Origin of the sequence: Catellatospora paridis (assembly GCF_009720365.1) — a bacterium.
Classification (GTDB): Bacteria; Actinomycetota; Actinomycetes; order Mycobacteriales; family Micromonosporaceae; genus Catellatospora; species Catellatospora paridis.
This window is the reverse complement of the sequence record NZ_ML769312.1, coordinates 794,539-850,511: the sequence shown is the minus strand read 5'-3', so window position 1 is coordinate 850,511 and position 55,973 is coordinate 794,539. Positions and strand designations below refer to the sequence as shown.

Annotated in this window: 57 protein-coding genes (2 of these 57 only partly in view); 29 read left to right on the top strand and 28 right to left on the bottom strand. The window is 72.8% G+C overall.

Translation table 11 applies throughout. The features are described 5' to 3' along the window. Window positions 1-1,080: the 5' portion of a family 43 glycosylhydrolase gene (locus F9C41_RS03850; RefSeq protein ID WP_155385158.1), read on the bottom strand. 687 nt of this gene lie to the left of the window's left edge; the window shows 1,080 of its 1,767 coding nt (coding positions 1-1,080); it begins with the start codon at window positions 1,078-1,080; the stop codon falls past the left edge of the window. Between the two features lie 392 nt (window positions 1,081-1,472). Continuing rightward, window positions 1,473-2,645, bottom strand: a complete 1,173-nt coding sequence (locus tag F9C41_RS03845; protein ID WP_230689273.1) for a cytochrome P450 — start codon at window positions 2,643-2,645, stop codon at window positions 1,473-1,475. 95 nt (window positions 2,646-2,740) lie between these two features. On the opposite strand from F9C41_RS03845, the gene F9C41_RS03840 reads away from it, so the two are divergent. The 5 genes from F9C41_RS03840 to F9C41_RS03820 are packed head-to-tail and all read left to right on the top strand — an operon-like array spanning window position 2,741 to window position 8,186. Next, window positions 2,741-3,742 (top strand): 3-oxoacyl-ACP synthase III family protein, encoded by a 1,002-nt coding sequence (locus tag F9C41_RS03840; RefSeq protein WP_155385157.1) that lies wholly within the window; start codon window positions 2,741-2,743, stop codon window positions 3,740-3,742. Further along, complete coding sequence (locus F9C41_RS03835; protein ID WP_155385156.1) at window positions 3,742-4,491, top strand: glycosyltransferase family 2 protein; 750 nt, start codon at window positions 3,742-3,744, stop codon at window positions 4,489-4,491. Before F9C41_RS03840 ends, F9C41_RS03835 begins: the two co-directional genes overlap by 1 nt. Then, on the top strand, window positions 4,488-5,684 hold the full coding sequence (locus tag F9C41_RS03830) for a cytochrome P450 (RefSeq protein WP_155385155.1): 1,197 nt from the start codon (window positions 4,488-4,490) through the stop codon (window positions 5,682-5,684). Before F9C41_RS03835 ends, F9C41_RS03830 begins: the two co-directional genes overlap by 4 nt. A gap of 31 nt (window positions 5,685-5,715) precedes the next feature. Then, window positions 5,716-7,251, top strand: coding sequence for a class I adenylate-forming enzyme family protein (locus F9C41_RS03825; RefSeq protein WP_155385154.1), 1,536 nt, complete (start codon window positions 5,716-5,718; stop codon window positions 7,249-7,251). Beyond that, window positions 7,248-8,186, top strand: coding sequence for an NAD-dependent epimerase/dehydratase family protein (locus tag F9C41_RS03820; protein WP_155385153.1), 939 nt, complete (start codon window positions 7,248-7,250; stop codon window positions 8,184-8,186). The genes F9C41_RS03825 and F9C41_RS03820 overlap by 4 nt, the downstream gene beginning before the upstream one ends. 22 nt (window positions 8,187-8,208) lie before the next feature. Here F9C41_RS03820 and F9C41_RS03815 read toward each other — a convergent pair whose 3' ends face one another. Further along, window positions 8,209-9,123, bottom strand: coding sequence for an NmrA/HSCARG family protein (locus F9C41_RS03815; RefSeq protein WP_230689272.1), 915 nt, complete (start codon window positions 9,121-9,123; stop codon window positions 8,209-8,211). A gap of 167 nt (window positions 9,124-9,290) precedes the next feature. Beyond that, a complete protein-coding gene (locus tag F9C41_RS03810) occupies window positions 9,291-9,749 on the bottom strand; it encodes a hypothetical protein (RefSeq protein WP_155385152.1) in 459 nt (152 codons plus the stop codon). Between the two features lie 226 nt (window positions 9,750-9,975). On the opposite strand from F9C41_RS03810, the gene F9C41_RS03805 reads away from it, so the two are divergent. From F9C41_RS03805 to F9C41_RS03770, 8 genes are all read left to right on the top strand, one after another. Continuing rightward, window positions 9,976-10,212 (top strand): hypothetical protein, encoded by a 237-nt coding sequence (locus F9C41_RS03805; protein WP_155385151.1) that lies wholly within the window; start codon window positions 9,976-9,978, stop codon window positions 10,210-10,212. 50 nt (window positions 10,213-10,262) lie between these two features. Beyond that, window positions 10,263-11,231 carry a ketopantoate reductase family protein gene (locus F9C41_RS03800; RefSeq protein ID WP_155385150.1) on the top strand — a complete coding sequence of 323 codons (969 nt, stop codon included), beginning with the start codon at window positions 10,263-10,265 and terminating at the stop codon, window positions 11,229-11,231. Window positions 11,232-11,324: 93 nt separating this feature from the next. Further along, window positions 11,325-12,155, top strand: coding sequence for an LLM class F420-dependent oxidoreductase (locus F9C41_RS03795; protein ID WP_155385149.1), 831 nt, complete (start codon window positions 11,325-11,327; stop codon window positions 12,153-12,155). Then, a complete protein-coding gene (locus F9C41_RS03790; RefSeq protein ID WP_230689271.1) occupies window positions 12,152-12,565 on the top strand; it encodes a TIGR03668 family PPOX class F420-dependent oxidoreductase in 414 nt (137 codons plus the stop codon). The genes F9C41_RS03795 and F9C41_RS03790 overlap by 4 nt, the downstream gene beginning before the upstream one ends. Window positions 12,566-12,669: 104 nt before the next feature. Next, window positions 12,670-12,993 (top strand): plasmid stabilization protein, encoded by a 324-nt coding sequence (locus F9C41_RS03785; RefSeq protein ID WP_155385147.1) that lies wholly within the window; start codon window positions 12,670-12,672, stop codon window positions 12,991-12,993. A 106-nt stretch (window positions 12,994-13,099) separates the two neighbouring features. Beyond that, window positions 13,100-13,624 carry a PadR family transcriptional regulator gene (locus tag F9C41_RS03780; RefSeq protein WP_155385145.1) on the top strand — a complete coding sequence of 175 codons (525 nt, stop codon included), beginning with the start codon at window positions 13,100-13,102 and terminating at the stop codon, window positions 13,622-13,624. A 32-nt stretch (window positions 13,625-13,656) separates the two neighbouring features. Beyond that, window positions 13,657-14,337 carry an ABC transporter ATP-binding protein gene (locus F9C41_RS03775; RefSeq protein WP_120322093.1) on the top strand — a complete coding sequence of 227 codons (681 nt, stop codon included), beginning with the start codon at window positions 13,657-13,659 and terminating at the stop codon, window positions 14,335-14,337. Next, window positions 14,334-16,643 carry an FtsX-like permease family protein gene (locus F9C41_RS03770; RefSeq protein WP_230689270.1) on the top strand — a complete coding sequence of 770 codons (2,310 nt, stop codon included), beginning with the start codon at window positions 14,334-14,336 and terminating at the stop codon, window positions 16,641-16,643. The genes F9C41_RS03775 and F9C41_RS03770 overlap by 4 nt, the downstream gene beginning before the upstream one ends. A 72-nt stretch (window positions 16,644-16,715) precedes the next feature. Here F9C41_RS03770 and F9C41_RS03765 read toward each other — a convergent pair whose 3' ends face one another. Next, window positions 16,716-16,967: a hypothetical protein gene (locus tag F9C41_RS03765; RefSeq protein WP_155385143.1), complete on the bottom strand. Its 252-nt coding sequence runs from the start codon at window positions 16,965-16,967 to the stop codon at window positions 16,716-16,718. A 122-nt stretch (window positions 16,968-17,089) separates the two neighbouring features. Between F9C41_RS03765 and F9C41_RS03760 the strand changes: the two genes are divergently transcribed. Continuing rightward, complete coding sequence (locus tag F9C41_RS03760) at window positions 17,090-18,151, top strand: alanine racemase (RefSeq protein WP_155385141.1); 1,062 nt, start codon at window positions 17,090-17,092, stop codon at window positions 18,149-18,151. Between the two features lie 60 nt (window positions 18,152-18,211). Here the strand turns inward: F9C41_RS03760 and F9C41_RS03755 are convergent, their stop codons facing one another. Continuing rightward, the gene (locus F9C41_RS03755; RefSeq protein ID WP_155385139.1) at window positions 18,212-19,042 is read right to left on the bottom strand and encodes a phosphatase PAP2 family protein; all 831 of its coding nucleotides are present in this window, start codon (window positions 19,040-19,042) and stop codon (window positions 18,212-18,214) included. A gap of 201 nt (window positions 19,043-19,243) precedes the next feature. Here F9C41_RS03755 and F9C41_RS03750 point away from each other — a divergent pair, with 201 nt between their 5' ends. Beyond that, window positions 19,244-20,077 (top strand): peptidoglycan-binding protein, encoded by an 834-nt coding sequence (locus F9C41_RS03750; protein WP_155385137.1) that lies wholly within the window; start codon window positions 19,244-19,246, stop codon window positions 20,075-20,077. Here F9C41_RS03750 and F9C41_RS03745 read toward each other — a convergent pair. The 4 genes from F9C41_RS03745 to F9C41_RS03730 form a co-directional block, all read right to left on the bottom strand. Continuing rightward, complete coding sequence (locus F9C41_RS03745; protein WP_155385135.1) at window positions 20,049-20,612, bottom strand: DUF4142 domain-containing protein; 564 nt, start codon at window positions 20,610-20,612, stop codon at window positions 20,049-20,051. The genes F9C41_RS03750 and F9C41_RS03745 overlap by 29 nt on opposite strands. A 125-nt stretch (window positions 20,613-20,737) precedes the next feature. Continuing rightward, a complete protein-coding gene (locus F9C41_RS03740) occupies window positions 20,738-21,613 on the bottom strand; it encodes an alpha/beta hydrolase (protein WP_155385134.1) in 876 nt (291 codons plus the stop codon). 74 nt (window positions 21,614-21,687) lie between these two features. Then, complete coding sequence (locus tag F9C41_RS03735; RefSeq protein WP_155385132.1) at window positions 21,688-22,341, bottom strand: response regulator; 654 nt, start codon at window positions 22,339-22,341, stop codon at window positions 21,688-21,690. Next, the gene (locus F9C41_RS03730) at window positions 22,338-23,570 is read right to left on the bottom strand and encodes a sensor histidine kinase (RefSeq protein ID WP_230689269.1); all 1,233 of its coding nucleotides are present in this window, start codon (window positions 23,568-23,570) and stop codon (window positions 22,338-22,340) included. Before F9C41_RS03730 ends, F9C41_RS03735 begins: the two co-directional genes overlap by 4 nt. A 178-nt stretch (window positions 23,571-23,748) precedes the next feature. Here F9C41_RS03730 and F9C41_RS03725 point away from each other — a divergent pair, with 178 nt between their 5' ends. Beyond that, complete coding sequence (locus F9C41_RS03725; RefSeq protein WP_155385130.1) at window positions 23,749-26,079, top strand: esterase-like activity of phytase family protein; 2,331 nt, start codon at window positions 23,749-23,751, stop codon at window positions 26,077-26,079. Between the two features lie 231 nt (window positions 26,080-26,310). Beyond that, window positions 26,311-26,982 (top strand): hypothetical protein, encoded by a 672-nt coding sequence (locus F9C41_RS03720; RefSeq protein WP_155385128.1) that lies wholly within the window; start codon window positions 26,311-26,313, stop codon window positions 26,980-26,982. On the opposite strand, the gene F9C41_RS03715 is transcribed toward F9C41_RS03720, so the two are convergent. Both F9C41_RS03715 and F9C41_RS03710 read right to left on the bottom strand, forming a co-directional pair. Continuing rightward, entirely contained in the window at window positions 26,945-27,766 is an 822-nt protein-coding gene (locus tag F9C41_RS03715; RefSeq protein ID WP_196279606.1) for a hypothetical protein, read from the bottom strand. The two genes, F9C41_RS03720 and F9C41_RS03715, sit on opposite strands and share 38 nt — an antisense overlap. A 96-nt stretch (window positions 27,767-27,862) precedes the next feature. Next, window positions 27,863-28,795, bottom strand: coding sequence for a phosphotransferase (locus F9C41_RS03710; protein ID WP_155385127.1), 933 nt, complete (start codon window positions 28,793-28,795; stop codon window positions 27,863-27,865). A 229-nt stretch (window positions 28,796-29,024) separates the two neighbouring features. On the opposite strand from F9C41_RS03710, the gene F9C41_RS03705 reads away from it, so the two are divergent. From F9C41_RS03705 to F9C41_RS40575, 7 genes are all read left to right on the top strand, one after another. Further along, entirely contained in the window at window positions 29,025-31,502 is a 2,478-nt protein-coding gene (locus F9C41_RS03705; protein WP_155385125.1) for a glycoside hydrolase family 127 protein, read from the top strand. A 96-nt stretch (window positions 31,503-31,598) separates the two neighbouring features. Further along, the gene (locus tag F9C41_RS03700) at window positions 31,599-32,357 is read left to right on the top strand and encodes a hypothetical protein (protein ID WP_155385123.1); all 759 of its coding nucleotides are present in this window, start codon (window positions 31,599-31,601) and stop codon (window positions 32,355-32,357) included. Between the two features lie 65 nt (window positions 32,358-32,422). Continuing rightward, complete coding sequence (locus tag F9C41_RS03695) at window positions 32,423-33,076, top strand: DUF7003 family protein (RefSeq protein ID WP_230689268.1); 654 nt, start codon at window positions 32,423-32,425, stop codon at window positions 33,074-33,076. Between the two features lie 98 nt (window positions 33,077-33,174). After that, window positions 33,175-34,341: an MFS transporter gene (locus tag F9C41_RS03690; RefSeq protein WP_230689321.1), complete on the top strand. Its 1,167-nt coding sequence runs from the start codon at window positions 33,175-33,177 to the stop codon at window positions 34,339-34,341. Window positions 34,342-34,387: 46 nt separating this feature from the next. Then, complete coding sequence (locus tag F9C41_RS03685) at window positions 34,388-34,972, top strand: DinB family protein (RefSeq protein ID WP_230689267.1); 585 nt, start codon at window positions 34,388-34,390, stop codon at window positions 34,970-34,972. A gap of 98 nt (window positions 34,973-35,070) precedes the next feature. Continuing rightward, a complete protein-coding gene (locus tag F9C41_RS03680; protein WP_155385118.1) occupies window positions 35,071-36,594 on the top strand; it encodes a DUF4419 domain-containing protein in 1,524 nt (507 codons plus the stop codon). After that, the gene (locus F9C41_RS40575; RefSeq protein WP_196279604.1) at window positions 36,591-37,154 is read left to right on the top strand and encodes an RBBP9/YdeN family alpha/beta hydrolase; all 564 of its coding nucleotides are present in this window, start codon (window positions 36,591-36,593) and stop codon (window positions 37,152-37,154) included. Before F9C41_RS03680 ends, F9C41_RS40575 begins: the two co-directional genes overlap by 4 nt. Window positions 37,155-37,177: 23 nt before the next feature. On the opposite strand, the gene F9C41_RS03670 is transcribed toward F9C41_RS40575, so the two are convergent. After that, the gene (locus F9C41_RS03670) at window positions 37,178-38,098 is read right to left on the bottom strand and encodes an alpha/beta fold hydrolase (RefSeq protein WP_155385115.1); all 921 of its coding nucleotides are present in this window, start codon (window positions 38,096-38,098) and stop codon (window positions 37,178-37,180) included. A 100-nt stretch (window positions 38,099-38,198) separates the two neighbouring features. Here F9C41_RS03670 and F9C41_RS03665 point away from each other — a divergent pair, with 100 nt between their 5' ends. Both F9C41_RS03665 and F9C41_RS03660 read left to right on the top strand, forming a co-directional pair. Continuing rightward, entirely contained in the window at window positions 38,199-38,858 is a 660-nt protein-coding gene (locus F9C41_RS03665) for a TetR/AcrR family transcriptional regulator (RefSeq protein ID WP_155385114.1), read from the top strand. After that, window positions 38,855-39,610 carry an arginase family protein gene (locus F9C41_RS03660; protein WP_230689266.1) on the top strand — a complete coding sequence of 252 codons (756 nt, stop codon included), beginning with the start codon at window positions 38,855-38,857 and terminating at the stop codon, window positions 39,608-39,610. The genes F9C41_RS03665 and F9C41_RS03660 overlap by 4 nt, the downstream gene beginning before the upstream one ends. A gap of 59 nt (window positions 39,611-39,669) precedes the next feature. On the opposite strand, the gene F9C41_RS03655 is transcribed toward F9C41_RS03660, so the two are convergent. The 3 genes from F9C41_RS03655 to F9C41_RS03645 are packed head-to-tail and all read right to left on the bottom strand — an operon-like array spanning window position 39,670 to window position 42,094. Then, on the bottom strand, window positions 39,670-40,752 hold the full coding sequence (locus F9C41_RS03655; RefSeq protein WP_155385112.1) for a hypothetical protein: 1,083 nt from the start codon (window positions 40,750-40,752) through the stop codon (window positions 39,670-39,672). After that, on the bottom strand, window positions 40,745-41,086 hold the full coding sequence (locus F9C41_RS03650) for a PadR family transcriptional regulator (protein ID WP_230689265.1): 342 nt from the start codon (window positions 41,084-41,086) through the stop codon (window positions 40,745-40,747). Before F9C41_RS03650 ends, F9C41_RS03655 begins: the two co-directional genes overlap by 8 nt. 51 nt (window positions 41,087-41,137) lie before the next feature. Further along, window positions 41,138-42,094, bottom strand: a complete 957-nt coding sequence (locus tag F9C41_RS03645) for a LysR family transcriptional regulator (protein ID WP_196279603.1) — start codon at window positions 42,092-42,094, stop codon at window positions 41,138-41,140. A 90-nt stretch (window positions 42,095-42,184) separates the two neighbouring features. Here F9C41_RS03645 and F9C41_RS03640 point away from each other — a divergent pair, with 90 nt between their 5' ends. Continuing rightward, window positions 42,185-42,967: an alpha/beta hydrolase gene (locus F9C41_RS03640; protein ID WP_155385108.1), complete on the top strand. Its 783-nt coding sequence runs from the start codon at window positions 42,185-42,187 to the stop codon at window positions 42,965-42,967. A gap of 78 nt (window positions 42,968-43,045) precedes the next feature. Here F9C41_RS03640 and trxA read toward each other — a convergent pair whose 3' ends face one another. The 8 genes from trxA to F9C41_RS03600 form a co-directional block, all read right to left on the bottom strand. Continuing rightward, complete coding sequence (gene trxA / locus F9C41_RS03635; RefSeq protein ID WP_155385107.1) at window positions 43,046-43,504, bottom strand: thioredoxin; 459 nt, start codon at window positions 43,502-43,504, stop codon at window positions 43,046-43,048. Further along, the gene (gene clpB, locus F9C41_RS03630; protein WP_155385106.1) at window positions 43,504-46,161 is read right to left on the bottom strand and encodes an ATP-dependent chaperone ClpB; all 2,658 of its coding nucleotides are present in this window, start codon (window positions 46,159-46,161) and stop codon (window positions 43,504-43,506) included. The genes trxA and clpB overlap by 1 nt, the downstream gene beginning before the upstream one ends. Then, window positions 46,115-46,450, bottom strand: a complete 336-nt coding sequence (locus tag F9C41_RS03625; protein WP_120321065.1) for a chaperone modulator CbpM — start codon at window positions 46,448-46,450, stop codon at window positions 46,115-46,117. Before F9C41_RS03625 ends, clpB begins: the two co-directional genes overlap by 47 nt. After that, on the bottom strand, window positions 46,447-47,436 hold the full coding sequence (locus F9C41_RS03620) for a DnaJ C-terminal domain-containing protein (RefSeq protein ID WP_155385104.1): 990 nt from the start codon (window positions 47,434-47,436) through the stop codon (window positions 46,447-46,449). The genes F9C41_RS03625 and F9C41_RS03620 overlap by 4 nt, the downstream gene beginning before the upstream one ends. 3 nt (window positions 47,437-47,439) lie before the next feature. Next, the gene (locus F9C41_RS03615; RefSeq protein ID WP_230689264.1) at window positions 47,440-48,072 is read right to left on the bottom strand and encodes a nucleotide exchange factor GrpE; all 633 of its coding nucleotides are present in this window, start codon (window positions 48,070-48,072) and stop codon (window positions 47,440-47,442) included. Between the two features lie 11 nt (window positions 48,073-48,083). After that, a complete protein-coding gene (gene dnaK / locus F9C41_RS03610) occupies window positions 48,084-49,997 on the bottom strand; it encodes a molecular chaperone DnaK (RefSeq protein ID WP_155385103.1) in 1,914 nt (637 codons plus the stop codon). 209 nt (window positions 49,998-50,206) lie between these two features. Further along, the gene (locus tag F9C41_RS03605; RefSeq protein ID WP_407924661.1) at window positions 50,207-51,193 is read right to left on the bottom strand and encodes a tyrosine-type recombinase/integrase; all 987 of its coding nucleotides are present in this window, start codon (window positions 51,191-51,193) and stop codon (window positions 50,207-50,209) included. Between the two features lie 133 nt (window positions 51,194-51,326). Next, window positions 51,327-51,764, bottom strand: a complete 438-nt coding sequence (locus F9C41_RS03600) for a hypothetical protein (protein WP_155385100.1) — start codon at window positions 51,762-51,764, stop codon at window positions 51,327-51,329. Window positions 51,765-51,826: 62 nt separating this feature from the next. On the opposite strand from F9C41_RS03600, the gene F9C41_RS03595 reads away from it, so the two are divergent. Then, a complete protein-coding gene (locus F9C41_RS03595; protein WP_155385099.1) occupies window positions 51,827-52,552 on the top strand; it encodes a hypothetical protein in 726 nt (241 codons plus the stop codon). Window positions 52,553-52,648: 96 nt separating this feature from the next. Beyond that, window positions 52,649-53,587 (top strand): ribose-phosphate diphosphokinase, encoded by a 939-nt coding sequence (locus F9C41_RS03590; protein WP_155385097.1) that lies wholly within the window; start codon window positions 52,649-52,651, stop codon window positions 53,585-53,587. 105 nt (window positions 53,588-53,692) lie between these two features. Here the strand turns inward: F9C41_RS03590 and F9C41_RS03585 are convergent, their stop codons facing one another. The 4 genes in view from F9C41_RS03585 to F9C41_RS03570 are tightly spaced (at most 4 nt apart) and all read right to left on the bottom strand, a layout consistent with a single transcriptional unit that may run on beyond the window. Beyond that, window positions 53,693-54,271 (bottom strand): GTP-binding protein, encoded by a 579-nt coding sequence (locus tag F9C41_RS03585; protein ID WP_155385096.1) that lies wholly within the window; start codon window positions 54,269-54,271, stop codon window positions 53,693-53,695. Continuing rightward, window positions 54,252-54,617: a DUF742 domain-containing protein gene (locus F9C41_RS03580; protein WP_230689263.1), complete on the bottom strand. Its 366-nt coding sequence runs from the start codon at window positions 54,615-54,617 to the stop codon at window positions 54,252-54,254. Before F9C41_RS03580 ends, F9C41_RS03585 begins: the two co-directional genes overlap by 20 nt. Before the next feature lie 4 nt (window positions 54,618-54,621). Continuing rightward, a complete protein-coding gene (locus F9C41_RS03575) occupies window positions 54,622-55,041 on the bottom strand; it encodes a roadblock/LC7 domain-containing protein (RefSeq protein ID WP_407924664.1) in 420 nt (139 codons plus the stop codon). Next, window positions 55,035-55,973: the final stretch of a sensor histidine kinase gene (locus F9C41_RS03570; RefSeq protein ID WP_155385092.1), read on the bottom strand. 1,359 nt of this gene lie beyond the right edge of the window; 939 of the gene's 2,298 nt are visible here — the last part of the coding sequence; the start codon falls outside the window, past its right edge; it ends in the stop codon at window positions 55,035-55,037. Before F9C41_RS03570 ends, F9C41_RS03575 begins: the two co-directional genes overlap by 7 nt.

The following is a 55,973-nucleotide window of genomic DNA, read 5'->3' as shown; positions in this document are numbered from 1 at the left end:
CGGCTCCTGCCCGGCGGTGTAGTAGAAGTACCACCGCAGCCCGTTGGGGCCGTTGAGCAGGTGGAACTCCGGTGCCCACATGGTGCCCGCGCCGTTGGGGTTGGTCAGGTTGAACAGCACCTGGTCGGTGGCGGTGGCCAGGCCGCGCATGGTGGTCGCCCGGCGCATGGTGATGGTGCGGTTCCAGGTGGTCGTGGCCAGGTAGTAGTAGCCGTTGTAGTACTGCAGCCACGGGTCCGGGCCCTGCGCCTTGATCGGGTTGGTGAACGTGTTCGTGGTGCCGCCCGAGGTGACCGTCCAGCTGAAGGTCGTGCTGCCGCTGACGCCGCCGCTGGTCGCGGTGGCGGTGACGGTGTACGACGCCACGGTGGTCGGGGTGCCGCTGATCACGCCGGTCGAGCCGTTGATGCTCAGCCCGGCGGGTAGGCCGCTCGCCGTCCACGTGTAGCCCCCGGAGCCGCCGGCGGCCTGCAGGGCCAGCGAGGTGGCGGTGTTCACGGCGGTGGAGCGGCTGCCGGGGTTGGTGACCGTGACGCCGGTGCTGTCGGTGACGTACGACGGCAGGCGCCACACCCGGCTCGTCGCGGTGCTGCAGGGCAGCTGCACCAGCCCGGTGTTCGCCGCCGACGACCCGCCGCTGGGCACGATGCACTTGCCGGAGCCGACCGACACGACGTTGAACGTCTTGTCGGTGCCGCTGACCGTCACGGGCGTGAGCCGCCACCGCTGGTTCGGGTTGGTGTGGCAGGGCCACTGGATGATCGTGGCGTTGTCGGCCGTGGACGCGCCGTTGACGTCGACGCACTTGCCCGACGTCGACGTGGCGATGGTGTAGGTGTCCGTGGTGCCCGACACCGGCGTGAAGGTGAACCGCTGGTACGTGGCGGAGTTGCAGGCCTGCTGGGTGAGCTGCACCAGGTTGGCGGTGTTGCCGGCAGGCAGGGCCGCGCAGTTGCCGCCGTTGGAGTTCACGGCGGTGGTGCTGAAGGTGACGATCGCGGCGGCGGGCTGCGGGACGAACAGCGTCGCGGCCACGATGGCGGGCACGGTGAGCAGGGACAGTAGTCGGGAGCGTGTCATGTTCGCGTCCTCCGGGCAGGGGCGGGCTCGGCGGGGCGCCGCCATGGGCCGCCGCGGCGCACGCCGTCTCCCGGCCGGCGGGACGCGCCGTGGGGGAGCCGTGCCTACCCGGTCACCGCGGGGCTGGTCGGTGCCTCACCTGTTCAGGGCTGAGGGTGGTGGCGGGTGCCCGCCACCGCGGGTCGCTGGGGTCGGGGGTCCGTGCTCCTCTCGCCGGGAACCGGCCGGCTGGCCGGGGATGCCGGTGCATCGACAGGTGCCACGATGACTTACGAAAACCTTTTCGGCAACGGCGCGCACGGCGTTGCGCCCCGATGGTGCCGCCACGACAGCCCCATCAGCGGGGCATGGTCCACTCCCGACGGCGCGGGCTGCGAAAAGGTTTCGCCGGTTCAGGCCGTCCGGATGCGCAGCGACTCGTACGTCGGCACCAGCACCTGCCGCGCGGGAGCCCGCGAGACGACCCGCCACGGCCGCCCGTCGGCGGTCAGCGTCTCCAGCAGCCGGGTCAGCTGCACCCTGGCCACCGCCGCGCCGAGGCACAGGTGCCGCCCCGCGCCGAACCACAGCTGCCGGGTCTCCGGCACGTACGCGCGGGTGATGTCGAACGGCCCGGCCTTGTTGTCGGCCACGTAGGTCAGCATCATCACCCGGCCGTCCCGGCGCAGCCGCCGCCCGGCGAGCTCGGTGTCGCGGGCGATGTGCCGCCCGATCACCGGCGCGGGGGTGGTGACGCGCAGCCCCTCGCGCACCGCGTTGGCCGTCAGTGCCGGATCGGCCAGCAGCCGGTGCTGCTGCCCGGTGTCGTGCAGCAGCGCCACGGTGCGGGTCAGCGAGGACGCGCCGGTCTCGGTGCCCGCGATGACCAGCAGCGTGGTGAGCCCCTTCGCCAGGTCGAGGCCCAGGTCGAGGTCCCGGCAGCGGCCCAGGATGGTGTCCGGGCCGCCCGTGTGGTACGCCTGCCCGACGCCGCCGGTGATCGCCTCGACCAGCGCACCCGCCTTCGCGATCACCTCGGGGGCGAGCGCGGTGGACGCCTGCGTGCCGAGCGCCAGCGCGGCCAGCCGCTCCGCGGAGGCGAACAGCGCCAGCGCCGCGTCGTCATCGGACACCGCGACCCCGAGCAGATCGGCGACGGTGTACGCCGAGGTCGTGCGGACCACCGCGGCCAGGTCGACCTCCTCACCCGCCGCCAGCCGGGCCCGCAGCCGGGTGTGGTGCGGGCCCTGCACCCGGTCGACCAGCAGGCGGGCGCTGTCCTCGGTGAACAGGTCCCGGGCCAGCGAGCGCAGCTCGGCGTGGCGCGCACCGGCGAAGAACGACGCGAACTCCGGCCCGAACAGCTGGCCCCACAGGTCGCCGACGCCGCCCTCGCCGACCATGCTGAACGCGGGGTCGTTGAGGATGCGCCGGGCCAGCACCGGATCGGTCACCACCCAGCCGAGCCGGGGCAGCCGCACCAGTGGGCCCAGGAGACGGCCCACGGTCAGCAGCGTCCACAGTGCCGGGTTGCCCGCCCGCAGCAGCCGGGCCTCGTGCCTGCGCGCCTGTCCGTGTTCGGTCACCAGACCGCGAAGCATTCTCATCCTCCGACTACGGTGCTCAGATGGTAGGCCATGCCGGGACGCCCGTGGGCGGCCCGGCCGTGCGGGAGGGTGCGATGAGAGCCAGGATCGTCGGGGTGGAGGCGCACCTGCCCCCCGTGCGTGTCAGCAGCGCACAGGTGGAACGCCGGATCGCCGAGCACAGCCAGGGGTTCGTCCCGCACGCCACGATCGTGGAGCGGCTGACCGGCATCCGGCACCGGCACTACGCCGCCGACGACGTGCAGGCCTCCGACCTTGCCGTGGCGGCCGCGGAGAAGCTGCTGGCCGGGCACGGCCTGGCCGCGTCCGACGTGGACCTGATCATCTTCGGCTCGGCGTCGCAGGACCTGATCGAGCCCGCCACCGCGCACATCGTGGCCGCCAAGCTCGGCGCGAGCTGCCCGGTGTTCGACGTGAAGAACGCCTGCAACAGCTTCCTCAACGGGATGCAGCTGGCCGAGGCGCTCATCGTCACCGGCCAGCACCGCCGGGTGCTGGTCTGCTCCGGGGAGGTGCCGTCCCGGGCGATCCGCTGGCAGGTGCGCGACCGCGCCCAGTTCATCGACGCGTTCGCCGGCTACACCCTGTCCGACGGCGGGGCGGCGATGCTGCTCGAACCGGCCGTCTCGGGCGGGGTGTTCCACCGTCGCTTCGCGGCCGACTCCACCGCCTGGGACGTGGGCACGCTGCCCGCGGGCGGCACCATGCGCCCGCGTGATCCCGACGCGACGTTCTTCAGCGGCGACGGGCGGCGGCTGCGCGACGTGTTCGTGCGCAACGGCGCCCGGCTGTTCCTGGAGGCGCTCGGCGACACCGGCCTGACCTGGGACGACTTCGCCGTCGTGGCCGTGCACCAGGTCGCGCTGCCCTATCTGGAGCAGCTGCGCGCCGGGCTGGGCGTCCCGGCGGACCGGCTCGTGGTCACCCTGCCCGAGCACGGCAACCTGGCCAGCGTCACGCTGCCGCTGCAGCTGGCCACGGCCGTCCAGGACGGGCGCTGCGTCCCCGGCGACCGGGTCGCGCTGATCGGCCTGGCCGGCGGGGTCAGCCTCGGCGTGATGTTCGCGGAGCTGTGATGGCGCACCGGCTCTGGGTCGTCATCCCGGCGTACGACGAGCAGCGCTCGATCGGGGCGACGCTGCACCGGCTGGCCGAGCAGAGCGACCCCGCGTTCACCGTGGTCGTGGTCGACAACGGCAGCACCGACGCCACCGCGTCGATCGCCGCCGGGTTCGCCGACCGGCTGGACCTGCACGTGATCGGCGAGCCGGTGAAGGGCACCGGGGCGGCGGCCGACACCGGCATGCGGTACGCCATCGCGCACGGTGCGACGCTGCTGGCCCGCACCGACGCCGACTGCCTGCCCGCGCCCGGCTGGATCGCCGCCGTGCGCCGCGGGTTCGACGCCGGACTGCGCATGGTCAGCGGGCCGCTGCGCCCGCGCGCCGACGAGTTCCCGCTGCGCTGGTGGGAGCGCCGGCTGCTGCCCTCCGTGGTGTCGCTCGCGGCGACGTTCGGCCGGTTCCGGCCCGGCAACCGCGACCCGGCGTACGTCGGCCCGTACGTGATGATGCCCGGCTGCAACCTGGCCATCACCGCCGAGCTCTACGAGGCGGCGGGCGGCTTCCCGCGCACCCGCATCGAGGAGGTCCACGAGGACCGGGCGCTGGTCAACCGGGTGCGCCGGCTCACCGGCGACTACGGCCTGCGCCGCGACATGCTGGTGCACGGCTCGGTCCGGCGGCTGCGCGCGTACGGCCTCGTCGGCACCCTGGCCTGGTATGCCGACCACCGCTACACCCCGGACCGGGTGGACATCCGGTGAACCCGGGCACCTGGGAGCGGCGGCTCCACCTGCGCGCGCACCCGTTCGCGTACCCGCTGCTGCGGCTGCTCGCCCGGCGCGGGCCGGTCGTGCGGGTGCCCGGCCTGGGCGTGGTCGTCAACGACGCGGCCCTGGCCCGCGCGGTGCTGCTCGACGGCGAGACGTTCCGCAAGGACGGGCCGGGCTCGTCCGGCGACCTGTGGACCCCGATCCTGGGCCCGTCCGTGCTGCTCAACATGGAGGGTCCGGCGCACCGGGCACTGCGCGCCAGGCTCGCGGAGCTGTTCACCCCGGCGTATGCCGACCGGCTGTGCGCACAGGTGCTGGCCGGGCCGCTGGCCGCGCTCGCCGAACGGCTCGGCCGCGGCGAGCCGGTGGACCTGGTCGACACCATGCGGACGGCGGCGGGCGCGGTGATCTGTGCCGTCGTCGGCCTGGAGTCGCAGTCGGCGGACGACCACCGGGCCATGTTCCAGCGCGGCGAGCAGATCGTGGCGATGGTGACGCTGCGGACCCGCACGCTGTCCCAGGCACAGGCGCGCCAAGCCCGCGAGGTCCTCACCCCGGTCGGCGAGATCGCGGCACGCGCCTACCGGGCCGGGGACGAGGCCACGGTCATGGGCCGGATGCGGGCGCTGGGCATCTCCGAAGCCGAGGCGCGGGGCGCTGCGGGCGCGTTCTTCCTCACCGGCACCGAGACCGTGGCGACCCTGGTGCCGCGCCTGGTCGCCCTGCTGCACGACGCCGGGGAGCTGGACCGGGTCGCGGCCGACCCGGCGCTGCTGGACCCCGCCGTCGAGGAGGCGATGCGGGTGAGCACCCCGACGCCGGTGATGCTGCGCAGCGTGCACGCCTCGGCGAAGATCGGCGAGGTGCCCGTCCGGCCGGGGGACCGGGTGCTCATCGCCACGCACAACTGCTGCCGGGCCTACGGGCCGTTCGACCTGGACCGGCCGCACCCGCCGGAACTGCGGCGGCTGTGGTTCGGCGCGGGACCCCACTTCTGCATCGGGTATCCGCTGGCCATGGCCGAGATCCGGGCGGTCGCCCGGACCGTGCTGGCGGCCGCGCCGCTGCGGATCGTGCGCCGGAGGGCGGCACGTGGCGTGCTGATCCCGACCTACCGCGAACTGGTGGTGAGCAGGTCGGCCCGCTCGTTCGAGCCCGTGGGACCCGGCGGAGCGGACCGATGAGGCCGGACCGCGCAGGATCGGCGGTGGGTCGATGAGCCTCGTGGAGAAGGTGCTGGCCCAGGCGTCGCGGACCCCGTCGGCGGTGGCCATGGTGGCCGGCGACGGTGCGGAGCTGACCTACGGCGAGCTGCGCCGACGGGTGCTGTCGGTGCGCCACGGGCTGCGCGAGAACGGGCTGCGCCCCGGGGACGGCGTGCTGTTCTCGGTGCGCCCGTCGCCGGAGTCGCTGGTGCTGGCCATCGCCGTGGTCGCCGCGGGCGGCTGCGTGATCTTCGCCGACCCCGGCGCGGGCCCGGAGCTGTTCACCGCCCGCATGCGCCTGGCCCGCCCGCGCTGGTCCGCGGCCGAGTCGGTGCTGTACGCGGCGAGTCGGCTGGCCCCGGTGCGCGCGTACGCCCGCCGCCGCGGCCTGCTGCTGCCGAACCTGTCCGCGCTGGACGTGGCCCGCCACGTCTACACCGGACGCTGGCTGCCCGGCGTGCCTCCGGGCGCCCTGGCGCTGCACCGGCTGCTCACGACATCGTCGGCCGAGCCGGATGCGGTCACCGACCCGGACGCCCCCGCCGCGGTCATCTTCACCTCCGGCACCACCGCCCGCCCTCGCGCCGTGGTGCACACCGGCGCCTCGCTGTCCGCCGCCCTGGGGCTGCTGCGGGAGCGGGTGCCGCTCGGCCCCGGCGACGTCGTGCACACCGACCAGCTGATGCTCGGCCTGCCCACGCTCGCCTCCGGCGCGCGCTGGTCCCTGCCGCCGCTGACCGGCTCCGCCGCCGTGTTCGCCGAGCACCTGCGGCAGCGACGGGCGACCCACACGTACTGCGTGCCGGTGCGGCTGGCCGAGGTTCTCGACGCGGCCGGCTGCCCGCTGCCGCCGAGCCTGCGGCACATCCTGCTCGGCTCCGCGCCCGCGCCCGCCGGGGTGCTGCGCCGGGCCGTCGCGGCCGCCCCGCACGCGCAGGTGCTGTCGGTGTACGCGATGACCGAGATGCTGCCCGTCGCGATCGCCACCGCCGCCGACAAGATCGCCCACGCCGAGGGTGGCGACCCAGGCGACCTGCTCGGCGCGCCGCTGCCCGGTGTCCGGGTCAGCCTCGCCGCCGACGGCGAACTGCTGCTGGCCGGGCCGAACCGCAGCCCGGGCTACCTCGGCGAGCCGCCGTCGCCCTGGCTGCCCACCGGCGACCTGGCCCGCCTGGACGCCGCAGGCCGCCTGGTGCTGCTCGGCCGCAAGAAGGACATGCTGATCCGCGGCTCGTTCAACCTCTATCCCGGACTCTACGAACCCGCGCTCGCCGCGCTGCCCGGCGTCGCGGAGGCCGTGTACGTCGGGGTGCCCGATCCGGAGCACGGCGACGAGCGGGTGGTGCTCGCCGTCGTCGCCGACGACCCGGCCACCGCGGCAGCGCTGCCCGCCCGGCTGCGGCGCGAGCTGCCCGCGATCGTCGACCACGACGCGCTGCCCGACGACATCGTCCTGCTGTCTCGCCTGCCCCGCTCCGGGCGAGGGCACAAGGTCGACCGGGCGGCGCTGCGCGACCTGGTGACGCCGGGCCCGGTGCACCGGTGAGGATCGTGGTCACCGGCGCGTCCGGCTTCGTCGGCGGCGCGGTGTGCCGGGCACTGACCGGCGCGGGGCACGACGTCGTCGGCTTCGGACGCCGCCCGGCACCGCCGTCCGGCCACGTCGGCACGGCCGCGTACCGCCAGTGGGACCTCACCGGCGGCCCACTGGCAGACCCGCCGCAGGCCGACGCGGTGGTCCACTGCGCGGGCACCGTCACCGACTGGGGACCGCGCCGCGAGTTCTTCGCCGTCAACGTCGACGGGACCCGGCACGCGCTCGCCACCTGGCCCGAAGCGCGGTTCGTGCACGTCAGCACCGCGAGTGTGTACGACCCCCGACGGCCGACGGTGCTGGCGGCCGAGGACCAGGCCCCCGCGGGCAGGTACCTAAATGCCTACGGCGAGTCCAAGGCGGCGGCCGAACGGGTCGTGGTCGACGCGGCGCCGGACCGGCCCGCGATCGTCCTGCGCCCGCATGCCGTCTACGGGCCCGGCGACACCACGCTGCTGCCCCGGGTGCTGGCCGCGGTGCGCGGCACGCGGCTGACCGCGGTGGGCGACGGGCGGCAGCTGATCAGCCTCACCTCGGTCGGCAACCTGGTGCAGGCGTGCATGCTCGCCGCGTGCGGACCGGTGCGCCGGGGCGTCTTCAACGTCGCCGATGCCGCCCCCGTCGTGCTCGACGACGCGTTGCGCGCGATCCTGGCCGAACGCGGCATCGCCGCCCGACCAGTGTACCTCCCGCTCGCCGCGGTGTGGCCGGTCGCGACCGCCGCCGAAGGGCTGCACCGCCTGTTCCGTTCCGCAAGCCCGCCGCGGCTGACCCGGTACGCGATCAGCCACCTCGCCGTCGAGCGGACCCTGGACATCACAGCCGCGCGCCGGACGCTCGGCTACCGTCCCGACCCGACGTCGTTCGCGGGCGCGGCGGACTGGTAGCCCGTTTCGGTCCCGCGGCCGGTCAGGCCACCCAGCCGCCGAACGGAAGGTGGCCGCCGCGCCAAGCGGTGGTCGTGCCGATCCAGGTCTCCAGGGTCATCAGGTCGGGGTGCAGGTCGTACAGGGCGGCGGGCTTCGGCACCGCGGGACGCGAGTCGATCCACGCGAACATCCGGGCCAGCTCGGGGTCGAACGCGCGCAGGTTCTCCGCGGGCAGCCGGGCGAACCGGCCGGGCAGGCCCGCGGCCCGGCCGAACGCCGCCGCGATCTCCGGTCCGGTGCGCACGTCCCCGGCGATCTCCAGGGTGACGCCGTGCATCCGGTCGGGGCGCTCGAAGGCGGCCGCGGCGAATTCGCCGACGTCGCGTGCCGCGATCATGGGCAGTGGCGTCTGCGGGTGCAGCGCCAGCGGCACGATCACCTCGCGCTGCGTGATCGCGGGACGGGTCAGCGTGGCGAAGTTCTCCATCAGCGACACCGGGTGCAGCACCGTCGACGGCACGCCCAGGGCGCGGATCCGGGTCTCGATCGCGGACTTGCTGTCGTAGTAGGAGATGTCGGTGCCGCTGTCCGCCCCGAAGACCGAGCTGTAGACCAGATGCCCGACGCCGGTCCGGGCGGCCTGCTCGACGACCGAGAAACCGCGCCGCCGCTCCCCGGCCACGTCCGCGGCGGTGACCAGCGGTCCGTCCAACACCGGCAGCGCGAGGAACACGCCGTACGCGCCGGTCATCGCCGCGAGCAGCGACCCGGGGTCGTCGAGGTCCCCGCGTACCAGCCGGGCCCCGGCCGCCCGCAGCCGCAGGGCCGGGACCGAGCCGGGGTCGCGGACGAACGCGCGCACCTCCCAGCCGCGGGCCAGCAGCACACGGGCCGCCGCGCCGCCCTGCTGCCCGGTCGCCCCGATCACCAGTACCGTCCTGGCATCCGTGGTCATGTCGCCCTCCCGTGGTCCGGCTCGGGAGCGCGGTTCGAACACCCCTCTAGCTATGACGTCCGACCCCCTGGCGGGGTGGGGCCGCGGCGCCGGAAACTCTCCCGGCGACGGCGAGTGGCACACTCGCGGCCGGCTGATCGTCGGCCCGGCCCGCGTCCGGTGCGCCGTCAGCAGACGTTGACGTCATCCCACGGCAGGTAGTTGAACGCGTTGACGGTGGTGTTGGCAGGCACCCCGGTCCCGGTGGACGCGTTGTAGAAGTACACGGTCGGTGCCGGATTGCCGTACTGGTGGTTGTACACCGTGCCGGTCGCGTTCCAGTAGAACAGGTTGTAGCTGCCGCAGTTGTAGAGCTTGTACAACGTGCCGCCCAGGTTCGGGCTCGTCCACATGCAGAAGTAGCCGCTCCCGCACTGCGTGAAGGTGCCGTTGTTGGTGGCTGCGGGAATGACGTTGCCGCCGCTGTCGGTGATGTACGCGCAGTTGTTGTTGCCGGAGCAGACCCCCGCCGCGACCTGCCGGGTGTTCGGGGCGGGCCCGGCCGCCGCGGGCTGCGGGGCCACCATGGCTGCCGCGACGACGAGAATGAGCGCCGCCAACCGCTTCGCACTGCTGGTCAATAGCATGCCGACCTCCATCTGAAGGGACGGAGGCAAGACGCAGGCGGTGTCGAAGTCTGTCCCCCGTGCGAGATTCAGCCCGAGCGTAACGTGATGATCTTCGATGTACCAGATTCGCGGCGTGCCTCAATGCGACGTCAGGCCCGCCCGGTGCGGACCGCACCCCGGGCACCGGGGGTACTGGCGACAGCGACCCGGCATAACACCGGCGCGCCCGGGTATCGGGGCCGGCATGACGGAGACTGTGCAGACCCGCGGCGACGGCCACGACGAGATCCTCGCGCTCGACACCAGCGGCGACGGTCAGCCCGACCTGTGGGCGATCGACACCGACGGCGACGGCAAGGCCGACCTGTTCCAGTCGGACACCGACGGCGACGGGCAGCCCGACGTGACCATGGTGGACCTCACCCAGGACGGCGAGATGGACATCATCGTCGACGGCGACGGCGGACACCCGGTGGAGTGATCCGCCGCTCCGCGGCGTGCACCTCGCAGGGCCGCGGGTAGGTTGGCCGGATGCGTTTCATCGTCTACGGGGCCGGCGCGGTCGGCGGCGTGCTCGGCGCGTACCTGCACCTGTCCGGCCAGTCCGTGGTCCTGGTCGCCCGCGGCGGCCACCTGGCCGCGATCCGGGAGCACGGGCTGACCCTGCAGGACGGCTCCGGCACCCGCACCATGGCCGTGCCGGCCGTCGCCGGGCCGGCCGAGATCGAGTGGCACGACGGCGATGTCGTGCTGCTCGCGGTCAAGGGGCAGGACACCGAGGCGGCGCTGCGCGACCTCGCCGCCTGCGCCCCCGCCGCCACGCCCGTCGTCTGCCTGCAGAACGGCGTCGACAACGAGCGCCAGGCCCTGCGTGTCTTCGAGCACGTGTACGGCGTCTGCGTCATGTCGCCCACCACGCACCTGACCCCCGGCGTGGTCCGTGCCGACTGCCATCCGGTGCCGGGCCTGCTCGACATCGGCCGCTTCCCGTCCGGCGTCGACGACGCCGCCGAGTCGATCGCCGCCGCGTTCCGCAAGGCCGGCTACCAGAGCGAGCCGCGCCCCGACATCATGCGCTGGAAGTACGGCAAACTGCTGCGCAACGTCGGCAACGCGGTCGATGCGGTGTGCGGGCGGGCCGAGGGTGTCCGGGAGATAGTGGGGCGGATCCGCGCCGAGGCGGCCGCGGTGCTGGACGCGGCCGGTATCGCGTACACCCCCGAGGACGAGGACGACGAGCGCCGGGCCGACATCCTGAAGGCCGCGGTCGCCGACTCCCGCGGCGGCGGCTCGTCGTGGCAGAGCCTCGCCCGCGGCACCGGGCACATCGAGGCCGATCACCTCAGCGGCGAGATCGTGCTGCTGGCGCGGCTGCACGGGATGACTGCGCCGTACAACGAGAACGCGCGCCGCTGGGCGAACCGGTTCGCCCGCGAGAGCCGCCCGCCGGCCTCCCTGGCTCCGGCCGACTGGCTGGCCACGCTGCCCACGGACGTTTAGAGCCGCGCCGCCGCGAGCCGCCGTCGATATACCGGGTTAGGCCCGGTATCAGTGCATATGCTGGCGAGCGGCGGCACGGACGGGGGGCACGGTATGGAGTTCGGTGTCGGTTACTTCCCGACCCATGACGGCATGAGTCCGGGCGAGGTCGCCCGGCTCGTCGAGGACCGCGGTCAGAACGCGCTGTTCTTCGCCGAGCACAGCCACATCCCCGCCAGCCGGGAGAGCCCTTACCCGGGTGGGGAGATGCCGCCCAAGTACTGGCACTGCTACGACCTGTTCGTCGCGCTGACCGCGGCTGCGGAGGCGACCTCGCGGCTGCGCGTGGGCAGCGGCATCTGCCTGGTCATCCAGCGCGACCCGATCCACACCGCGAAGGCCGTGGCCAGCATCGACCACCTGTCCGGCGGCCGGTTCGAGTTCGGCGTGGGCGCGGGCTGGAACCGCGAGGAGATGCGCAACCACGGCACCGACCCGAAGGTGCGCATGGCGATCATGGCCGAGCGGGTCGAGGCGATGAAGGAGATCTGGGCCCGGCACGAGGCCAGCTACTCCGGCGAGCACGTGAACTTCGACCGGATCTGGGCGTATCCGAAGCCGGCGCAGTGGCCGCACCCGCCGATCCTGGTCGGCGGCACCGGCCCGACCGTGCTGGACCGGGTGCTGGCCTTCGGTGACGGCTGGATGCCCAACTGGGGCGAGGACGCCGCCGTGCTGGAACGGATCGCCCAGCTGCGTGCCCGGGCGGAGCGGCCCGTCCAGGTGCAGCTGATGTCGGTGCCGGCCGACCCCGCCGTGCTGGCGCGGCTGGCCGAGGCCGGGGTGCACCGGGCCATGCACTGGCTGCCGTCCGGTCCCGAGGCGGTCGTCCAGCGGGGTCTGGAGCAGTGGGAGCACGCGATCGGCACGTACACCAAGGGGTGAGCACGGACCGGGAGCGTTTCGCGACCGCGCGGGTCGCCCGGCTCGCGACGGTCGGCCCGTCCGGTGCGCCGCACCTGGTGCCGGTGGTGTTCGCGCTGGCCGGGGACACCGTCTACAGCGCGGTGGACCGCAAGCCCAAACGCACCCTCGCCCTGCGCCGGCTGGCCAACGTCGCCGCCGACCCGCGCGTGTGCCTGCTCGCCGACCACTATGAGGACGACTGGTCCGCGCTGTGGTGGGTCCGCGCCGACGGCACCGCCCGGGTGCTGGCCGCCGACGACCCCGAGGCGGCGACGGCACTCAGGCTGCTGACCGACCGCTACCCGCAGTACGTGACGCAGCCCCCGCCGGGCCCGGTGCTGGCCGTCGACGTGGCGCAGTGGACCGGGTGGACCGCGGCGGGTCGCTGAGTAATGCCGTTCGGATCCGCGACGGGCGGGGTTCGGGCGACGATGGTCGAGGTGAGTGCCTTCGCCCCGGCGTAGCGCCGGTGGCCTCGCGGAAGGGGAACGTCATGCCGCAGGACCCGGACGAGAAACGCGACCGTCGGCGCAAGCACGTGACCTCGGCGGTCCGCACCATGGAGCGCAAGGTGGGCGAGGCGGAGGCGAAGGCGAGCCGGGTGCCCGGCACCGAGGAGATCCTGGCGATGGAGGCCAAGCGGGCGCGCGCCCGGGCGAAGAAGGAGATCAAGTCCGGCCGGATGCTGTCCATGCCGCCCACGCCCGCGGCAGGCGAGCTCAGCCGCGACGAGCTCTACGAGGAGGCGCGGCGGCGCAACATCAAGGGCCGCTCCTCGATGACCAAGGCTCAGCTGGAGCACGCGCTGCGCCGGTAATCCTTATGTAACCCGTTGACCTGGGCAGACGCTCGGAGAGCGACGTAGTCTGCGGTATGCGCGACACGTATACACACGATGTATACGTGTGGTGTACAGTCTCGGCATGTCGATCGGTCACTCATTCCTCGGCCTGCTCGAAGGCAAGCCCCGACACGGGTACGACCTCAAGCGCGCCTACGACGAGCGCTTCTCACCCGGCCGCCCCCTGCACCACGGCCAGGTCTACGCCACACTGTCCCGCCTGCTCAAGAACGGCCTGGTCGTCGTCGACGGCCTCGAACCGGGGGAGGGCCCCGAGCGCAAGCGCTACGCCGTCACCGACGCCGGCATCACCGACGTGCAGACCTGGCTCAGCCAGCCCGAGAAGCCCGAGCCCTACCTGCAGAGCGTGCTCTACACCAAGGTCGTCCTCGCGCTGATGACCGGCCGCCCCGCCGACGAGATCCTCGACGTGCAGCGCACCGAGCACCTGCGCCTGATGCGCGAGGTGACCCGCCGCAAGACCGGTGGCGACCTCGCCGAGCAGCTGATCTGCGACCACGCCCTGTTCCACCTCGAAGCCGACCTGCGCTGGCTCGAACTGACCGCGGCCCGGCTCAACGAACTGGCCGCCCGAGTCCGCCCGTGACCCCGGACCACCCCCGCAAGGAGAACCACCCCATGACCGAGCCCCTGCTGGTCGGCACCGACCTGTTCAAGATGTACGGCACCACACCCGCCCTGCGCGGCTCCTCCCTCACCATCCGGGCCGGGGAGATCGTCGCCGTGATGGGCTCCTCCGGCTCCGGCAAGTCGACGCTGCTGCACTGCCTCGCCGGCATCGTGCGCCCCGACGACGGCACCGTCGTGTACGCCGGCCGCGAGATCTCCGCGATGTCCGACGTCGAGCGCAGCGCCCTGCGCCGCCGCGACTTCGGTTTCGTCTTCCAGTTCGGCCAGCTCGTCCCGGAGCTGACCTGCGTCGAGAACGTCGCCCTGCCGCTGCGCCTGGACGGGGTGCGCCGCAAGGAGGCCGAGCGCCGCTCCCGCGAATGGCTCGACCGGCTGGAGGTCGGCGACGTGGCGGGCAAGCTGCCCGGCCAGATCTCGGGCGGCCAGGGCCAGCGTGTCGCCGTGGCCCGCGCCCTGGTCACCGAGCCCAAGGTCGTCTTCGCCGACGAGCCCACCGGAGCGCTGGACTCGCTCAACGGCGAGAAGGTCATGCAGCTGCTCGGCCAGGCCGCCCGTGACACCGGCGCGGCCGTGGTGCTGGTGACGCACGAGCCCCGGGTCGCCGCGTACGCCGACCGGGAGGTCGTGGTCCGCGACGGCGCCTCGCTGGATCTGGAGCGTGTCGCGTGAGCCCGGCCTGGCTGCGGGAACTGCTGCTCGGAGCACGCATGGCGCTGGCCGGCGGCCGCTCGGGCCTGGCCCGCGCCGCGCTGACCGCCGTCGGCGTGGGACTCGGCGTGGCACTGCTGCTGGCCGCCGTCAGCATCCCGAACATGATGCAGGCCCGCACCGACCGCGGCGCCGCACGCGCCGACATGAACTTCGGGATGCGGGTGGAGCTCACCGACCGGAGCACCCTGATCGGCTACACCGACATGCAGTACGGCGGCCAGTCGATCCGCGGGCGCCTGCTGCAGGCCGAGGGATCCTCGCCGGTGGTGCCGCCGGGCCTGAGCGCGCTGCCGAGACCGGGCGAGATGGCCGTGTCCCCGGCATTGGCCCGGCTGCTGCTGTCCCCGGAGGGGGCACTGCTGCGCGAGCGGCTGCACTACCCGACGACCACCCTCATCGCCGACGAAGGCCTGCAGGGTCCCGGCGAGCTGGCCTTCTATCTGGGCACGGACGAGCTGACCGCCGACACCGCGGGCGTGGGCCGCCGCAACGGCTTCGGGGAGGAGAGCACCAGCGAGGGGCTGGACCCGGTGCTGCTGCTCCTGGTCGTGATCATCTTCGTGGTGCTGCTGCTGCCGGTCGCCATGTTCGTCGCCTCGGCGATCCGCTTCGGCGGCGACAGCCGCGATCGGCGGCTGGCCGGGGTGCGCCTGGTCGGCGCGGACACCGGCATGGCCCGGCGCATCGCCGCGGGTGAGGCGATGCTCAGCGCGCTCCTCGGGGTCGCGACCGGAGCGGTGATGTTCCTGGCCGGGCGCACGTTCGTAGGCTCGGTCGACCTGCTGGACATCAGCGTGTATCCGTCCGACGTCCAGCCCGACCCGGTGCTAGCGGCGCTCATCGTGGTCGCCGTGCCGGCGGCCGCGGTCGTCGTCACGGTGCTGTCGCTGCGCCGCGTCATGATCGAGCCGTTGGGCGTGGTGCGCCGCGGCGCCGACGCCCGCCGCAGGCTCTGGTGGCGCCTGCTCATGCCGGTCGTCGGCGTGCTCCTGCTGCTGCCGCTGGTGGGCAGCGTCAGCAAGGAGGGCGAGAGGTTCAGCGAATGGCAGGTCATCGGCGGGGTGTGCTTCATCCTGCTCGGTGTCGCCACCCTGCTGCCCTGGCTGGTCCAGTCGGTCGTCCGGCGGATCCAGGGCGGCCCGGTCGCCTGGCAGCTCGCCATGCGGCGGCTCCAACTCGACGGCAGCACGTCGGCCCGCGCCGTCACCGGCGTCGCCGTGGCGGTCGCCGGCGCGATCGGCCTGCAGATGATGTTCGCCGTCGTCGAGGCCAACTACCAGCGCGACAGCGGGCAGAACCCGGCTCTCGCCCAGATCTCCGTCTACTCCCGCCTGCCGCACGGCTGGTCGGACGTGGCCGGGTTCGCCGCCCGGCTCGCGGCGACGCCGGGCGTCACTTCGGTCACGCCCCGCAGCATCCTGAGCCTGAACCTGCCCGTCCTGCCCGACGGCGAGGAGCCGTCCTCGCCGCTGACGGTCGGCGACTGCGCCGTGCTGCGCCAGCTCGCCGAGCTCGGCGAGTGCGCCGACGGCGACACGTTCCTCGTGGACAACCCGGACTTGAAGGTCCCGGCGCCCGGCACCGCGGTCACGTTCGGCGAGGACGGCACTCGGACACGCTGGACGGTTCCGGCCGGCGCGCGCACCGTGCGGCCACTGACCGACCCGCTCTACGGGGCCACGGTGGGCGTGCTGACCACCCCCGCGGCACTCCCGGCGGCGATCCGTGACCAGCCGGGTCTGCAGTGGCAGGCACTGCTGACCGTGGACCCGGCCGCGCCCGACATGGCCGACCGGGTGACCAACACCCGCTGGGAGTTCGACCCGCTCGGGTCGAACTGGGAACTCAACCCGAAGATCGTCGACAACAAGTTCGCCCAGATCCGGCGCGGGCTGTTCGCCGGGGCCGCGGTGACCCTGCTGCTGATCGGCGCGAGCCTGCTCGTGGTCGTCCTCGAGCAGCTGCGTGACCGGCGCAGGCTGCTGGCCGTCCTGGTCGCGTTCGGCACCCGCCGACGCACCATGAGCTGGGCGATCCTGTGGCAGACCGCGGTGCCGGTGCTGCTCGGCCTGGTCCTGGCCTGCGCCGCGGGTCTCGGCCTCGGCGCGGTGCTGCTACGGATCATCGATCAGCCGGTGGCGATCGACTGGACCGGCATCGCCGTCGTGTCCGGCATCGCCGGAGCCGTCATCCTGCTGGTCACCGCGCTGAGCCTGCCGGTGCTGTGGCGGCTCATGCGCGCCGAGGGCCTGCGTACCGAATGACGGGCCGCGTCATGATCACCGTTTCGGGTCGAAAACCGGCGTCCAACCGCAGTTCTTGACCCGAAACGGTGATCATGACGGCTCCGCGCGGCCGGTCTCGTTCGCACCGCCGGAGAAGCGCATCCCAGCGCACCCGCTGGTCGAGCAGGATCTCCACCGCGGCCGGGCCGTTCTCGCCGGTGCTGCGCAGGTGCAGCTGGTGGCGGCCGCCGACTCGACGACGTCGGGTGCGATGCCCGAGTGGTCCGGGGTGCTGATCCGGTACAGGTCGTCGCCCAGGTCCGCGGCGCGGGTCAGTCCGGCCAGGACGGTGCGTGTTCTCATGATCGGCCGATATCCGGCCACGCGTGCGGCTACATCGCACCGGGGCGTGGTGGTCGCGGTGCCGGCGGCGCGGTTTGCCCGCCGCGGGCTGGGCCGGGCTCGGGCAATGGCAGCATGATGGCATGACGTACCTGCCCACCCCTTACGTGTCGGTCGATGTCGACGTGCTGGACCGCAACGTCGCCCGGATGGCGGCGTTCACCCGCGAGCGCGACCTCACGCTGCGCCCGCATGCCAAGACGCACAAGTGCCTGGAGATCGCCCGGCGGCAGCTCGCGGCGGGGGCGGTCGGGCTGACCGTGGCGACCGTGGCCGAGGCCGAGGTGTTCGCCGCGGGCGGCTGCGAGGACCTGTTCATCGCGTACCCGCTGTGGGTCGACCAGGCGCGCGGCGCACGGCTGCGCGAGGTCGCGGCCCGGGCCGCGGTGCGGGTCGGCGTGGACTCGGCCGAGAGCGCCCAGGCGCTGGCTCGGCACGCCGGGCGCGACATCGAGGTGATGGTGGAGGTCGACAGCGGGCACCATCGCAGCGGCGTGCGTCCCGCCGACGCCGCCGCGGTCGCCCTGGCCGCGGACAAGGCGGGCCTGCGGGTACGTGGGGTGTTCACGTTCCCGGGCCACGGCTACGGCCCGGCGCTGGCCGAGGGCGTCGCCGCCGAGGAGGCGGTGGCGCTGGTCGAGGCGGCCGACGCGATGCGGACGGCCGGGTTCGACCCCGACGTGGTCAGCGGCGGGTCGACGCCCACCGCCTCGTGGAGCCACGTCGCGGCGCTCAACGAGATCCGGCCGGGGGTGTACGTCTTCAACGACGCCCAGCAGGTCGAACTCGGCGTCTGCGACTTCGAGGACGTGGCGCTCGCCGTGGTGGCGACGGTGGTCAGCCGGTCCGCCGACCACGTGATCCTCGACGCGGGCGGCAAGGTGCTCGCCGCGGACCGGTCCGCCTGGGCGACCGGGCACGGCCGGCTGCCCGACCTGCCCGACGCCCGCATCACCGCACTGTCCGAACACCACGCGACGGTCACCGTGCCGCCCGGCGCGGAACTGCCTGAACGCGGCTCCAGGCTGCGCGTCGTGCCGAACCACGTGTGCGCGACCGTCAACCTCGCCGATGAGCTGATCGCCGTCTCCGGCGGCGAGATCGTCGACCGCTGGGCGGTCGCCGCGCGGGGGGCCAACACGTAGTCCTGTTCGGGGTCCCCTGGCAGGTCACCTGCCTGCCGGGGGGCCATGACCGAGAAAACTTCACGGGCTGGGTTTGGTCGCCGACCGCATCTGCCATACGCGGGTGGCCACGGCGATCACGGCCAGCCAGGTCAGGCCGAGCGCCCAGCCGCCGAGCACGTCGCTGGGATAGTGCACGCCGAGATAGACCCGGGACAGGCCGACCAGGACGGTGCCCGCGGCCGCGGCGATCCACGCCGTCGCCCACACCGTGCGGTTGCTCGTCAGCATGCACACCAGCCAGGCCAGCAGCGCGAACCCGACCAGCGAACTGGCACTGTGCCCCGACGGGAACGAGTAACCGGCGGCCGTCACCACCTGGTCGGGCGGGCTCGGCCGGTCCCGGCCGATGATCTCCTTGATCGCGTACACGATCAGCTGCAGCACGCCCAGCGTCAGCAGCGCCAGGACCAGCGGATACCACGAGCGCCTGCGCCAGCCGACGACCGCGACGGCCACCACGGCCGCCAGCGTCAGCGCGACCGCGCTGCCCAGGTCGGTGATCGCGATCTGCAGGCGGGTGAGGCCCGGCGTGCGGTGTTCGGCCAGCCACTGCACGGCGGGCCGGTCGACGACGGTCAGGTCGTCGGAGTCCACCACGGCGTCGAGCACCTCCACGAACACCGACGCCAGCGTGAACACGATCGCCGCGCCGATGACCAGCAGCACGATCTCGCCCGCGACCCGGGCCGTGAGCCAGGACAGGGCGGCCCGGCCGTGCCGGTCCGACGCCCGCGTCCAGCGCCGTCCCGCGAGGTACCCGGCCGCGGGGCGCATCGCGCACACGACCGTGTACGCGGCCACCACCAGCACCGTCACCACGCCCAGCCCGAGCAGCACGCTTCCGGTCATACCCGCTCCTCTCCGCCGCACGCCATTCGATCAGAGGCGGCTGGACGAAACCTGGCAACAGGCCGCGATCGGCAAGCGGACATCCCCGCCGGCACCGGCCTGTAGCGACTGTGTACCGCCGGTGTAGCGGCCCCGCCTAGCCTCGCCCCGCAGAGATGACGTCAGGCAGGCCGGGTCCTGCCGCACAGTGGGGAGAGCCGCATGGTCACCAGGAGACGGCTGACGGGCGCGGCGCTCGCTTGCGCGCTGGCCGGGCCGGTCGCGATGTGGGCGGCGGACGCGTCGGCCGCGCTGCCCGCGGTCGACATGGAGGCCGTCGTCAAGGCCGCGCAGATCGACCCGCGCCGCGCCGACTCGGCGATCACCCCGGGCAGCCGGGACAGCGTGCTGCTCGTGGAGAGCGCGCTGCAGGCCAAGGGGCTGCTCGCGGCGTCCTACGTCGACGGGCACTTCGGCACGAAGACCATCGACGCGTACGCGGCCTGGCAGCGCTCGCTCGGCTACACCGGCCTGGACGCCACCGGTCTGCCGGGCCCGACCTCGCTGACCAAGCTCGGCGAGCAGCGCTTCACCGTGGTGCGCCCGCTCTCGCCCGGCGCCGAGACCACCTTCCGGGGTGTGCCGATGAACGCCCGTACCAAGGCGATGCTGCTCGAAGCCGAACGGCTGCTGGGCCGACAGTTCACCGTCACGCAGGGCTCGTACAGCCCGGGGGAGGATCCGACCTCTGCCGGCACCCACGACGGCGGCGGTGCGCTCGACCTCGCCGTGGACGGCCTGACCTCCACCCAGCGCACGTCGGCCGTCCGCCGGCTGCGCGAAGTGGGCTTCGCCGCCTGGCTGCGCACCCCGTCCCAGGGGAACTGGCCGTATCACATCCACGCGATCGCGCTGGCCGACACGGATCAGTCGACCCCGGCCCGTAACCAGGCCGGGGACTACTACCTGGGCCTCAACGGCCTCGCCAACCGCGGCGCCGACGACGGCCCGGTGGTCGACCCGAAGGTCACCTGGGAGCAGTACCAGCGGGCGTGACCGGGATCTGCACGTTGAGCTGCGCCGCCGCGGCTATCAGCTGCTCATGGTGCTTGGCGACGACGGGCAGCGCGTCCTTGGCGAGCTGCACGACAGCGGGATCCTGGCCCTTGGCGATCTCGGCCTCGGTCGCCGCCATCACCGCCTCATGCGCCTTGAGCTGCGCCGGCACCCACGCCTGGTCGAACGGCGCACGGGACAGCTGGTACATCTGCTGCACCACGGCCTGCTGGTCGGTGTTGGGCATGTTCGGCAGGGCGACTCCCTGCTGCTGCGCCACGGACATCAGCGCGTCGTCGAGCTTCTGGTGATCATCTTTGAACTCCGCGCCGAGCCGTACGACGACCGGCGAGGCGCCCTGATGGGTCGCCGCCAGATTGCTGATCGTTATCTCCGCGAGGTTCGCCTGATGCGCGGCGACCAGATATGCGGCGTCCTGCGGCGCGACGGGCGCCGCCGCGACCGGTGTGGCCGTGGTGAGCAGCGCGACGGCCAGTGCCGCGGCCGGTACGCAGATGACTCGCAGGAACCTCATGGCCGTACCCCCGTACGCCGGGCACCGCGAAGACGCGGTGCTGATGCTCTGCTGAGTTCCCACCCGGGGCCCGAACCCAAACAAAGAAGGCCGGGCCACGGACCAGAAATACGACGATACAGCCGTTACGCGACAAACGTGCCGAGGACGACCCCGGCCAGGGCGGGCAGGGTGGCGCTGCCGGTGTCCAGATAGCCGTCGTGGCCGCTCACGCCGACGGTCGGCAGCAGCCGTGCGCCGAACTCCGCGGTGCCGGGCCGGGTGCCGTGGCCCAGGCCCAGCACGCGTACGCCGGGGACGCGGCGGATCCAGTCGGTGGGCGCCTCGGCGGCCCATACCCGGGCAGGGGTGCCCAGGTCGCGTACGTGGTCGTAGCCCATGCCGGGGCTGCCGACGGCGACCAGGTCGCCGACCTGCGCGGGCAGCGCGCTCGCGGCCAGGCCCAGCACGGTCGAGCCGTAGCTGTGCCCGACCAGCGTGATCGCCACGGCCGGGCGCTCACGCACCAGGCGAGCGACGAACCGGGTCAGCGCCGCCGCACCCGCCGCAGCGCTGGACTCGGTGACCACGTCCAGTCCCCAGCCGTCGGGCGGGTCGTATCCGAGCCAGGCCACCACTGCCACGCGGGCGTGCGGCGCCTGGCGTCGCAGCTCCGCGTACAGCTGCCGGGCCTGCACCGCGGGGGCCCGGCGCGCGACGCCGCCGAGCCCGCGATCGAAGTCGGCGACGGTCGTGCCGACGCCGGGCACCAGCACCGCGACCCGGTCCGCGGTGGACAGGTCACCCAGGACCTCGACGGCGAGACCGTCACCGGCCGGGTCGAACAGCAGGAACCGCCGGCCTTCGGCGGCCCACCCGGCGAACGGGTCGCCCGCGGCGGTCATCGCGGCCGCGGCCTGCGCGAAGTCGACGGCGTCGGGCAGCGGCGCGGCCGCGGGGGTGGCGAACAGGCCCAGCGCGAGCGCGCTGACCGTGCCGACGGAGAGGAATCTCGAACGCATGAGCGCCACCGTGCGTGGCGGGCAGCCGCGCGGGCGTCGCGCTGCGGAGCCATTCGTGCGCCGCTACCGCCGTACTACTCCCCGGCTGCGACCAGACCCGACTCGTACGCCAGCACCACCGCCTGCGCCCGGTCGCGCAGTCCCAGCTTGCCCAGCACCCGGCTCACGTGGGTCTTCACCGTCTGCTCGGCGAGCACCAGCAGCTCCGCGATCTCCTGGTTGGACAAACCGCGCGCGATCAGCCGCAGCACCTCGGTCTCCCGCGCGGTCAGCGCGTTGAGCGACACCGGCCGGGGCCGGTCGGGGCGGGGCCGCGACGCGAACTCGGCGATCAGCCGCCGGGTCACCGACGGGGCGAGCAGCGCCTCCCCGCCCGCCACCACGCGCACGGCGTGGATCAGGTCCGCGGCCGGGGCGTCCTTGAGCAGGAAGCCGCTGGCCCCGGCCCGCAGCGCCTCGTACACGTAATCGTCGAGGTCGAACGTCGTCAGAATGATCACCTTGGGGCGCTCGCCCCCGGCCAGCCGCCGGGTCGCCTCCAGGCCGTCCATCACCGGCATACGCACGTCCATCAGCACCACGTCCGGGTCCAGCCGGCGGGCCGCGGCCACGCCCTCGGCACCGTCGGCCGCATCGCCGAGCACCACCAGGTCGGGCTGCGCGGCCAGCAGCGCCCCGAATCCCTGCCGCACCATGGCCTGGTCGTCGACGATCAGGACCTTGATCAATGCACTCCTCCGTCCGGCAGCAGCGCCGTCACCGCGAACCCGCCGTCGCCGGTCGCCTCCGTGCTCAGTTCGCCGCCCAGGATGGCGACCCGCTCCCGCATCCCGACCAGACCGTGACCGGCGCCGGGCGGCCGGGCCGGACGTCCGGTCGGGCGTCCGTTGCGCACCAGCACCCGCAGGCCGTGCTCGTCGGCGGCCAGCGACACGTCGATCCGCGCGCCGGGCGCGTAGCGGGCCGCGTTGGCCAGCGCCTCCTGCACGATGCGGTACGCCGTCAGGGCCGCCGCCTCACCCACCGGCCGCAGCGGCAGCTCCATCGCCAGGTTCGCGTCCACCCCGGCGGCCCGCGCGTCGTCGACCAGCGGACCGAGTTCGGCCAGCCCCGGCTGGGGCGCGGTCAGGGCCGGGTCGTCGGCCTGGCGCAGCACCGACAGCAGGCGGCGCATGTCGTCGAGCGCGGTGCGCGCCGACGCGGCGATCTCGGTGAACTCGTCCTTGGCGGGCCCGGTCAGCTCGGGGACGCGGTAGGGCGCGGTCTCGGCGCGTACCGCGATCATCGACATCGAGTGCGCGACCACGTCGTGCATCTCCCTGGCGATGCGGGTGCGTTCCTGCAGCACCGCGCGGCGTGCCTGCTCCAGCTCGCTGCGTTCGGCCTGCTCGGCCAGGGCCCGCTGGCTGCTGCGCCGCCGCCGCACCTGATCGCCGACCAGCATGATCGCGGCCAGCAGCACGGTCACGCCCCAGGCGTTGGCGCGGTTGGGCACGTACAGCCACACCGGCAGCAGGCTGAGCAGCCAGCACCAGGCGCTCACCCCCGCGTCGGCGCGCAGCGCCACGAACCACAGCACCGCCAGGAAGGCCAGGATCTGCACCGGGTTCCACGGCCACGACTCCGTCGCGGCGAAGCCGGCCGGCCCGAACAGCAGCGCGGCGAAGCCGATCCGCCAGGCCAGCAGCGGCCGGAACACCATCAGCGCGGCGGGCGCGGTCCCCGCGGCGGCCAGCAGGACCGACCATCCGTTGGACAGGTTGCGGTTGTCGCTGATGTATTCGTACGCGGCGCTGGTGAGGCTGATCAGCGCCAGCAGCAGCACCGGTGCGAGCAGTGTCCGGATGCGCAGCCACCGGCGGCTCGGCGACGCCGCGGGCGGGTAGTCCGCGCCGACGAACAACCGGCGCAGGTCGCCGAACACCTGCCCGCCGGGCCGCCGCATCGCACTCTCCACCGGCCGAAGCCTACGGCGCGCCGGCGTGGCGGTCGTCATACCCGGGTGCCGGACGCAGGTCATACCGCGGTAGCGGGTGGCCGGTCGGCGGCTGTTCACTTCGCGTTGACCTGATCAACTCCAGCCGGTCAGCCGTGCTCGATACCAAGACCACATCAGCCTTTGGTTTGGAGCCTCGATGTCCTTCCCCACCCGGGCGATCGCGGGAGCCGGCGCCGCCGGTCTCGCCGCGGCGCTCCTGCTCAGCGGCGGCCCCACGCAGGCCGCCGACTCGCCGCAGACGTTCAGCCGCACAGCGACCTTTCCCGTATACCTGAACACCTCCGCCGCGGACGCCGCGTCGGCCGAGATCTCGGCCGTCAGCGCCGACGGCAAGACCGTGATCTACACCGACGCCTCCGGTGACCGCATCGGCTTCGTGAACATCGCCGACCCGGACGCCCCCGCCCCGGCGGGCGTGCTCGGCCTGCCCGGCTCGCCGACCTCGGTCGCCGTGCTCGGCGAGTACGCCCTGGTCGCGGTCAGCACCGGCGCGGACTTCACCCACCCGGACGGCGAGCTGCTCGTCGTCGACGTGGCCACCCGTTCGGTCAAGCGCAGCATCGACCTGGGCGGCCAGCCCGACTCGGTCGCGGTCTCGCCCGACGGCAGGTTCGTCGCGGTCGCCATCGAGAACGAGCGCGACGAGGACGTCGACGACGGCGAGATCCCGCAGGAGCCCGCCGGGTGGCTGTCGGTCGTGGACGTCAAGCCGGCCGTGGCCGACTGGGCGCTGCGCACCGTCGCGCTGACCGGCCTGGCCGAGGTCGCGCCGACCGACCCGGAGCCGGAGTACGTCTCGATCAACAGCGCCGGCAAGGCCGTGGTCTCCCTGCAGGAGAACAACCACCTCGCCATCGTCGACCTGGCCACCGGCAAGGTCGACAAGCACTTCAGCGCGGGGCAGGTCACCGTCTCCGCGGTCGACACCGAGGACGACGACCGGATCAGCCTGACCGGCAGCATCACCGCCCGGCGCGAGCCCGACGGCGTCGTGTGGCTGGGCACCGACCGGTTCGCCACCGCCAACGAGGGCGACTACCAGGGCGGCTCGCGCGGCTGGACCGTCTTCGACACCACCGGCAAGGTCGTCTTCGACGCCGGCAACAGCCTGGAGCACCTCGCCGTCACGCACGGCATCTACCCGGACAAGCGCTCCGACGCGAAGGGCGTGGAGCCGGAGAACGTGGCCACGGGCGTGTTCGGCGGCAAGCCGTACCTGTTCGTGAACGCCGAGCGCGGCAACTTCACCGCCGTGTACGAGGTCACCGACCCGGCCCACCCGAAGTTCGTCCAGCTCATCCCGACCGCGAACGAGCCCGAGGGGGTCATCGCGGTGCCGTCGCGCGGCCTCGTCGTGATCTCCAGTGAGCTGGACGACCCGGACAACGGGCTGCGCGGGGCGGTCACCATCGCGAAGTTCGGACAGGCTCCGGCGTACCCGTCGCTGGTCTCGGCGAAGTCCGGCGGCCTGCCGATCGCCTGGGGCGCGCTGTCCGGCCTGACCCCGGCCACCGGCGAGCCCGCCAAGCTGTGGGGCGTCAGCGACAGCGTGTACGCGCCGACCCGGCTGTTCGCCATCGACACCGCCGCCACCCCGGCCGTGATCACCAAGGATGTCACCGTCACCAAGGACGGCGAGGGCGTCGCGCTGGACGCCGAGGGCCTGGCCACCCGGCCCGGCGGCGGCTTCTGGCTGGCCGTGGAGGGCGCGAAGGGCCCGGAGAACAAGCTGGTGCGCATCGACGCCGCGGGCGCCGTGCAGCAGGAGGTGCCGCTGCCCGCCGACATCACCGCCAAGCTCGGCAGCAACGGCCTGGAAGGCGTCGCGGTCACCGGCTCCGGCGCGACCGAGACCGTGTGGGTCGCCGTGCAGCGCGAGCTGACCGGCGAGAAGGGCACCGCCCGCATCGGCCGCTACCGGGTCACCGAGGGTGACTGGGCGTGGCTGGGCTACCCGCTCGACGCCGCGCAGACCGGTGCCTGGATCGGCCTGTCCGAGCTGGTGGCGCTCGACGCGGACACGTTCGCGGTGATCGAGCGCGACAACCAGCGCGGGGAGCTCGCCAAGCTCAAGAAGGTGTACACCTTCGACGTGCCCGCCACGCTCGGCGCGGGGGTCAACCCGGTGACCAAGAAGCTCGCCGTCGACGTGCTGCCCGCGCTGCGGGCCGGTCACGGCTGGACCCAGGACAAGCTGGAGGGCCTGACCGTCGGCGGTGACGGCAACGTGTACGCCGTCACCGACAACGACGGCATCGACGACGCCACCGGCGAGACCGTGTTCCTGCGCCTGGGCAAGGCGAACACGGTGTTCCCGGGCGTGTTCCCGCCCGCCGACGGCGGCGAGGGCGGCGGCCTGCCCGTCACCGGCGCGAAGGTCACCACGCTCGTCGGGATCGGCCTGCTCGTGCTGGCCCTCGGCGCGGGCCTGTTCCGGCTGGCCCGCCGCCGTCGCCCGGCGGTCTGAGAGCAGAGGGGGTTGCGGCGTCTGGCGGTCCGCAACCCCCTCACCCCCGGTCAGGAGTCGCGCCGGGGGTCACCGACGCGATGCGGGCAGCCCCCGTCCACCATACGCGGGCGACACGCCGAGCACGGAGCGTAGTTGCCTCATCTCGCTCGGTTCGCTGATCGGCGGTGTCGGCTCACAGTGCGTGCCGATTTCTTGGCGACAAGCCCCTTGAGCTGGCAATCTTGCCGCGTGCAGGCAGAGCAGCTGGCAGATTTCACCTGGGCCTTCGACGTCGTACATCCGGACGCCGAGCGGCGACGGGCCGCGATCGAGCGCGAGCGGGGCTACCAGGACGACTGGGCCCGCCTGCACTCCTGGTCGCGCATCGTGCGCCCCCGCACCGGCGACGACGCCGAGCGCCCCGATCCGCGCCTGGTCGCCGAGCACGACCAGGCCGAGGCCGCCAAGCGCGACGTGCACGCCCGGATGTTCGCCGCACCGATCTGGCACTACCTGGCCGCGGAGACCGCCGAGCAGCGTGCGCCGTTCGCCCGGTTCGCCGTGCTCTTCCTGCGCTGGGAGACCGACTTTCCGCAGGAGTGGGCCGAGCACGCCCGCAGCTGGCCGGCCAAGCGGCAGATCCTGCGCACCCTCGCCGTCGACGGGCCGACCGTGGAGACCCACGCCGAGCTGCTGGGCCTGCTCTCGGCCGCGATCGGCCGGGAGCACCGCTGCGAGGACCTCGGCTACCTCAAGATCGCCCGTACGCTGCACGAGCCCACGGTCCGCATGATCATCGAATCGGCCGAGCGGAGCCTGGACGGCCTGGTCCGGTTGCGTGCCGGCTACCTGCGCTGGGCCCTGGACAACGCGACCGCCCCGGTCACCCCCGCCTCCTGGCGGCGCTGGCTGCGCGGCTGAACCGCCACCGCAGCGGCCGACCAGACCGGTTGACGCGCAGCCAGGCGAACTGCCCGACCACCGTCACGGCCAGCGCGAACCCGAACGCAGTCGCGACGCCCCACCGGTTGACCAGCACGGCAACGGTGAAACAGAAGATCGCGAAACCCACCAGACCGGCCAGCACGCCGCGCAGGGTGCGCACCGTCTCCGCCGAACCGTGCCGGGCCAGCACGAACGCCGCCACCACGCTGGTGGCGATCGGGAACGGGGCAAGCACCCCGGTCATCGCCGGCCCCAGCGCGCTCGACAGCGTGGTCACCAGTACCACCAGGGTCGCGGTCGCTGCGGCCCGGCCGGGCAGGTCCCACCACGGCCACGCGGTCGCCGGGCGTGCGCCCGTCGAGGCCGCCTCCGTCGGCAAGGCGCGCGATGCGGCCGCGATCCCGGCGAGCGCCACCGGCAGGCCCCACCAGGCGGGCAGGGTCACCTGCGCCACGACCAGGTCCGCGGCCAGGCAGGCCGCCCATGCCACCGCCAGCGCGCCGAGCCAGCGCAGCCGGCGCGAGCACCAGGCGAACACGACCGCGAACAACGCGAGCGTCACCAGTCCGAGCAGCGAGGACGACGCCGCCGCGGCCCCGAACGCGGTGCCGTGCTCCAGGCAGGTGATCAGCAGGATCGGTCCCGCCACGATCGGCAGCGTCACCAGCACACCGGTGACCTGCGCCCCCCACCGCCGCCCGGCCAGCGAGGAGCCGACGACCAAGGTGGGCGCCAGCAGGAGTTTGAGCAGCAGCGTCACCGGCACAATCTAGACGTCGCCGGAAACCCGCCGCCGGCAGGTGGATCATCCCGCTGCCGAGCGGTCGGCATGTGGCCGGTGCGGCCGACCAGCAGTTCAGGCCGTGCCGGTGAGATCGGTGATGAGACGGGTCACCAGCGGGCGCAGCGCCTGCACGCGCTCGCGGCGCCAGGTCGAGATCGTCGGCAGCGAGGCGTCCTGGGTCGTCGCCGCGCGGATCCGCCACATGCCGGTCAGGGCCACCACGAAACGCGCGGCATCGGTGGGCAAGGTCTGGATCAGCAGGTACGCGCGATCCGTCGCGGCCTGCCCGCCGAGACAGTGGCCGGTACCGACAATGTCCGCGGCCAGCTGGGCGAGGTCGAGCCACGGAACTCCGGCGGCGGCATAGGCCCAGTCCAGGAGCGTCGCCGTGCCGGTCGCCGGGTCCACCGCTGTGTTGTCGGCGCGGATGTCCCGGTGGACCAGGGCGTCGCCGGCCGTCCACCGCTCCCAGCCCGCGGCCAGATCGGCGGCCCGGTCCGCGTACGCCATCTCCCACTCGTCTGTCGGCCCGGTCGCGACGACCCGTTCCCAGCCGTCGAAGTCGAAGATCCGCTCAACGACCGGTCGCAACCCGTCCGGTGCCCGGTGCACACTCGTGGTCCGGCACGCGTCCGCGACGGCGTCGATCGACGCGTCGGTCCACAGCCCTCCGGCTGCTCCGCTGGCCCAGGTGGTGACCAGCGCGATCCACGGTCCCCATGCGACGGTTGCGAGGCGGCGCGGGGCGGGCACGGACTGCGGCAACAGGTCCAACACGGCCGACTCGCGGTGGACCAGCAGGTGATTGTGCGCGCGAACCTCGGTCGACATCGCCTTGACGAACACGGTGCGGCCGTCGGCCAGCCGCAGTGCGGCGGCCGGTCCGGGGGACATGCCACCGTGCAGATCCGTGTGGTCGGCGACGACGGTGCCGAGCGCGTCGGCGACGGCCGCTTGCAGCGGGTCCGGCGCATCTGCCCACGCGGCCCGAGGAGTGAACGACACGCCGCACTGTATCTCAGTCGATCACGTCAAACCGCTTGTCGAGGCTGCGAGCGGCGGGGTCGTCGGCAGGGGTGGTGCCCGATCAGGTCGTCGTCGACGGCCGGGGTTTCGAAACGTTTCGAGAGGAAGGGTAATCGGCCGGACATCTTGCCGAAATGGTTTTCGTAGGACATCGTCGATGCGCCGGACTCGTCGCTCTCACCGCCCCGTCTGAGAGAAAGGCGAATCGATGTCCGCACTGTCCCGCCGTACCGTGCTGCGCGCAGGCGCGGTCGGCGCCGCGGCCGCGGCTGTCGCCGGCAGCCTGCCCGCGTCGCCCGCCCACGCCGCCCGCACCGACATCGGCGTATCCGTGTACCCGTTCCCGCTCGGCGCGGTCACGCTGCTGTCCGGCCCGTTCCTGGCCAACACCGGCCGCACCCAGAGCTACCTGAGCTTCCTCGACGCCGACCGGCTGCTGCACACCTTCCGCCTCAACTACGGCCTCAGCTCCTCGGCGACCGCGTGCGGCGGCTGGGAGTCGCCCACCACCGAGCTGCGCGGCCACTCGATGGGCCACGTGCTCACCGGCCTGGCCCAGGCGTACGCCAGCACCGGCACCGCCAGCTTCAAGACCAAGGGCGACTACCTCGTCGCACAGCTGGCGATCTGCCAGGCCCGCGCGACGACGGCCGGCTACAACACCGGTTACCTGTCGGCGTATCCGGAGAGCTTCATCGACCGCGTCGAGGCCCGCCAGCAGGTCTGGGCCCCGTACTACACCCTCCACAAGATCATGGCCGGGCTGCTGGACATGCACCTGCTCGCCGGGAACGCGCAGGCGCTGACCGTGCTCACCGCGATGGCGTCGTGGGTGAAGTTCCGCAACGACCGGCTCACCCAGACCCAGCGGCAGAACATGCTCGACACCGAGTTCGGCGGCATGAACGAGGTGCTGGCCAACCTGTACCAGCTGACCGAGAACAGCAACCACCTCACCGCCGCGCAGCACTTCGACCACGCCGAGGTCTTCGACCCCCTGGCCGCCAACACCGACGCGCTGAACAACTACCACGCCAACACACAGATCCCCAAGGCCATCGGGGCGATTCGGGAGTACCACGCCACCGGCACCACCCGCTACCTCGACATCGCCCGCAACTTCTGGGACATCGTGGTCAGCCGCCACACCTACGCCATCGGCGCCAACTCCAACGGCGAGTACTTCAAGGCCCCCAATCGGATCGCCAGCGAGCTGTCCGACAACACCGCCGAGTGCTGCAACACCTACAACATGCTCAAGCTGAGCCGGCAGCTGTTCTTCACCAACCCGGCCCGCGCCGACTACATGGACTTCTACGAGAAGGCGCTCTACAACCACCTGCTCGGCGCGCAGGACCCGAACTCCTCGCACGGCTTCCACAGCTACTACATCCCGCTGCGGGCCGGGGGCATCAAGACCTACAGCAACGACTACAGCAACTTCACCTGCTGCCACGGCACGGGCATGGAGACCAACACCAAGCTCGGCGACACCATCTACTTCCACTCCGGCGACAACCTGTACGTCAACCTGTTCGTCGCCTCGCAGCTCAACTGGTCGGCCAAGGGCGTCACGGTCCGGCAGGACACCACGTTCCCGGAGGCGCCGTCCAGCAAGCTCACGATCACCGCGGGGTCGGGCACGTTCGCGATGCGCATCCGGGTGCCCGCCTGGGCCACGGGCGCGACGATCCGGGTCAACGGCACGCTGCAGAGCGGGATCACCCCTGGGTCGTACGCCGTGGTCAACCGCACCTGGGCGACCGGTGACGTGGTCGACGTCGCGCTGCCGATGGCGCTGGTGCGCGAGGCCACCCCGGACAGCGCCACCACGCAGGCGGTCAAGTACGGCCCGATCGTGCTCGCGGGGGCGTACGGCAGCACCAACCTGTCCGCCCTGCCCACCCTCACCGCGTCGTCGATCGCCGCGACGTCCACGCCGCTGCAGTTCACCGCGACCGCGTCCACCGGCACGGTGACCCTGCTGCCGTTCTACAAGATGCACGGCCAGCGCTACACCGTCTACTGGAACGTCACCACGACCAACCCGCTGCCCGCATTCGTGGCGCACTACCTGTTCAACGAGTCCTCCGGCACGTCCGCGGCCGACGCCACCGGCAACGGCAGGACGGCCACCACGGCCGGGGGAGCGACCTGGGTCGCCGGGCGCACCGGCAACGCGGTCAACCTGAGCGGCAGCTCGCAGTACGTGTCGCTGCCGTCGGGCATCCTCGCCGGGGCGAGCGCGGTCAGCATCGCCACCTGGGTGCGGCTGGACGCGGTCACCAACTGGGCACGTCTGTTCGACTTCGGCACCGGCACGACGGCGAACATGTTCCTGGTCCCGAGCAGCAGCTCCGGCACGGCCCGGTTTGCCATCACCACCTCCGGGTCCGGGGGCGAGCAGCGCATCAACGCCCCGTCGGCGCTGCCCACGGGCGTGTGGACACACGTCGCGGTGACCGTCGGCGGCGGCGTCGGCATCCTGTACGTCAACGGGGCCGAGGTGGCCCGCAACTCGGCGATGACGCTGAGCCCGGCGTCGCTGGGCAGCACCACCCAGAACTGGATCGGCCGCTCGCAGTACAGCGACCCGTACCTGGACGGCGCGGTGGACTCGTTCCGCGTCTACAGCCGGGTGCTGACCGCGTCCGAGGTCAGCGGCTTCTACTCGTCGGGCCTGTGAACCGCGCGGGCCGGGGGAGGCGTGACGCGCCCCCGGCCCGCACCGTGACCTGCGTATCTGAAGATCTGTCGGCGGTTCGACGTAACGTGGTGTCCTATGCGGATCCCCTCCATCCGCGACGACCGTCCGCGCCGTGACGACACCGGCCGCGCGCCGACGTCGCCTGCGCGCCCCGTGCACCTGTGCGGGACCTGGCTCGCGATCAGCACCGACGACCAGGCCGCCGTGCTGACCGGGCTGGACCTGTCCGATCCGGTGCCGGTCACCATGCGGCAGGGGGAGTCCGCGTGGAACCGCGACCACCACTCGTGGGACCGCGACGACCACCGCCGCCCCGCCCGCGTGTACGTCACCCCGGTGCTCGACGGCTGGACGCTGGTGTTCGGCGACGTGCCGGGCTCCGCACACCTCGCCGAGGGCTCGTGGGCGCGCCGCGCGCAGGCCCTGTGCGCGCGGCTCAGCGCCCGGTTCGGCGCGGCCCACCTCTACGGCATGAGCTGCGGCGACCCGTGGACCATGTGGTGTCTGGCCGAGGGGGGCGAGGTGCAGCGCTACTACGAGACCGGGACGGGCGAGCGAATCGGGTCCCATCCGGCCGAGGACGGCTACCGGCTGCCCGACGAGGACGAGGACCTCCCGCCGGAGGCGTTCGACGGGATCGATCCGGCCGACGCCGACGCCGTCATGGCCCGCCGGGCCGAACTGTACGAGCGGTACGCGCTGCCGGAGGTCTGCTACGCCACCGACATCGCCGCGCTGACGTCGGTCGACCCCAGCACGTTCGGCACACACACCCGCGTGTCCGGGCAGGGTGTGCTGGCGCTGACCGCCCTCGGTCGCGCCCACGCCCCGTGATCGGCCGCACGTTGCCCGCGTGGCCGACTGCACCGGGCCGCCCGGTCCGTGTACCGTCTGCGCCCGTGATCACGTCCGACGAGGTGCTGGCGCAGCTGGACCGCGCCGCGAAGGGGTTCGACTTCCCGGACCCCGAGCACGGCTACTACCACGCGATCGACGGCCGCCTGCACGCGTTCCGCGACGAGAAGCGCTGGGCGCTGGTGATCGAGCTCGTCGGCTACAACCCGCGCGCCGGCAACGTCATCGACGTGCTGCACTGCTTCGGCAACTGCCTGACCGAGGGCGAGCCCGGCTACGGGCACGGCGACTTCCTGACGCGTGTCGACAACATGTACCAGTTGGAGGACCACGATCGGCCCGAGCAGCTGCGCGGCGGCCGCCCGCCGGTCGTGGTCCGCGGGCAGGCGCTGGAGGTCGACGCGACCCAGGGCGAGCCGCTGGAGGACGTGTTCCGGCGGCTCGTGCCCGAGCATCGCGACCTGCTGCTGGCCGACGAGGAGGAGCTGCGCCACCGGCTGCCCGCCGACCTGCCGCGGATCATGGTGCTGGAGCAGTGGTGGCACCGCGACCCGGACCGCCACGACCAGCTGCCCAGCGAGACCGAGACGTTCGCGCAGCTGGCGCAGGTGTTCGCCACCGGCGATGTGACCGCCTACCGGCCCACGCACGCGCCGAACACGCACTGGTCGTGCTGGCCGGAGTCCGGCTGGCTCTGAGCGCCGTTCCGGCAGCCGTCGTCGTCCGGTGATCGGACGATTCGACCGTCGATCTCGATTGCGAATTTGTTCACCGGCGATACAAAATGCGGCACGTGATGCGCAAACCCGGCCCATGGCCGTCGCTCCTGCTGCTCAGCTCGGCCGTCTTCATCTCGGTGACCACCGAGCTCACACCGACCGGCCTGCTGCTCGGCATGAGCCGTGACCTGGCGGTGTCGGAGTCCCGGCTGGGGCTGCTGGTCACCGGGTACGCGCTGATGGTGGCGCTGTTCGCGGCCCCGCTGGGCACGCTGACCGCCCGGATGCCGCGCAAGGCGCTGCTGGTCGCGTCGCTGGCCGCGTACACGGCCAGCAACGCGGTCATGGTGCTGGCCCCGAACTATCCCGTGGCGTTCGCCGCGCGGCTGCTCGGCGGGATCACGCACGGACTGTTCTGGGCGGTGGTCAGCGGGTTCGCGGCCCGGCTGGTCACCCCGGACCGGATCGGGCGGGCGGTCACCGTCGTCTCCGCGGGCGGCAGCATGGCGGTGCTGATCGGCCTGCCCGCGGGCACCAGCCTCGGCACCGCGGTCGGCTGGCGGGCCACCTTCGCCGTGCTGACCGGTGTCGCGGTCGTGCTGACGCTGCTGGCGTGGTGGCTGCTGCCCGAGGTGCCCGGCAGCAGCGCCGCGGTGCGCTCCCGGATGCGCGACGTGCTGCGGGTGCCGAACTTCTCGCCGATCGTCGCGATGACCGCGGTGACCATGCTGGGCACCTACATGATGATCACGTACACCGCTCCGCTGCTGCACCGCGCCGGGATCAGCGAGGACGGGATCGCACCGGTGCTGCTGGCCAACGGGGTGGCCGGCACGCTCATGCTGCCGATCGCCGGCTGGGTCGCCGACCGGCGGCTGCGGGCCGGCATCGTCACGGCGGTCGGCGTGCTGCTCAGCGGACTCGTGCTGCTCTGGCTGAACGGCACCGCGACCTGGGCGGCGGTGACCGCGGTGATCGTGTTCGGGTGCGGCATGGGCCTGCTGCCGATCTTCATGCAGGCCGCCACATTGCGGGTCGCGCCCGACCACACCGAGCAGGCCTCCGGCATCAACGCCAGCGCCTACAACGCGGGGGTCGCCGCCGGGGCGCTCACCGGCGCGTTCGCCCTGGACGCGTGGGGGCTGGCCGCGATCCCGCCGCTCGGCGCGCTGCTGGTCGCCGCCGGCATGGCGGTCTACCTGGCCGGCACCGCGACTGCCCGAGTCCAGCCGGAACGGACTTAGCCGCCGGGGTCATCGGCCGCGTCGGGATCTTGTTAGCATCCCCCGGGTGAAGGACACCCTGAAGCGGTACCTGCAGGAGGGGCGCGACGCGCTGCTCTGGAAGCTCGACGGGCTCGGCGAGTACGACATCCGCCGCCCGCTCACCCCGACCGCGACCAACCTACTCGGGCTCGTTAAACACACCGCCGCCGTCGAGGCCGAGTATCTCGGCGTCGTGTTCGGCCGTCCGTTCCCGGAGGCGATCCCGTATCTCGCCGCCGACGCCGAGGCCAACGCCGACATGTGGGCCACCGCCGAGGAGACCCGTGCCCACCACGTCGAGCTGTACCAGCGCATCTGGGCGCACTCCGACGCCACGATCGACGCGCTCGACCTCGACGCGCCGGGCACGGTGCCGTGGTGGCGGCCGGGCAACCGCGAGGTGACGCTGCACCAGATCCTGATCCACATGATCGCCGAGACGCATCGGCACGCGGGGCAGGCCGACATCGTACGAGAGTCGATCGACGGCGCCGCGGGCCTGTCCGCGGGCGGCTCCAACCTGCCCGAGACCGATCCGAAGTGGTGGGCCGCCTACCGGGAGCGGGTCGAGCAGGCCGCGCACGCCCACCGGGACGGCACCGACTCCTGATCGGATGGTCCGCGATCCTTGTTGGTGCACCAACTGCGCTCGCCATGGGACGACGTCTCGGGACAGCGCGGTCGTCCGCCGGACGGTAATGTCGGCATGTGGTGATCTTTCCGGTGGACGATGTCGTGCCGGCAGCCGAACCGCTGCCCACCGTGCCGCTGCGGGAGCTGTTTCCCGACGCCCTCGCCATCGGCGGTGACCCGGACCTGGCGGTGCTGGCCCCGAACGGTGTGCACCCGCTGCTGCACGCGGTCGGCCGGGCGTTCGCCGAGCACCGGCCCCTCGTGCTGTCCGCGGACGTGGTGTGGCTGACCGTCACCCAGGGTCTCGCGCAGCACATCCGGCTGCACGCCGAGGAGCTGCGGCCGCTGCTGGTGAACCACACCGGACGGCGGGAACTGGCGATCACCCTCGACGGCCCGATGCCGCAGGACGCGGACTCGTGGCGGCACCTGGTCGCGCAGTACGCCAAGCTGCTCGACGCCGAGGTGTCCGACGCGGCCCTGTTCGCCTGTGACTTCACCACCAGCACCGACGTCGAGCGCACCGCCGCGCGGGTGGTGCTGCTGGACGCGTACTCGCCGTACTTCAGCCTCTGGATGTACATCGGGTGCGGCATTCCCTCGATCACGCTGACCGGCACCGAGCAGGACTGGCGCACGATCCGCGCCCGGATCGACGAACTGCCGCGCTTCGGGCTGGGCGATTGGCACCGCTCGCTGGCTCCGATCGCCGACCAGTTCGTGCTGGCCGCCCGTGGGGAGGCCGACCCGGCGTTCTGGCAGCGGATCTACAACCCGGCCGACGCGTACGGCGCTTCGGTCGCCACCGGCTGGATCGCGCGGCTCTTCCCGTACGTGAACGAGCGCGGTTCCCCCGACCGGCCGAACCCGCTGCTGGAGTTGCCCCTGGACGAGCCGCGTGGCGTCACAGACGACGGCGGCCTGTACTTCGGACCCGGCGTACGACCCGCGAACGTCCCCGCCACGCTGTCCCGGGTGGTCGTCAACGTCGCGGACCAGGTCGAGAACGGACTCCGCGCCGTGGCACTGCACGGCGGTGTCGTCGCCGTGGCACAGGACCCGGCCGGCGCGCTGTGCCCGGTGGCCGGCTGGCACCTGGCCCCCGCTCGCGCCGACATCGAGAACCTGCTGGACCGGATCGAACGCGAGCATGTCACGGCCCCGCCCGGCCGCCCGGACTGGCACGGGCCCGCCGAGGTCGTCGCGCTGTACCAGCGAATGTCGTCGGCGACCCTGTTCGGCGGCGCCTGGCGGCTGGCCCCGGCCTACTGGCCCCGCCAGGCGAGCCTGGACTGGGGCTACTCCGTGACGCCGGTCTTCGACCTGCCCGACGGGCGCAGCGTCTGCTGGGTGCACCGGTGGCCGGAGGAGGTGAGCCACTGGGTGGTGTGCCGCGTCGCGGAGGTGCTCAGCGAGTTCGGCAACGGGATCACCCTGCGCAACTACACGTTCGCCGACGACCCGGCCGAGGTCTGGCTGTACGGCACGAGCCTGGCGACGCTGCTCGAAGTCGCCCTCGACAACGGCGGCGACATCGAATCCCTGCGCAGCGGCCGGCTCACCGACCTGCTCGGCACGCGACCGGCCGGCGCGGCGTGACGGGCGGCGGGCAGGATCGGCCGGCGGCCCGACACCTGCTGGTCCCGGGGCGTGGCATCCCCCGCCCGGAGCACTGGCAGCGGCGCTGGGCCGACGCGCATCCCGAGTACCGGTGGGCGCCGTACCCTCCCGGCCCGCCGTACACGGTGCAGGAGCGGGTGGCCGCGCTGCACGAGGCCGTCATGGCCGACACCGCACCCGCGGTGCTGATCGCGCACAGCGCCGGGTGCATCACCACGGTCGCCTGGGCCGCCCGCCACGTCGGCCCGGTGCGCGCCGCGCTGCTGGTCACGCCGCCGTACATCGACCCTCTATGGTCGCCAGGTCCGGATCGCCCCTCCGATTCCGTCTTCGGGACCGTGCCCCGCGAGCCGCTGCCGTTCCGCACGATCCTGGTCGCCAGCCGCACCGATCCCTATACGACGTTTGCCCAGTTCGAGCAGTACGCCGCGGACTGGGGCGCGGAGCTGCACGACGCGGGCGACGCCGGCCACATCGAGACGGCCGACGGCTACGGCCCCTGGCCGGACGGCGAGCGCCTGGTCGCCGCCCTCGGCTGAGGTCACCGGCTGCGGGGCTTGCGTCAGGCCGGCTCGGCGGGACGCTCGGAGGCTGCGCGGGACGCGGCCTCGACCCGTGCGGCGAACTCCGCGGTTCGGTCGGTGACCAGGTGCGGGCTGTGCACCTGCAGGTCGTGTCCGGCGTCGGGGACGACCTCGGCGTGCGCGGCCGGCATCAGGGCCCGGATGCGTGCTGCCACCTGGGCGGCGTCGTACATCTGGCTGCGCTCGCCGAGCAGGGCCAGCGTCGGGACGGTGACCTGGCACAGTTCGTCGTCGGTGAGCGGGGGCGGCGTGGGCAGCCGTCGCCGGAAGCCGGTCGAGACGAGCGCCATGCCCATGAGATCGTCGTCGAGCAGCGTGGCGTTGCGCAGCCACCCGGCCGCACGACGGCGCAGCGGGCGGGGCATCAGTCCGGCGAGCCCGCCCAGGACCACCCAGAGGATGAACCGTTTGGTGATCCGGCCGAATCCCGCCGGGTCCAGCAGCGTGACCGTGGCGGCCCGGCCCGGCGCGTGCAGCTGGTGCTGCAGGGCGACCCAGCCGCCGTAGGAGCAGCCCACGAGGTGTGCGCGGTCGATGTACAGGGCGGCGAGCACCTCGTCGAGCCAGTGGGCCAGGTCGCGGCCGTCCGCGAAGGACCTGTCCTGAGTGGAGCACCCGGGCTCGCCGACGGGGTCGATCGCGATGACCGGCCGTTGCCTGCCCCATGCCGTCACGTGCCGGTGCCACCCCAGCGTGTTGCCGCCCGCGCCCGGCAGCAGCACGAACGGATCACCGTCGGGTCGCCCGGTCCGGTACACCCGGGTGACGCCGAAGGAGGTGGGCACGTCCAGGCGATCGTGATCGGCGGGCCAGACCCGATCGAACGTGCGCTGGTAGACCGCCAAGAACTTGGTGCGCGCGTTGTCACTGGTGAACGCACTGAGCCGAGTCTCGGCCATGTGCTGCCTCCGATCGCCGCGAGTTTTGATGATACGAGCGTATCATCAAAACTGTCGTGCATGATAGGCCGACTGAACAGGCCTGACTGGATGGAGCACCGTGCCCAAGCGCGTGGACCACGACCTGCGACGCCGTGAGATCGGCGAGGCCCTGCTGCGTATCGCCAGCACCAGAGGCCTGCAGGCGGCGAGCATGCGCGAGGTCGCCGCGGAGGCCGGGGTTTCCCTGCGCCTCGTCCAGTACTACTTCCACACCAAGCAGGAACTGCTGCTCGGCGCGCTGGCCTACCTCGGCGAGCAGCTGTCCGCGCGGGTGGAGGCCCACATCCGCGCCCTCGGCCTGCCGCCCACCCCGCGCAGCCTCGTCTACGGCACCCTCACCGCGATCCTGCCCACCGACGCGGAGAGCCGCAGGCTGACCAGGACCTACGCCGCGTACTACACGCTGGTGCTCGACGAGCCGCAGCTCGCCGCGGACCACGGCACCAGCTATCCCGACGCGCTGGAACGCTTCCTCGCGGGGCACCTGCGCGCCGCCCAGCAGACCGGCCAGGTTGACCCGGGCCTGGACGCACCGACCGTCGCCGCGGGACTGCTGGCGCTGACCAACGGCCTCGGCTCCAGCGTGCTCGGCGGTCAGCGGGACGGCGACGCGGCGCTCGCGATCCTCACGTACCACCTCGACCGGCTGTTCGGCGGGGACCACCACGTGGACGGCAGCCGTACAGAGCCGGACGCCGCCGGTACCGTGGCTCCGTGACGATCATCTTCGTGCCGTACCACCTCGACGAGCGACTGCCCGATCACGACTTCCCGCTGCCCGAAGGCCATGCCGTCAGGACGGTGACCGAGCAACTTCCCGGCGGGGACGTGTGGTCGCGGCTCGGCCACCTCTACGAGCCGGTCGCCCGGCAGGTCGCGCAGTGCGTGCAGGGCGGCGAGACGCCGACGGTGGTGTCCGGCGACTGCACCGTGTCACTCGGCACCATGGCGGGCCTGCAGCAGGCCGGTGTGGACGCGGGCATCGTCTGGTTCGACGCGCACGGCGACGTGCAGACCCTGGAGACGACCGCGTCAGGCTATGTCGGCGGCATGCCGCTGCGGATCCTCGTCGGCTACCGGCCGGAGCTGATCTCGCAACGGCTGGGCCTGCGCCCGCTGGCCGAGGACCGGGCACTGCTCGTCGACGCCCGCGACCTGGACCCGCCGGAGGCCGACTACCTGGCCACCTCCGCCGTACGCCGCTGCGGCGTCGACGAGCTGGACGAGGCAATGCTGCCGCCCGGCCCGCTGGTGCTGCACCTCGACCTCGACGTGATCGACGCGGCGGAGCTGCCGGACCTGCGGTTCCCGGTACGCGGCGGCCCCACGACGGCAGGGGTGGTCGCGGCCGCGCGCCGGGTGCGCGCCACCGGTCGGGTCGCCGCCGTCGACCTCGCCTGCACCTGGCATTCCGGCCGCCCCGACCCGGACGGCGTCCGCGCCCGCCTGCTGGCCGAGCTGACTGTCTGACAGCGGTGCCCGGACCGGGGCTGCCCGCTTGCTTGACGCGTGCGGCCCTGGGGCCCGATTCAGCCCCTGGCGACCGCCGGGTTCGGTGACGCCGCGCCGATTCGCAAGTGTCGTCGATGCCACGGCACGATGACGAGGACGGCGACACAGCCCGCCAGGCCGACCGTGATCATGGTCGCGGCCAGCGGGCTCGCGACCAGGTTGGCCAATGGATAGATGTGGTCGACGGCGAGCAGCACGCTGCCTGAGCCCCTCACCGCCGTGCTCACCACGTTGTCCAACGCGTTCGCGAAGCAGGCGAGCAGGGCCGGCAGTCCGAACAGGAGGACCAGCAGCCGGTCCCGGTTCGGGACACGCAGGCAGCGGTGGGCCAGCGAGGTCATCACCGGCCAGGCCAGGAGCAGTCCGACGGCGAACCCGGCGAGCGCACCGGCGGGCACACCACTCGGCTCGACGGGGTAGATGTCCACATTCGCCGACGACGGCCCACGACTGGAGCGCACCTCCGCCATGCGTAGCAGTAGTCCGTCGCGGGTGGCCCAGAACGTGCCGCGGCCACGGTCCGGCCCGGTGATGGCACCGGTCTGCCAGCCGTCGGCCCGCAGCCGCCGGTGTGCGTCGTCCAGGACGCCACGGGTCGTCTCGAACTCATAGGCGCGGTTATGGTCGGCCGGCGCCGGCTTCACCCCGGGCAGTGCTTCCGCGTCGAGGTCGTAGAACATCCTGCCCCGGTAGTTCAGGGTGAGTACGAGCAGGTCGCTGTCGTCCGATGTGATCAAGGTCGGTGGCCGGCCGACGAGCGCGTCGGCGAGGGCCGCGAGCTTGGGATCGTCGAGGACGTGCGGATCGGCCGACGAGGAGCCCCAGGCGAGGTACGCGCCGATACCGCTGAGCACGGTCGCCAGCCACAGCGCCGCGACGCCCGCCGCGACCTTGGCAGCCCAGCCTGGCGGCACGAGGCGGAACCGCAGTCCGGACAGGATCAGGTGTGCCGCGTCGTCGCGCGTCGCCCGGACCTGTCCCGGCTTGGCCGCGTCCAGCAGTGTGGTGAGGATCTCCAGCCCGCGTTCGCGGCGGTAGTGGCCGGGGTAGGCGCGCAAGAGGCGGCGGTAGGAGCGTTCGAGTTGGTCCTGCTCAGGCATGCCGCACCGCCGCGCCGAAACCGAACGCCTCCCGCAGGCGGGTCGCGGCGACGGTCGCGTCGGAGCGCATCCGCTCCACCGCGGCCTCCAGCGCCGCGCGGCCGTCGTCGGACAGCACGTAGTAGCGGCGCAGCCGCCCGGCCACGGCCTCCTCGCGGTCCACGACGATCAGCCCGGTCGCGGTCAGCCGCTCCAGGGCGGCGTAGAGCGTGCCCGCCTTCAGGGCGACCCGCCCGCCGGACAGCTGCTCGACGGCCTGCATGACGCCGTATCCGTGCAAGGGGGAGCGGACCAGGGCGGTCAGGATGAAGAACGTGGGTTCCTGCATCGTCATGACAGCAATATAGACGGTCTGTATATACAGTCAATCTGTATAGTGTGCCGATCACGCCGCGCGCACGGCGGTGCGGGGCAGGTCGGCGCGGTCCGGTTCGGGCAGCCAGTCGCGGTCCGGGTCGAACCGGACCGTGCCCGGCCCCGGCAGCAGCTTGAGCAGCCGGGGGAGCAGCGGGTGCGGGTTGTCGGCCCGCCAGACCACCGACCAGGGCAGGTACGGCGTCGGGCGCAGCGGGATCCGGACGACGTCAGCGGGCAGCTGCCACCACGCGCCCAGCGGGGTGACCCGGCGCGGATGACGGCGCAGGTCGGCGATCGTGTGCTCGACCCCCAGGTTGAGCGCGGTGCCCGTGATCGGTACGTCCAGGGCGGCCGCGTACGCGCGCAGCAGCCCGGTCAGCTCCGGCGGCCGGTCCTCGAACGGGATCCACAGGCCGTACTCGCGCAGCTCGGACGCGCCGAGTTCGGTGGCCTCGGCGAGCGGATGCCCGGCGAGCACCCCGACCGCGATCGGTTCCAGGCACACCAACCGCCGCCGCAGCCCGGCGGGCCAGGGGCGGCCCAGGTCGTGCGTCCGTCCCCAGGCGACGTCGAGGTCGCCGCGGGCCACCGCGTCCAGCGCCGAGCCGAGGCTGCGGCGCATGCTCAGCTCCAGCAGCAGGTCCGGGTACGCCGACACCAGCTCGCCGAGCAGGCTCAGCGGCCGGTGCACCGGCCCCCACACGTCCACCTTCAGCGGCAGCGGCTCGCCGCGCACCGACCGGGCCGCCGTAGCGGCGAGCACCAGCAGCTCCCTGGCGTGCGGCAGGAACCTCACCCCGGCCCCGGTCAGCTCGACGGGCCCGCGCCCGCGTACGAACAGCGTGGCGCCGACCGTCTCCTCCAGCCGCCGCACCCGTTTGGACAGGGCCTGCTGGGTGAGGTACAGCGCGGCGGCGGCGCGGCCGAAGTGCAGCTCGTCGGCGGCGCGCACGAACGCCCGAACCTGGGCTAGATCGAGATCCACAGGGCACAGCCTGGCCTGACAACCAACGGTTGTCCAATAGATCGGTACAGTTGTTCGACGCCGGGCGGCCGGCGGGCTTGACTGGTGGACATGACGCTCAGAGGAACCGCGGCCGGAGTGCCGTACATCGCCCTGCCGCCCGCCGACCCGACCCCGGACGCGCCGCTGGTCGTGGCGTGGCACCTGCTCGACCCGCCGCGCAGCGAGGTCGCCATGGCCGCCGCCCTGCCCCTGAACGGACTGCACGCCTGGCGGGTGTACCTGGGCCTGCCGATGACCGGCGACCGGATGCTGCCCGGCGGCCCGGAGGCGCTGATGAAGCTCGCCATGGAGGACGCGGTGATGAACGTGTTCGAGCCGCTGACCCGGCAGGCGGTCGCGGAGTTCCCGGCCGCGCTGGCCGAGCTGCGCTCGCTGCTGGACGCCCACGGCCCGCTCAGCGTGGTGGGCGGGTCGATCGGGTCGATGACGGCGCTGCGGCTGCTGACCGAGACGGCCGTGGAGGTCGAGCGGGTGGCGCTGGTCAGCCCCGCGGTCCAGCTGTCGGCCCTGGTCGACGCGAACTCGCGGATGTTCGGGATGCCGTACGCCTGGACCGACGAGAGCCGTGCCGTCGCGGACCGGCTGGACTTCGTGGCCCGCGCCGCGGAGATCGAGCGCCCGCTGCTGATGGTGATCGGCGACGAGGACGACCGGGAAGGCTTCCGCGACCCGGCGCAGCGGTTGTGGGCGGCACTGCCGGAAGGATCGTCGCTGGTCGCGATCCCCGGTATGGGCCATGCGCTGGCCGAGGAGCCCGGCCTCGAAGCCGCCCCGCAGACCGCGCACGCTGCGCAGGTCGACGCCATCGTCACCGACTGGCTGTCGCGCTAGGCTCTCGGGTCCTGCGCCGGATGAGGTGGCGAGGCCCGCCACCTCATCCGTGCGGCGGGCCGGTGCCGGCCTGCGGCGTCACTTCGCCGCGGGCAGCGAGCGCTCCACCCACTGCAGCAGCGCGTCCGGCGGGACCGCGCCGAGCTGCCGGGCCACCACCTCGCCGCCGTTCAGCAGGAGCAGCAGCGGGATCGACTGGGCCTGGTAACGGGCTGCCGTCTCCGGCGAATCGTCCACATTGACCTTGACGACCTTCAACCTTCCGGCGTACACCTGCGCGGCCTTCTCCACGCCCGGCGCGACCATCCGGCAGGGCCCGCACCACGGCGCCCACAGGTCCAGCAGCACCGGCAGCGACGAGCGCACGACCACGGCGTCGAAGTCGCGGTCGGTGGCCTCGGTCAGCCACGGCAGCATGCCGCGGCAGCTCCCGCAGCGGGCGATCCCCGCGGCGGCGGCGCGCAGCCGGTTGCGCTTGCCGCAGTGCGGGCAGGCGACCAGGTCGGCCCGGGTGTCCTGCTGCGGTGCCTGTGCCATCATCGAGCTCCCGTTCCCGCGCCCGCCTCCGCCAGCTGCGAAGCCGGTGCCGCGTCGAAGGTTACCGCCAATTCGCCGTCGCGCACGCCGACGTGGATCACGGCGTCCTCGCGCAGGTCGCCGGCGATGATGGCGCGGCCGATCCGGGTCTCGACCTCATGGGCGATGTAGCGGCGCAGCGGCCGCGCGCCGTAGACGGGGTCGAAGCCGTGCTCGGCGATGAGCTTGCGGGCGTCCTCGGTGAGGTCGAGGCTGATCCGGCGTTCGCCCAGGCGCTGGCGCAGGTCCTCGAACTGCAGGTCGACGATCTTCTCGATCTGCGGCAGCGTCAGCCGGTGGAACAGCACGATGTCGTCGACGCGGTTGAGGAACTCCGGCCGGAAGTGCCCGCGCAGCTCGCCGAGCACCTTCGCACGGGCCTGCTCGGAGATGTCGGCATCGGACCCTTCCAGCAGATACTCGGCACCGATGTTGGAGGTCATGATGATGACGGTGTTGCGGAAGTCGACGGTGCGGCCCTGCGAGTCGGTGATCCGGCCGTCGTCGAGGACCTGCAGCAGCGTGTTGAACACGTCGGTGTGTGCCTTCTCGATCTCGTCGAACAGCACCACGGAGTACGGCTTGCGGCGTACGGCCTCGGTGAGCTGGCCGCCCTCCTCGTAGCCGACGTAGCCGGGCGGCGCGCCGACGAGCCGGCTGACGGTGTGGCGTTCCTGGTATTCGCTCATGTCGAGGCGGACGATGTTGTCCTCGGAGTCGAACAGGGCCGCGGCGAGGGTCTTGGCGAGTTCGGTCTTGCCGACGCCGGTGGGGCCGAGGAAGATGAACGATCCGATGGGCCGGGTCGGGTCCTTGATGCCGGAGCGGGCGCGGATGATGGCGTCGGCGACGACCTGGACGGCTTCGTCCTGGCCGATGACGCGTTCGTGCAGGATCTCGTCGAGGCGCAGCAGCTTCTGGCGCTCGCCCTCCTGCAGCCGGGACACCGGGATGCCGGTCCACGCGGACACGATCTCGGCGATCTCGTCCTCGGTGACGGTCTCCCGGAGCAGGCCGGGCTGGCCCTGCTGCCGGTCGGCGAGTTTCTGCTCCTCGGCCGCCAGCCGGCGTTCCAGGTCGGCGATGCGGCCGTAGCGCAGCTCCGCGGCCCGGTTGAGGTCGTAGGCGCGTTCGGCCTCCTCGACCTCGTGCCGCAGCCGTTCCAGCTCCTCGCGTACGTCCTGGACCCGGCGGATGGCCTGGCGTTCGCTCTCCCACTGGGCGTGTTTGGCGTCGGCTTCGGCGCGCAGGTCGGCCAGTTCGCGGCGGAGCTGGTCGAGCCGGGCCAGGCTCGACGGATCGGTCTCCTTGGCCAGGGCCGCCTCCTCGATCTCCAGGCGCATGACCCGGCGAGTGATCTCGTCGAGTTCCGCGGGCATGGAGTCGATCTCGGTACGCAGCCGGGCGCAGGCCTCATCCACGAGGTCGATGGCCTTGTCAGGCAGGAACCGGTCGGTGATGTACCGGTGCGACAGTGTCGCCGCGGCCACCAGCGCCGAGTCCTGGATCTTCACACCGTGGAACACTTCGAGGCGCTCGCGCAGCCCGCGCAGGATGGAGATGGTGTCCTCGACCGTCGGCTCGTCGACGAACACCTGCTGGAAGCGGCGGGCGAGCGCGGCGTCCTTCTCGATCTGCTTGCGGTACTCGTCGACGGTGGTCGCGCCGATCATGTGCAGTTCGCCGCGGGCCAGCATGGGTTTGAGCATGTTGCCCGCGTCCATCGCGCCCTCCGCGCCGCCGCCCGCCCCGACGACGGTGTGCAGCTCGTCGACGAACAGCAGGATGCGGCCCTCGGCGGCGCGGACCTCGTTGAGCACGGCCTTGAGCCGCTCCTCGAACTCGCCGCGGTACTTGGCGCCGGCGATCAGTGAGCCCATGTCGAGTGCGAACACGGTCTTGTCGCGCAGGCCCTCGGGCACGTCCCCGCGCACGATGCGCTGGGCGAGCCCCTCCACGATCGCGGTCTTGCCGACCCCGGGGTCACCGATGAGCACCGGATTGTTCTTCGTCTTGCGGGACAGGATCTGGATGACGCGTCGGATCTCGGCGTCGCGGCCGATGACCGGGTCGAGGCGGTTCGCGCGGGCGTCGGCGACCAGGTCCTGCCCGTACTTCTCCAGCGCCTCGTAGGTCACCTCGGGCATCGCGGAGGTGACCCGCTGGTTGCCGCGGATCTGGGTCAGCGCGGCGAGGAACGCGTCCCGGGTGACCCCGTTCTCCTTGAGCCGCCGCCCGGCCGCCGACGCCGAACCCTCGTCGGCCAGAGCCATCAGCAGGTGCTCGGTGGACACGTACTCGTCCTTGAGCCGCTTGGCCTCGCGCTCGGCGGTGTCGAGCACCCGGGACAGCCGCTGCGTCACGAACACCTGCCCGGGCTGCGCGCCCGGCCCGCTGACCTTGGGCCGGCGCTGCAGGTCCTGCTCGACCTCGCCGCGCAGCCGGGCCGGGTCGGCCCCGGTCTGCGCGATCAGCCGCGGCACGATCCCGTCGGGCTGGTCCAGCAGGGCCAGCAGCAAGTGCTCGCCGTCGACCTCGGTGTGGCCCATCCGCAGCGCGATCGTCTGCGCGTCATGCAGCGCCTCCTGCGACTTCTGCGTCAGCTTGTTCATGTCCACGGCGCTCGCTCCTTCGCAGTGCGGTCTGCAGCTCCTCGACCCGGTCGAGCAGATCCATGACCAGGCCGATCGCGGTGTAGTTCAGGGACAGGTCGGCGTGCAGCCGCTGCACCCGCGCCACCTGGTGCAGCTGGGTGGGGGAGAACCACAGGCCCCCGCCCGCGTCGCGGGTCGCGTCGAGCAGGCCGAGCGCGACATACCGCTGCACCAGCACCGGGTGCAGGCGGGCCTCGCGGGCGAAGCGGTCCAGGCTGAGCCGGGACGGCACGGCGAGCGCGTACACCTTCATCTGGCGCTCCTCGGGTCGAAGGTGGACGCCTTGGCCAGTTCCTCGTACAGCTCGCGCTCGCGGTCGCTCAGACTGCCCGGGACCATGATCCGCACCTCGGCGTAGAGGTCGCCGTGCTCGCCGCGACGGTGCGGCATGCCCTGCCCGCGCAGGCGCAGGCGCTTGCCGCTGGACGTGCCGGGCGGCACCGTGACCTTGGTCAGCCCGCCGGGTGTCGCCAGCTCCACGGTCGCGCCGAGCGCCGCCTCGGACGGGCTCACCGGCAGCGGCACGTGGATGTGGCGGCCGTCGAGCCGGTAACGCTGGTGCGGTTCCAGCCGCACGACCAGGTAGAGGTCCCCGGCGGGGGCGTTGCCGCGGCCCTGGCCGCCCTGCCCGGCCAGCCGGATGCGCTGCCCGTCGGTGACCCCGGCCGGGATGTTCACGTCGTAGCTGCGCGGACCATCCGCCCCGGACAGCGTGATGGTGCGCTTGCCGCCCTGGTAGGCCTCCTCGACGGACAGCGGCAGCTCGGCTTCCTGGTCCGCGCCCGGGATCGGGCCCGCGCCCCGCCCGCTGGCCCGGCCACCGCCGCGGAACATGCCGCCGAGCAGGTCCTCCAGGTCGACGTCGCCGCCCTCGTACGACCACGAGAACGGCTCCCCGGCGTCCCGGCCGCGGAAGCCGCCACCCGGGAACCCGCCGCCGGGAAAGCCGCCCTGGCCAGCGCCGCGACCGCGGAAACCGCCCGCGCCCGCGCCGGCCATCTCCTCGTACCCCTCGGGGACCTTGCGGAAGTCCTCGCCGAACCGGTCGTAGCGGCCGCGCTGCTTCGGGTCGTGCAGCACGTGGTACGCCTCGTTGATCTCCTTGAACTTCTCCTCGGCGTCCGGGCTCTTGTTGACGTCCGGGTGGTACTTGCGGGCCAGCTTGCGGAAAGCCTGCTGGATCTCGTCGGCGGACGCGCTGCGCGACACCCCGAGCACGTCGTAGAAGTCACGGGCCACGGCTCACCCCTGGCTGTTGCCGGCGACGACGACCGTGGCCGGGCGCAGCTGCCGGTCGACCTCGCCGTAGCCGGGCCGGATCACCTGCAGCACGGTGCCGTCGGGCTCGCCGGTGTTCGGCACCACGCTGACCGCCTCGTGCCACACCGGGTCGAACGGCACGCCGCTGTCCTCGCGGCGCGGGAAACCGAGCGTGGACAGCGTGTTCACGGCCTGGTCGCGTACCGCGCGAACCCCGTCGAGCACCGCGGACGGGTCGCTGTCGGCGTGCGCCAGCGCCAGGTCCAGGTTGTCGATCACGGGCAGGAACACCGCGGCGGTGCGGGCCCGTTCCTGCTCGCGCTCGGCGGTCAGCTGGCGTTCGTACCGCTTGCGCAGGTTGTCGAGGTCGGCCAGGGCCCGCCGCAACCGGCCCTCCAGCTCGGCGGCCGACGGCCCGGCCGCGGGCGCCTCGATGTCCGGGGCCTCGGCGGACGGCTCCCCGGCGTGGCCGTCGTGCACCGCGACCTCGTCGTCGTCCATCGCGACCGGGCCGGGCGGGTCCAGGCCGTGGCGCGGCACGTGCTCCCGGACGGCCTGGCCCTCGGGGTCGGCGTCGGCCTGCGGGCCGGTGCCGCTGTGCGGGTGGTGTGCCATCGCGGCGGCCCTCAGCTCGGCGAGAACTCGGCGTCGATGACGTCGTCGTCGCCCTGGCTCTGGCCGGTGCGCGCGCCCGCGGTCGGGCCCGCCGGCCCGCCCTGTCCGGCGTCGCCGCCGGGCGGCGGTCCGCTGGGCCGCGCCATCAGGCCCTGCGCCAGCTGCTGCAGGTCGCCGATGAGCGAGCGCAGCCGGTCGATGGGCGCCTCCTCCTTGATGGCCTGGCGGGCGTCGTTGACGAGCAGTTCCGCGCGGGCCTTCTCGTGGGCGGGCGCGGCCTCGCCGAGTTCGCCGAGCCGCTGTTCGACCTGGTAGGTCAGGGACTCGAGCTCGTTGCGGGTGTCGATGAGCTGGCGGGTGCGGGTGTCCTCGTCGCGGTGCGACTCGGCGTCGGCGACCATGCGTTCGACGTCGGTGCGGTCGAGGTTGCCGCTGTCGGTGATGGTGACGGCCTGCTCGACCCCGGTGTCCTTGTCCTTGGCGGACACGTTGAGGATGCCGTTGGCGTCGACGTCGAAGGTGACGTCGATCTGCGGCACGCCGCGGGCCGCGGGCCGGATGTTCTCCAGCCGGAACTTGCCCAGCGTGCGGTTGTCCCCGGCGAGTTCGCGCTCGCCCTGCAGGATGTGGATGTCCACGGCGGGCTGGTTGTCCTCGGCCGTGGAGAACGTCTCGGCCCGCCGCGCGGGGATCGTCGTGTTGCGTTCGATGACCTTGGTCATGCGCCCGCCGAGGGTCTCCAGACCCAGCGACAGCGGGATGACGTCGAGCAGCAGCACGTCCGGTCCCTCGCCGGTGAGCACGCCGGCCTGGATCGCCGCGCCCAGCGCCACGACCTCGTCGGGGTTGACGCTCATGTTCGGGTCCTTGCCGCCGGTCAGCCGCCGCACCAGGGCCTGCACGGCCGGGATGCGGGTGGACCCGCCGACGAGGATGACCTCGTCGAGGTCGTTGGCGGTCACCTTAGCGTCGGTCATCGCCTGCTCGACCGGGCCCAGGCAGCGCTGGACGAGGTCCTTGGTGAGGTCCTCGAACTTCGACCGCGTGATCGTCGTGGTGAGGTGCTTCGGGCCGGACGCGTCGGCGGTCACGAACGGCAGGCTGACCTGCGTCTGGGTGACCGAGGACAGCTCGACCTTGGCCTTCTCCGCGGCCTCGAACAGCCGCTGCAGCGCCTGCGGGTCGCTGCGCAGGTCGATGCCGTTGTCGTTCTTGAATTCGTCGGCGAGGTGGTCGACCAGCCGGCGGTCGAAGTCGTCGCCGCCGAGGTGGGAGTCGCCCGCGGTGGCGCGCACCTCGACGACGCCGTCGCCGACGTCGAGGATGCTCACGTCGAAGGTGCCGCCGCCGAGGTCGAACACGAGGACCGTCTCGTGGCCCTTCTTGTCCAGCCCGTACGCCAGCGCGGCCGCGGTCGGCTCGTTGATGATGCGCAGCACGTCGAGCCCGGCGATGCGGCCGGCGTCCTTGGTCGCGGTGCGCTGGGCGTCGTTGAAGTACGCCGGCACCGTGATGACGGCCTGGGTGACCTTCTCGCCGAGGAACTTCGACGCGTCGTCGACGAGTTTGCGCAGCACCTGGGCGCTGATCTCCTCGGGCGAGTACATCTTGCCCTTGACGTCGAAGCGTACGAGGCCGTCCGGGCCGGGCACGACGTCGAACGCGACCGCCTTGGCCTCCTCGCTGATCTCGTCGAAGTGCCGGCCGATGAACCGTTTCGCGGAGTAGATCGTGCCCTTCGGGTTGAGGATCGCCTGCCGGCGGGCCAGCTGCCCGACCAGGCGCTCGCCCGCGTCGGTGAACGCGACCACCGACGGCGTCGTACGCGCGCCCTCCGCGTTCTGGATCACCGTCGGCTGACCGCCCTCGAACACCGCGATCACCGAGTTCGTGGTGCCCAGATCGATACCCACTGCCTTGGCCATGGCGCAGCTCCACATCCGCTGTCTGCCCGGCGCGTGCGTCTGTGCGTGGCGAACCGTCGGCGGGCCGCTCATCAGCGGACACGCTGAGCGCACGTCCGGTATTTGCACATAAATCGGACTCACATAATCTAGCCGACCACCGTGCCCGGGGTGGGTGTTACCGGCCGACGCACCTGTCGAACGTGCGTTCGTGCACCGTGGCCGGGCGGTCAGCTCGCGTTGCCGCGGCGGGCGCGGGCCGCCCAGATCGCATATGACGGGTCGCGGTCCAGGTTGTGGCGGTCCCGGTCGTAGCGGCGGGTGGTGCGCGGGTCGGCGTGGCCCATCGCGTCCTGCACGTCCTCCAGCGGCACCCCCTCGCCGCGCGCGGTGGTGGCGAACGCGTGCCGCAGCGAGTGCGGCGACAGCTGCGCCGCGCTCGGGATGCCCGCCCGCTCGGCCAGCCGGCGCACCAGCCGGAACACGGCGTGGCGGTCCAGTGCCCGCCCCGACTCGGACACGAACACCGGCCCGGACAGGTCCTCCACCGCCACATGCACCTGCGCCGCGCGCTGCTGCAGGTAGTGGTCCAGCGCGGCCGCGGTCCCCGGCGCCAGCGCCCGCCGGCGCGGCTTGCCGCCCTTGCCAGAGAAGCGCACCGTGCGGTGCCCGCGCTCATGGCCCAGGTCGGTCAGGTCGAGCTTGCACACCTCGCCGACGCGCAGCCCCAGGTCGGCGAGCAGGGTCAGCAGCGCGTGATGGCGGGGCGAGTCATCGGCGGCCGCCCGCAGCAGCGCGTCGACCTCGCCCGGGCTCATGCCGATGGTGGCCGAGTGGTCGCGCTCCACGCTGGGCCGGTCCGCGCCGGTCACCGGGTTGGCCGGGATCATCCCGAGCTTGTGCAGGAACTCGTACCAGCTGGACAGGCCGGACAGTTTGCGGGCGACCGTGGTCGCCGCGATCGTCCGGCCGGTGCGCTGGTCCACGCAGGACTCCAGCCAGCGGCCGTATTCGTTGACATGGGTGAACCGGGCCTGCAGCGGCTCCACCCCGTGCTCGCCGCACCAGGACAGGTAGCCGCGCACGTCCCGCCGGTAGGCGTCGCGGGTGTTGGCCGACAGCCGCCGGTTGGCCAGCCACGCCTCGGTGAAGTCCACATACTCCTGCGGGGTGGCCAGCGCGCCGCCCTGCACCGGAATCGAGAGCTCACCTGTCACGATGATCAGCCTAGTGCCGGGTACGACACATTCGACGGCAGCCCAAGCCAAGATCGTTCGATGTGGCGGGCAGCTGTGCGTATCTTGACCGCGCATTCCCCCGATTGCCTGGCAAGTCGGGTGATCGAGGGCGTCAGCTGTCGATGTCCCGGGCGCCGGAGGCCCTGAGCAGCCACTCCAGCGAGTCCGAGGCGAACGGGTGGCCCTCGACCGCGACGTCCACCCAGCCACCGGCGGGCCCGGCCAGTCCGGCGTCCCACCACTGCCAGCCGCGGGACTCGCCCAGCTCCTCCGGCTCGAACCAGGCGAGCCACCCGGACAGCTCCCAGGCGGCCGCGTCCCGCTCCGGCGTGCACGCCGACACGAACCGGTCGGGCAGCCGGTCGTGCCACTGCGCCAGCTCCGGCCAGGCGGCTCCGGCGTCCAGCACGGTCGCGAGCACGTCCCGGACCAGCGCGATCACGGAGCGGGGGTCGTCGGCGGTGAAGGTGAACCGCTGCAGGAACGCCTCGCTCACCTCGCCGGGCAGCGGGCCTTCCAGCACCCGGCGCAGTTCCGCCTGCCGATCCATCCGTGCCGTCCTCCAGGGTTCCGGGCCTTCCGGCAGAGCCTATGCCCGCTATGCTCCGCCGAATGCACAGCCTGCCCGCCCAGTACCGACCGGCATCGCACCTGAAGGAGGCCACCCTCCACCTTCCCCTGTCGGCCGCGGGCGCGATGACCGCGGCCTCGGCCATGGTCCTGGTGGCCAACCCGGTGTGGGGAACCGCAGGGGTGCTGCTGTTCGGTTTCGGCACGGTCCGCCTCGAGCGGCAGCGGCGCGTGCTGGGCGACGACGAGATCCGCGCCCGGATCAGCCCCTTCCGGCAGCTGCGGCGCGGCGATGTCGACGGATTCGCCTGGCTGCTGCGGGTGCTGGCGGAGATCGACGGCCGTTCGCCCCGCGCTCGCCGGAACGCCCGGATCGCCCTGGAGACGATCGCCGCCGAGGACCGGCTGATGCGCAGCCTGATCTTCCACTGCCGACGGAACGACGTCAGCGTCGAGGTCTTCAGGGACCGCCTCAGGCGATTCGGCACCGGTACGCTCGCCGCCACGCTGGCGAGCCTCCATCCGGACGGGCGGGTCCGGGTGGCCGCGGTCGCCGCCATGGGTCGCCGGTTGCGGCCGGTCCACCTGCCGTTCCTGGTTGAGCGCACCGTCGACTGGGCGCCGCAGGTGCGCACCCCCGCACAACGCGTGCTGCGCAGGCAGCTCCGCCGGCGGCCGGCATTGCTGCCACAGGTCAGGGCGGCCTACGCGCGGGTCGCCCGGCGCAGGCACGCCCCGGTGGTGGCCCAGCTGATCGGCGGGCGCTGATCCGCTCCACGCGTGGGACCGCCGGAATCGCACTGAGCGGGTGAGTCTTGCGGCCGCGGGTGCCGGCGGCCTCCGGCGGCTGGATACCATTCCGGCGTGCGTGACATCGCGGTGTTCAGCGGTAGTGCCCATCCCGAACTCGCGGCCGAGATCTGCGCCCACCTGGAAGTGCCGTTGCACCCGGTGCGGGTGTCGCGCTTCGCCAACGACTGCCTCGAGGTGCAGCTCGGCGCGAACTGCCGCGACCGCGACGTCTACCTGGTGCAGCCGCTGGTGCCGCCGGTGCAGGAACACCTGGTCGAGCTGCTGCTGATGCTCGACGCGGCGCGGGGTGCGTCGGCGGGCCGGATCACCGTGGTCATGCCGCACTACGCGTACGCCCGTTCCGACAAGAAGGACGCGCCGCGCATCTCCATCGGCGGGCGGCTGGTCGCCGACCTGCTGCGCACCGCCGGGGCGGACCGGGTGCTGGCGATGACGCTGCACTCGCCGCAGATCCACGGGTTCTTCAGCATGCCGGTCGACCACCTGCACGCGCTGCGCGAGCTGGCCGGCTACTTCAAGCAGTACGACCTGGCCGACACCGTCGTCGTGTCACCCGACCTCGGCAACGCCAAGGAGGCGGCCGCGTTCGCCCGGCTGCTGGGCACCCCCGTGGCGGCCGGGGCCAAGCAGCGCTACAGCGACGACCGGGTGCAGATCAGCGCGGTCATCGGCGACGTCGCGGACAAGCACGTCATCGTGCTCGACGACGAGATCGCCAAGGGCAGCACCGTGATCGAGTTGATGGAGCACCTGCGCGGCCTGAACGTGCGCTCCATCCGCCTGGCCTGCACCCACGGCCTGTTCTCCGACAACGCCCTCAAGCGCCTCAGCGACCAGGACGGCGTACTGGAGATCGTCTGCACCAACACGGTGCCGATCGCCGCCGAAAAGCGCGTGCCGAAGCTGAAGGTGCTGTCGGTCGCCCCAGCCCTGGCCGAAGCGATGCGCCGTATCCACAACGGCGAGTCGGTCAGCGCCCTGTTCTCCTGACCCTCCGAGATCACGACGATCTTGCGCGAACTGTTGCCCATTCGCCCGGATCGCCCGTGTCGCACCCACAGTTCGCGCAAGATCGTCGCCCTGGACCGCGGTGGGTCAGACGGGTAGTGACAGGACGTGCTGGAGGAGGGCGACCAGGACTGCGCGGGACGAGGTGCGGTCGCGGGCGTCGCACAACAGCACGGGCGTGCCCGGGTCCAGGTTCAGGGCGAGCTGGACGTCGGCGGGGGTGAAGCGGTCGCTGCCCTCGAAGCAGTTGACCGCGACCACGAACGGGGTCTCCCGGTCCTCGAAGTAGTCGATGCAGGCGAAGCTCTCCTTGAGCCGCCGCGTGTCGGCCAGCACCACCGCGCCGATGGCGCCGGAGGCCAGCTCGTCCCACAGGAACGAGAAGCGGTCCTGGCCGGGGGTGCCGAACAGGTAGAGCACCAGGTCGCGGCTGATGGTGATGCGGCCGAAGTCCATCGCCACGGTGGTGTGCGTCTTGGCCTCCACCCCGGACAGGTCGTCGACCCCGATCCCGGCGTCGGTGAGCACCTCCTCGGTGCGCAGCGGGCGGATCTCGCTGACCGCGCCGACCATCGTGGTCTTGCCGACACCGAAGTGCCCCGCGATCAGGATCTTGACCGCGGTGGGCAGCACGACCGGTGCCGTGTCAGAGCGTACGGAGTCCATGGATGACCGCCTCGAGTACGGGTCGGCTCGCCACACCGCGGGCCGGGGTGGGGGAACGGGTGACGATGAGCCGCTGCGCCAGCAGGTCGCCGAGCAGCACCATGACCGTGCCCGCGGGCAGGTCCAGCTCGGCCGCCAGCTCGGCCACCGACACGGGCTCCTGGCTGTGGCGGATGATCTGCGCGGACTCCGGGTGCAGGCCGTCGTCGCGTTCGGGCGGCCGGGTGGCCAGCACTATCGAGATGAGGTCGAACGCGCCGCGCACGGGGGTGGTCCGGCCGGACGTCATCGCGTACGGCCGCACCACCGGCACAGCGTCGGGCCACTGCTCCTGTGGCGCCTCCACCAGGTCAGCCCTGCGCCGCGGCGGGCTGGCGGACGGGGGTGGTGATGTACTGGCCCACCCGGACCACCAGCATCTCCATCTCGTATGCCGCCACGCCCACGTCGATGTCGCTGCCGCACACCACGGCCAGGCACGCGCCGTTGCCCGCCGACGTGACGAACAGGTAACCCGTGCCGAACTCGATCATGGTGCGGCGCACCACGCTGTCGCCGAAGTGCCGGCCGGCGCCCCGGGCCAGGCTGCTCATCCCGGCCGCGGCCGCCGCCAGGTGCTCGGCGTCGGCCTTCGCCAGCCCCGCCGAGGTCGCGATGAGCAGCCCGTCCGTGGACAGGATGATGGCGTACCTGGCCTCGACGACCCGGTGGACCAGGTCGTCCACGAGCCAGGCGAGGTCGACGGTCGCTGCGGTCTTCTCCGTCACGATGCTGGTCCTTCCGGCTGTGCTGCGGTCGGGGACTGTCCGGTCAGTTCGGCGTGCGCACGGCCCTGCCGCGCGGCGTCGGCGTACGCCGCCAGGAACCGGCTGACCTCCTGCGGCTCGCGGCCGTTCGGGTACGACGGGCCGGTCTGGCCGCCGCCGCTTGCCTGCTCGGCCTCGGCCAGGTCGCGCGGGCGCGGCACGACCCGCTTGGGCCGCTTCTCCCGCCACGGCAGGCCGGCGGGGGTCATCCTGGTGTCGTCGCCGCCAGGCTGGGCCGGGCCCGTCGCCGGATCCGTCTCGGCGGCCTGCCCGGCCGGACGGCGGCCGTTGGGGTTGAGAGCGGCCGCGGCCGCGACGGTGGCCAGCAGCCGCTCGCGGGGCCGGTCGCCGACCTCCGGGGCGGTCCGGGCGATCAGCTCGGCGGGGATCACCACCGCGGCGGTCACCCCGTCGTGCGGCGACCGGCGCAGCTGCACCACGAGCTGGTAGCGCTGCGCCAGCCGGCCGACCACGTAGAACCCCAGCCGGGCCGCGCCGGCGAGCTGGAACTCCGGCGGGTCGGCCAGCTGCAGGTTCGCCTCCTGCAGGTCCAGGTCGGTCATGCCCAGGCCCCGGTCGGCGATCTCCACCAGGTATCCGCCGGGCACGGCCCGGCCTGTCACGTCGACGTCGGTGTGCGGGGGCGAGAACGACACCGCGTTCTCCATCAGCTCCGCCAGCAGGTGGATGACGTCACCTGCGGCGTGACCCGCGAGCGCGGCCGGCTCTGCGGCACGCAGCCGCACCCGCGGGTAGTCCTCGACCTCGGCCAGCGCGCCGCGCAGCACGTCCACCATCGGCACGGCGGCGCGGTAGGTGCGGCTGGCCGGCACACCCGACAGCACCACCAGGTTCTCCGCGTTGCGCCGCATGCGGGTGGCCAGGTGGTCGATCTG

Bases quoted from the DNA above. Each gene is read 5' to 3' on its own strand.
- F9C41_RS03625 (WP_120321065.1), bottom strand. From the start codon at position 46,450: ATGAAGGTGTACGCGCTCGCCGTGCCGTCCCGGCTCAGCCTGGACCGC.
- F9C41_RS03825 (WP_155385154.1), top strand. From the start codon at position 5,716: ATGAGCCTCGTGGAGAAGGTGCTGGCCCAGGCGTCGCGGACCCCGTCG.
- F9C41_RS03595 (WP_155385099.1), top strand. From the start codon at position 51,827: ATGCACAGCCTGCCCGCCCAGTACCGACCGGCATCGCACCTGAAGGAG.
- F9C41_RS03840 (WP_155385157.1), top strand. From the start codon at position 2,741: ATGAGAGCCAGGATCGTCGGGGTGGAGGCGCACCTGCCCCCCGTGCGT.
- F9C41_RS03740 (WP_155385134.1), bottom strand. From the start codon at position 21,613: ATGCGTTCGAGATTCCTCTCCGTCGGCACGGTCAGCGCGCTCGCGCTG.
- F9C41_RS03780 (WP_155385145.1), top strand. From the start codon at position 13,100: ATGTCGATCGGTCACTCATTCCTCGGCCTGCTCGAAGGCAAGCCCCGA.
- F9C41_RS03800 (WP_155385150.1), top strand. From the start codon at position 10,263: ATGCGTTTCATCGTCTACGGGGCCGGCGCGGTCGGCGGCGTGCTCGGC.
- dnaK (WP_155385103.1), bottom strand. From the start codon at position 49,997: ATGGCCAAGGCAGTGGGTATCGATCTGGGCACCACGAACTCGGTGATC.
- F9C41_RS03655 (WP_155385112.1), bottom strand. From the start codon at position 40,752: ATGCCTGAGCAGGACCAACTCGAACGCTCCTACCGCCGCCTCTTGCGC.
- F9C41_RS03795 (WP_155385149.1), top strand. From the start codon at position 11,325: ATGGAGTTCGGTGTCGGTTACTTCCCGACCCATGACGGCATGAGTCCG.
- F9C41_RS03600 (WP_155385100.1), bottom strand. From the start codon at position 51,764: ATGGATCGGCAGGCGGAACTGCGCCGGGTGCTGGAAGGCCCGCTGCCC.
- trxA (WP_155385107.1), bottom strand. From the start codon at position 43,504: ATGGCACAGGCACCGCAGCAGGACACCCGGGCCGACCTGGTCGCCTGC.
- F9C41_RS03760 (WP_155385141.1), top strand. From the start codon at position 17,090: ATGACGTACCTGCCCACCCCTTACGTGTCGGTCGATGTCGACGTGCTG.
- F9C41_RS03585 (WP_155385096.1), bottom strand. From the start codon at position 54,271: ATGGACTCCGTACGCTCTGACACGGCACCGGTCGTGCTGCCCACCGCG.
- F9C41_RS03755 (WP_155385139.1), bottom strand. From the start codon at position 19,042: ATGACCGGAAGCGTGCTGCTCGGGCTGGGCGTGGTGACGGTGCTGGTG.
- F9C41_RS03835 (WP_155385156.1), top strand. From the start codon at position 3,742: ATGGCGCACCGGCTCTGGGTCGTCATCCCGGCGTACGACGAGCAGCGC.
- F9C41_RS03700 (WP_155385123.1), top strand. From the start codon at position 31,599: ATGCGGATCCCCTCCATCCGCGACGACCGTCCGCGCCGTGACGACACC.
- F9C41_RS03670 (WP_155385115.1), bottom strand. From the start codon at position 38,098: ATGGCCGAGACTCGGCTCAGTGCGTTCACCAGTGACAACGCGCGCACC.
- F9C41_RS03815 (WP_230689272.1), bottom strand. From the start codon at position 9,123: ATGACCACGGATGCCAGGACGGTACTGGTGATCGGGGCGACCGGGCAG.
- F9C41_RS03690 (WP_230689321.1), top strand. From the start codon at position 33,175: ATGCGCAAACCCGGCCCATGGCCGTCGCTCCTGCTGCTCAGCTCGGCC.
- F9C41_RS03785 (WP_155385147.1), top strand. From the start codon at position 12,670: ATGCCGCAGGACCCGGACGAGAAACGCGACCGTCGGCGCAAGCACGTG.
- F9C41_RS03775 (WP_120322093.1), top strand. From the start codon at position 13,657: ATGACCGAGCCCCTGCTGGTCGGCACCGACCTGTTCAAGATGTACGGC.
- F9C41_RS03725 (WP_155385130.1), top strand. From the start codon at position 23,749: ATGTCCTTCCCCACCCGGGCGATCGCGGGAGCCGGCGCCGCCGGTCTC.
- F9C41_RS03650 (WP_230689265.1), bottom strand. From the start codon at position 41,086: ATGACGATGCAGGAACCCACGTTCTTCATCCTGACCGCCCTGGTCCGC.
- F9C41_RS03750 (WP_155385137.1), top strand. From the start codon at position 19,244: ATGGTCACCAGGAGACGGCTGACGGGCGCGGCGCTCGCTTGCGCGCTG.
- F9C41_RS03805 (WP_155385151.1), top strand. From the start codon at position 9,976: ATGACGGAGACTGTGCAGACCCGCGGCGACGGCCACGACGAGATCCTC.
- F9C41_RS03640 (WP_155385108.1), top strand. From the start codon at position 42,185: ATGACGCTCAGAGGAACCGCGGCCGGAGTGCCGTACATCGCCCTGCCG.
- F9C41_RS03745 (WP_155385135.1), bottom strand. From the start codon at position 20,612: ATGAGGTTCCTGCGAGTCATCTGCGTACCGGCCGCGGCACTGGCCGTC.
- F9C41_RS03615 (WP_230689264.1), bottom strand. From the start codon at position 48,072: ATGGCACACCACCCGCACAGCGGCACCGGCCCGCAGGCCGACGCCGAC.
- F9C41_RS03705 (WP_155385125.1), top strand. From the start codon at position 29,025: ATGTCCGCACTGTCCCGCCGTACCGTGCTGCGCGCAGGCGCGGTCGGC.
- F9C41_RS03810 (WP_155385152.1), bottom strand. From the start codon at position 9,749: ATGCTATTGACCAGCAGTGCGAAGCGGTTGGCGGCGCTCATTCTCGTC.
- F9C41_RS03765 (WP_155385143.1), bottom strand. From the start codon at position 16,967: ATGAGAACACGCACCGTCCTGGCCGGACTGACCCGCGCCGCGGACCTG.